The organism is Stenotrophomonas sp. PAMC25021, from assembly GCF_004795795.1.
GTDB classification, from domain to species: Bacteria; Pseudomonadota; Gammaproteobacteria; order Xanthomonadales; family Xanthomonadaceae; genus Stenotrophomonas; species Stenotrophomonas muris.
This window is the reverse complement of the sequence record NZ_CP039255.1, coordinates 1,069,304-1,126,974: the sequence shown is the minus strand read 5'-3', so window position 1 is coordinate 1,126,974 and position 57,671 is coordinate 1,069,304. Positions and strand designations below refer to the sequence as shown.

At 66.6% G+C, this 57,671-nt stretch carries 42 protein-coding genes, 12 tRNA genes and 1 other RNA gene (2 of these 55 running past the window's edge); 37 read left to right on the top strand and 18 right to left on the bottom strand.

Going from position 1 to position 57,671, the window contains the following annotated elements; genetic code table 11:
* Positions 1-683: the 3' portion of an amidophosphoribosyltransferase gene (gene purF, locus E5790_RS05445; protein ID WP_111205350.1), read on the top strand. The gene continues 784 nt to the left of window position 1, outside the view; the window shows 683 of its 1,467 coding nt (coding positions 785-1,467); its start codon lies off the left edge, out of view; its stop codon occupies positions 681-683.
* A gap of 9 nt (positions 684-692) precedes the next feature.
* Positions 693-1,517: a ferritin-like domain-containing protein gene (locus E5790_RS05440; RefSeq protein ID WP_111205351.1), complete on the top strand. Its 825-nt coding sequence runs from the start codon at positions 693-695 to the stop codon at positions 1,515-1,517.
* Positions 1,518-1,584: 67 nt separating this feature from the next.
* On the opposite strand, the gene E5790_RS05435 is transcribed toward E5790_RS05440, so the two are convergent.
* Positions 1,585-3,042 carry a DUF2235 domain-containing protein gene (locus E5790_RS05435; RefSeq protein WP_111205356.1) on the bottom strand — a complete coding sequence of 486 codons (1,458 nt, stop codon included), beginning with the start codon at positions 3,040-3,042 and terminating at the stop codon, positions 1,585-1,587.
* Positions 3,043-3,267: 225 nt separating this feature from the next.
* Between E5790_RS05435 and E5790_RS05430 the strand changes: the two genes are divergently transcribed.
* Positions 3,268-4,521: a M12 family metallo-peptidase gene (locus tag E5790_RS05430; protein ID WP_014646083.1), complete on the top strand. Its 1,254-nt coding sequence runs from the start codon at positions 3,268-3,270 to the stop codon at positions 4,519-4,521.
* Between the two features lie 91 nt (positions 4,522-4,612).
* Here the strand turns inward: E5790_RS05430 and lpxH are convergent, their stop codons facing one another.
* The 9 genes from lpxH to E5790_RS05385 form a co-directional block, all read right to left on the bottom strand.
* Complete coding sequence (gene lpxH, locus E5790_RS05425; protein ID WP_046429117.1) at positions 4,613-5,359, bottom strand: UDP-2,3-diacylglucosamine diphosphatase; 747 nt, start codon at positions 5,357-5,359, stop codon at positions 4,613-4,615.
* Between the two features lie 59 nt (positions 5,360-5,418).
* Positions 5,419-5,958, bottom strand: coding sequence for a phosphatase PAP2 family protein (locus E5790_RS05420; RefSeq protein ID WP_032955935.1), 540 nt, complete (start codon positions 5,956-5,958; stop codon positions 5,419-5,421).
* Positions 5,939-7,084 (bottom strand): glycosyltransferase family 1 protein, encoded by a 1,146-nt coding sequence (locus E5790_RS05415; RefSeq protein WP_014646086.1) that lies wholly within the window; start codon positions 7,082-7,084, stop codon positions 5,939-5,941. The genes E5790_RS05420 and E5790_RS05415 overlap by 20 nt, the downstream gene beginning before the upstream one ends.
* A 169-nt stretch (positions 7,085-7,253) precedes the next feature.
* Entirely contained in the window at positions 7,254-10,178 is a 2,925-nt protein-coding gene (locus E5790_RS05410; protein ID WP_111205352.1) for a TonB-dependent receptor, read from the bottom strand.
* A 317-nt stretch (positions 10,179-10,495) separates the two neighbouring features.
* Entirely contained in the window at positions 10,496-12,022 is a 1,527-nt protein-coding gene (gene ppx / locus E5790_RS05405) for an exopolyphosphatase (RefSeq protein ID WP_032955928.1), read from the bottom strand.
* Between the two features lie 175 nt (positions 12,023-12,197).
* On the bottom strand, positions 12,198-14,285 hold the full coding sequence (ppk1, locus tag E5790_RS05400) for a polyphosphate kinase 1 (protein WP_046429123.1): 2,088 nt from the start codon (positions 14,283-14,285) through the stop codon (positions 12,198-12,200).
* A gap of 4 nt (positions 14,286-14,289) precedes the next feature.
* Positions 14,290-15,621 carry a phosphate regulon sensor histidine kinase PhoR gene (phoR, locus tag E5790_RS05395; protein WP_075076708.1) on the bottom strand — a complete coding sequence of 444 codons (1,332 nt, stop codon included), beginning with the start codon at positions 15,619-15,621 and terminating at the stop codon, positions 14,290-14,292.
* Positions 15,622-15,727: 106 nt separating this feature from the next.
* Positions 15,728-16,417, bottom strand: coding sequence for a phosphate regulon transcriptional regulator PhoB (phoB, locus tag E5790_RS05390; RefSeq protein ID WP_005408258.1), 690 nt, complete (start codon positions 16,415-16,417; stop codon positions 15,728-15,730).
* 116 nt (positions 16,418-16,533) lie between these two features.
* Positions 16,534-18,234: a M48 family metalloprotease gene (locus E5790_RS05385; protein WP_169410554.1), complete on the bottom strand. Its 1,701-nt coding sequence runs from the start codon at positions 18,232-18,234 to the stop codon at positions 16,534-16,536.
* Positions 18,235-18,322: 88 nt separating this feature from the next.
* Here E5790_RS05385 and grxC point away from each other — a divergent pair, with 88 nt between their 5' ends.
* From grxC to E5790_RS05355, 6 genes are all read left to right on the top strand, one after another.
* A complete protein-coding gene (gene grxC, locus E5790_RS05380; protein ID WP_004154541.1) occupies positions 18,323-18,613 on the top strand; it encodes a glutaredoxin 3 in 291 nt (96 codons plus the stop codon).
* Complete coding sequence (locus tag E5790_RS05375; protein WP_004154542.1) at positions 18,610-19,002, top strand: carboxymuconolactone decarboxylase family protein; 393 nt, start codon at positions 18,610-18,612, stop codon at positions 19,000-19,002. The genes grxC and E5790_RS05375 overlap by 4 nt, the downstream gene beginning before the upstream one ends.
* Before the next feature lie 322 nt (positions 19,003-19,324).
* Positions 19,325-20,329 carry an isocitrate dehydrogenase gene (locus E5790_RS05370; RefSeq protein ID WP_014036138.1) on the top strand — a complete coding sequence of 335 codons (1,005 nt, stop codon included), beginning with the start codon at positions 19,325-19,327 and terminating at the stop codon, positions 20,327-20,329.
* A 248-nt stretch (positions 20,330-20,577) separates the two neighbouring features.
* Positions 20,578-21,321, top strand: coding sequence for a cysteine hydrolase (locus E5790_RS05365; RefSeq protein ID WP_014646091.1), 744 nt, complete (start codon positions 20,578-20,580; stop codon positions 21,319-21,321).
* A 53-nt stretch (positions 21,322-21,374) separates the two neighbouring features.
* The gene (locus E5790_RS05360; RefSeq protein ID WP_032961780.1) at positions 21,375-22,283 is read left to right on the top strand and encodes a LysR family transcriptional regulator; all 909 of its coding nucleotides are present in this window, start codon (positions 21,375-21,377) and stop codon (positions 22,281-22,283) included.
* Positions 22,284-22,308: 25 nt separating this feature from the next.
* Positions 22,309-23,061 carry a sulfite exporter TauE/SafE family protein gene (locus E5790_RS05355; protein WP_111205357.1) on the top strand — a complete coding sequence of 251 codons (753 nt, stop codon included), beginning with the start codon at positions 22,309-22,311 and terminating at the stop codon, positions 23,059-23,061.
* An 11-nt stretch (positions 23,062-23,072) separates the two neighbouring features.
* Here E5790_RS05355 and E5790_RS05350 read toward each other — a convergent pair whose 3' ends face one another.
* Together E5790_RS05350 and E5790_RS05345 are read right to left on the bottom strand one after the other, a co-directional pair.
* Complete coding sequence (locus E5790_RS05350; protein WP_014646094.1) at positions 23,073-23,693, bottom strand: flavin reductase family protein; 621 nt, start codon at positions 23,691-23,693, stop codon at positions 23,073-23,075.
* An 89-nt stretch (positions 23,694-23,782) separates the two neighbouring features.
* Positions 23,783-24,541 carry a Bax inhibitor-1/YccA family protein gene (locus E5790_RS05345; RefSeq protein ID WP_111205353.1) on the bottom strand — a complete coding sequence of 253 codons (759 nt, stop codon included), beginning with the start codon at positions 24,539-24,541 and terminating at the stop codon, positions 23,783-23,785.
* A 180-nt stretch (positions 24,542-24,721) separates the two neighbouring features.
* Between E5790_RS05345 and E5790_RS05340 the strand changes: the two genes are divergently transcribed.
* From E5790_RS05340 to E5790_RS05255, 18 genes are all read left to right on the top strand, one after another.
* A tRNA-Pro gene (locus E5790_RS05340) sits at positions 24,722-24,798 on the top strand.
* Positions 24,799-24,837: 39 nt separating this feature from the next.
* A tRNA-Arg gene (locus tag E5790_RS05335) sits at positions 24,838-24,914 on the top strand.
* A gap of 174 nt (positions 24,915-25,088) precedes the next feature.
* Positions 25,089-25,165, top strand: a tRNA-His gene (locus tag E5790_RS05330).
* Positions 25,166-25,244: 79 nt separating this feature from the next.
* Positions 25,245-25,320, top strand: a tRNA-Lys gene (locus E5790_RS05325).
* A 196-nt stretch (positions 25,321-25,516) separates the two neighbouring features.
* Positions 25,517-25,592 (top strand) — tRNA-Lys (locus tag E5790_RS05320).
* Between the two features lie 220 nt (positions 25,593-25,812).
* Complete coding sequence (locus tag E5790_RS05315) at positions 25,813-26,181, top strand: hypothetical protein (protein ID WP_111205354.1); 369 nt, start codon at positions 25,813-25,815, stop codon at positions 26,179-26,181.
* A gap of 139 nt (positions 26,182-26,320) precedes the next feature.
* Positions 26,321-26,405, top strand: a tRNA-Leu gene (locus E5790_RS05310).
* A 189-nt stretch (positions 26,406-26,594) separates the two neighbouring features.
* Positions 26,595-27,890 (top strand): trigger factor, encoded by a 1,296-nt coding sequence (gene tig, locus E5790_RS05305; protein WP_014646097.1) that lies wholly within the window; start codon positions 26,595-26,597, stop codon positions 27,888-27,890.
* 74 nt (positions 27,891-27,964) lie between these two features.
* Entirely contained in the window at positions 27,965-28,591 is a 627-nt protein-coding gene (gene clpP / locus E5790_RS05300; protein ID WP_019659528.1) for an ATP-dependent Clp endopeptidase proteolytic subunit ClpP, read from the top strand.
* A 126-nt stretch (positions 28,592-28,717) separates the two neighbouring features.
* Positions 28,718-30,007 carry an ATP-dependent Clp protease ATP-binding subunit ClpX gene (clpX, locus tag E5790_RS05295; RefSeq protein WP_014646099.1) on the top strand — a complete coding sequence of 430 codons (1,290 nt, stop codon included), beginning with the start codon at positions 28,718-28,720 and terminating at the stop codon, positions 30,005-30,007.
* A 143-nt stretch (positions 30,008-30,150) separates the two neighbouring features.
* Positions 30,151-32,598, top strand: a complete 2,448-nt coding sequence (lon, locus tag E5790_RS05290; RefSeq protein WP_111205355.1) for an endopeptidase La — start codon at positions 30,151-30,153, stop codon at positions 32,596-32,598.
* A 219-nt stretch (positions 32,599-32,817) separates the two neighbouring features.
* The gene (locus E5790_RS05285; protein ID WP_004146343.1) at positions 32,818-33,090 is read left to right on the top strand and encodes an HU family DNA-binding protein; all 273 of its coding nucleotides are present in this window, start codon (positions 32,818-32,820) and stop codon (positions 33,088-33,090) included.
* An 11-nt stretch (positions 33,091-33,101) separates the two neighbouring features.
* Positions 33,102-33,176, top strand: a tRNA-Val gene (locus tag E5790_RS05280).
* Positions 33,177-33,202: 26 nt separating this feature from the next.
* A tRNA-Asp gene (locus tag E5790_RS05275) sits at positions 33,203-33,279 on the top strand.
* An 83-nt stretch (positions 33,280-33,362) separates the two neighbouring features.
* Positions 33,363-33,439: transfer RNA gene (locus E5790_RS05270), tRNA-Asp, on the top strand.
* Positions 33,440-33,526: 87 nt separating this feature from the next.
* Positions 33,527-33,603, top strand: a tRNA-Asp gene (locus E5790_RS05265).
* Between the two features lie 106 nt (positions 33,604-33,709).
* Positions 33,710-33,786: transfer RNA gene (locus tag E5790_RS05260), tRNA-Asp, on the top strand.
* Between the two features lie 181 nt (positions 33,787-33,967).
* Positions 33,968-35,923 (top strand): peptidyl-prolyl cis-trans isomerase, encoded by a 1,956-nt coding sequence (locus tag E5790_RS05255; RefSeq protein ID WP_049440257.1) that lies wholly within the window; start codon positions 33,968-33,970, stop codon positions 35,921-35,923.
* Positions 35,924-36,098: 175 nt separating this feature from the next.
* On the opposite strand, the gene E5790_RS05250 is transcribed toward E5790_RS05255, so the two are convergent.
* On the bottom strand, positions 36,099-37,301 hold the full coding sequence (locus E5790_RS05250) for a lytic transglycosylase domain-containing protein (protein ID WP_046429131.1): 1,203 nt from the start codon (positions 37,299-37,301) through the stop codon (positions 36,099-36,101).
* Positions 37,298-38,062, bottom strand: a complete 765-nt coding sequence (gene gloB, locus E5790_RS05245) for a hydroxyacylglutathione hydrolase (RefSeq protein ID WP_049440253.1) — start codon at positions 38,060-38,062, stop codon at positions 37,298-37,300. The genes E5790_RS05250 and gloB overlap by 4 nt, the downstream gene beginning before the upstream one ends.
* An 11-nt stretch (positions 38,063-38,073) precedes the next feature.
* On the opposite strand from gloB, the gene E5790_RS05240 reads away from it, so the two are divergent.
* The 3 genes from E5790_RS05240 to dnaQ are packed head-to-tail and all read left to right on the top strand — an operon-like array spanning position 38,074 to position 39,919.
* On the top strand, positions 38,074-38,718 hold the full coding sequence (locus tag E5790_RS05240) for a methyltransferase domain-containing protein (RefSeq protein ID WP_041863105.1): 645 nt from the start codon (positions 38,074-38,076) through the stop codon (positions 38,716-38,718).
* 12 nt (positions 38,719-38,730) lie between these two features.
* Positions 38,731-39,183 (top strand): ribonuclease HI, encoded by a 453-nt coding sequence (rnhA, locus tag E5790_RS05235; RefSeq protein ID WP_014646157.1) that lies wholly within the window; start codon positions 38,731-38,733, stop codon positions 39,181-39,183.
* A 4-nt stretch (positions 39,184-39,187) separates the two neighbouring features.
* Positions 39,188-39,919 carry a DNA polymerase III subunit epsilon gene (gene dnaQ, locus E5790_RS05230; protein ID WP_014646158.1) on the top strand — a complete coding sequence of 244 codons (732 nt, stop codon included), beginning with the start codon at positions 39,188-39,190 and terminating at the stop codon, positions 39,917-39,919.
* Between the two features lie 111 nt (positions 39,920-40,030).
* Here dnaQ and E5790_RS05225 read toward each other — a convergent pair whose 3' ends face one another.
* Positions 40,031-40,735 (bottom strand): PP2C family serine/threonine-protein phosphatase, encoded by a 705-nt coding sequence (locus E5790_RS05225; protein ID WP_014036153.1) that lies wholly within the window; start codon positions 40,733-40,735, stop codon positions 40,031-40,033.
* A 165-nt stretch (positions 40,736-40,900) separates the two neighbouring features.
* Here E5790_RS05225 and E5790_RS05220 point away from each other — a divergent pair.
* A tRNA-Ser gene (locus E5790_RS05220) sits at positions 40,901-40,991 on the top strand.
* Positions 40,992-42,101: 1,110 nt separating this feature from the next.
* Complete coding sequence (locus E5790_RS05215) at positions 42,102-42,506, top strand: DUF6165 family protein (RefSeq protein ID WP_014646159.1); 405 nt, start codon at positions 42,102-42,104, stop codon at positions 42,504-42,506.
* Positions 42,507-42,524: 18 nt separating this feature from the next.
* Here the strand turns inward: E5790_RS05215 and E5790_RS05210 are convergent, their stop codons facing one another.
* Positions 42,525-43,571 (bottom strand): glycosyltransferase family 9 protein, encoded by a 1,047-nt coding sequence (locus tag E5790_RS05210; RefSeq protein WP_111205556.1) that lies wholly within the window; start codon positions 43,569-43,571, stop codon positions 42,525-42,527.
* Positions 43,572-43,591: 20 nt separating this feature from the next.
* Between E5790_RS05210 and E5790_RS05205 the strand changes: the two genes are divergently transcribed.
* The 3 genes from E5790_RS05205 to E5790_RS05195 are packed head-to-tail and all read left to right on the top strand — an operon-like array spanning position 43,592 to position 45,494.
* Positions 43,592-44,341, top strand: coding sequence for a 3-deoxy-D-manno-octulosonic acid kinase (locus E5790_RS05205; protein ID WP_032958195.1), 750 nt, complete (start codon positions 43,592-43,594; stop codon positions 44,339-44,341).
* Entirely contained in the window at positions 44,341-45,108 is a 768-nt protein-coding gene (locus tag E5790_RS05200) for an MBL fold metallo-hydrolase (protein WP_046429135.1), read from the top strand. The genes E5790_RS05205 and E5790_RS05200 overlap by 1 nt, the downstream gene beginning before the upstream one ends.
* Positions 45,105-45,494 carry a nuclear transport factor 2 family protein gene (locus E5790_RS05195; protein ID WP_111205555.1) on the top strand — a complete coding sequence of 130 codons (390 nt, stop codon included), beginning with the start codon at positions 45,105-45,107 and terminating at the stop codon, positions 45,492-45,494. The genes E5790_RS05200 and E5790_RS05195 overlap by 4 nt, the downstream gene beginning before the upstream one ends.
* A gap of 90 nt (positions 45,495-45,584) precedes the next feature.
* Here the strand turns inward: E5790_RS05195 and ffs are convergent.
* Positions 45,585-45,681: signal recognition particle sRNA small type (gene ffs, locus E5790_RS05190), an RNA gene on the bottom strand.
* 301 nt (positions 45,682-45,982) lie between these two features.
* Here ffs and sugE point away from each other — a divergent pair.
* Positions 45,983-46,300: a quaternary ammonium compound efflux SMR transporter SugE gene (gene sugE, locus E5790_RS05185; protein ID WP_005415486.1), complete on the top strand. Its 318-nt coding sequence runs from the start codon at positions 45,983-45,985 to the stop codon at positions 46,298-46,300.
* A 359-nt stretch (positions 46,301-46,659) separates the two neighbouring features.
* A complete protein-coding gene (locus E5790_RS05180) occupies positions 46,660-57,552 on the top strand; it encodes an autotransporter-associated beta strand repeat-containing protein (RefSeq protein WP_111205554.1) in 10,893 nt (3,630 codons plus the stop codon).
* A 100-nt stretch (positions 57,553-57,652) separates the two neighbouring features.
* Here the strand turns inward: E5790_RS05180 and E5790_RS05175 are convergent, their stop codons facing one another.
* Positions 57,653-57,671, bottom strand: partial view of a hypothetical protein gene (locus E5790_RS05175; RefSeq protein WP_032958203.1) — the 3' end only. It continues 608 nt past the right edge of the window; 19 of the gene's 627 nt are visible here — the last part of the coding sequence; its start codon lies beyond the right edge, outside the window; the stop codon is at positions 57,653-57,655.

Sequence of the window (57,671 nt, the reverse complement as noted above, 5' to 3'; positions counted from 1 at the left end):
TGATCGACAACGTCTCGGTGCACAAGGCGCGCATGCGCATGGGCATCAAGCTGGGCGAGAAGATCCTGCGCCTGCGCCCGGACCACGATATCGACACCATCATCCCGATCCCGGATACCTCGCGTGATGCCGCGCTGGAGATCTCCAACGTGCTCGGGGTGAAGTACCGCGAAGGCTTCATCAAGAACCGCTACATCGGCCGCACCTTCATCATGCCGGGCCAGGGCGAACGCGTGAAGTCGGTGCGCCGCAAGCTCAACCCGATCCACCTGGAGTTCCGCAACCGCGTGGTGCTGCTGGTGGACGACTCGATCGTGCGTGGCACCACCAGCCAGCAGATCGTGCAGATGGCCCGTGATGCGGGCGCGCGCAAGGTCTACCTGGCCAGCGCGGCACCGCCGGTGCGCTACCCGAACATCTACGGCATCGACATGCCGGCGGCCGAAGAGCTGGTCGCGCACAACCGCACCGTGGAAGAGATCGAGGCCCACCTGGGCTGCGACTGGCTGATCTACCAGGATCTGGAGGACATGGAAGCGGCGGTGAGCGAGGGCAACCCGGCGCTGCGCAACTTCGATTCGTCCTGCTTCAACGGCCACTACCCGACGGGTATCGAGCCGGGCTACTTCGAGCGCATCCAGCAGCTGCGTTCGGACGACGCCAAGCACAAGCGCCGCGCCTGAGGTCCAGGCGTGGTCGATGTACCCGACGTTGGTGGCGACCTGCTGCGCGCGGCGCAGCAGTGCCTGGCCGAAGCCGACCCGCTGCGCAAGGTCGCGTTGACCCAGGCGTATGCCGCCGCGTTCCGTGCCGGTCGCCTGAAGGTGGCTGCCGATGCGCCGCCGCCGGAACCGATCCGCATGCCTGGCCGGCCGGCACGGCTGGTGCTGGTGCATCCGCGCGAAGTGCCCCGGCGCGGGCTGGGCGGCGTGGAAGGACGCGCCGCCTTCATCCACGCCATCGCCCACATCGAACTCAACGCGATCGACCTGGCCTGGGATGCGGTGTACCGCTTCCGCGGCCTGCCGCCAGCGTTCCATGCCGACTGGGTCAGCTGTGCCGACGACGAATCGCGGCACTTCATGCTGCTGCGCGAGCGCCTGCAGGCGCATGGCCACGACTACGCCGATTTCCCCGCGCACAACGGCCTGTGGGAAATGTGCGAAAAGACCGCGCATGACGGCCTGGCGCGCATGGCCCTGGTACCGCGCGTGCTGGAAGCGCGCGGCCTGGACGTGACACCGGGCATGATCGAGAAGCTGCGCAATGTCGGTGATGGTGAAACCGCCGACGTACTGAAAGTGATCCTGCGCGAGGAAGTGGCGCACGTTGCCGCCGGTTCGCGCTGGTACCGCTGGTACTGCGATCGCGCCGGCGTCGAGCCGCGTGCGCGCTTCAAGGCGCTGCTGGTGGAATACGCCGGCGGCTACCTGCACGGGCCGTTCAACATCGAAGCGCGCCTGCTGGCCGGCTTCGACGCCGACGAGCTCGCCAACCTGGTCGAACAGGCCGGTTGAACAAAAGGGGACGGAGGGGATTAAGTCGTTTGTGCCACAAACGACTTAATCCCCTCCGTCCCCTTTTTCATGCGTTGGGCAGCACCACGCGCTTGCCATCCACGGTGGGCCGGTTGATGTAGAACAGGCCGGGACCGGGCCGGTAGGGCAGTTCGCTGACGCCGGCATCGGCGGCATAGGTCAGGGCGGTGTCGCCCAGCGCGTCGAAATTCCAGTGCGCCGACTGCATCAGGTAGCGTCGGCGCAGCAGCGCCTCCTGGGTCTGGGTCAACGCCTGCCCTGCCACCAGCCGCCGTGCGATCGGTTGCAGGGCCGACGGCAGTTCCCAGCCGGGAACCTCGGCAGCGCTGGCGCGCCAGGTCACGCCGGCATCGATGGCATGCTGCTGCATCACCTGCAGCGCGATCAACTGGTAGCGCCAGTCGATGCGCCGCCGCAGTACCACGGCGGCAGTCACGTACAGCACCGGGGACAGCAGCACGCTGCGGCTGCCGGCGCGGCGCTGCTGCTGCCACTGGTGCCAGACATCCACCCACACTTCCTTTTCGTCCACGCCCAGCTGCTGCCGCCAGCGTTCGGCATCGGCCTGCGTTTCAGCGTAAGCCGTGGTGGCCTGCAGCATCGCCAGCGGGGGAATCTGGTAGTCGGCAACGGCGGGGCGGCGCAGCTGCTGGCGACGTGGGCGGCTGAGCAGCTTGGGGCCTTCCTCCAGCTGGTTGTAGCCTCCGCCGATGTTGGCGTGCACGCCGGGCAAAGCGATCTCGGTGAACGGCGGTGCCACCGTGGTCAGCGGATAGTGCTGGCGATGCTCGTCGCGCGCGGTCAACTGCACCACGCGTGCAGCGATGCCACTGGACAAGGCAAGCTGCGGTTGTTCGTCGGCGCGGCCACCACTGACCGCAGCCACGGTATCGAACAGGCCCATGAATCGCAGCACCGGAAGGGCAGGGGCGAAGTCCGGCGTACAGACCAGGCCGGACGACTGCAGCAGTTGCCGCCAACGCGTGGTATCCCAGCCCTGCAGCTGGTTGGCGATATCACGTGCGGCGGCAGCGCCTCGAGAGAACCCGAACAGATCCAGCTGCACGCGACGCAGCGGTTGCCGCCAACGCGTGGACAGTTCTGCAAGCGCAGCCGGCAGCACCACCTGCAGCGCGCGCTGCACCTTTGCGCGGACGCCGCTGGCGCCGATACCGAACGCCAGTCCGATCAGGTCGTCGTCGGCGTCATCGCGGGTACCGACACCTTCCACGTAGATCGACAGCGAAGGCGTGGCCATCGCATCGCGGCGGCTGTCCGGGTACAGCTGCTGCAGGCGTGCGATGTTGGTCAGGCCGTTGTCGTAGCTGCTGGTCAGCCGGCTCTGGTAGGTCGAATCATCATCCGCACGCAGCTGCGCCGGGCGCGGTCGCGGCTGCTGTGGTCGACCACGCGCGAGGTTGTGCGCGTTGTTGCGGGTGCCATCGAAGAACAGGCCGATCCGCAGCGAGCCGACATCTTCGTCCGTGTCCTGCGATGGTGCCATGTGCATTCCCCGTCGTGGCTGCGTCACGGTAGCGCGAAAGCGGTGTATTGGCGAAGTGTAGTGACGCTTTTGACCTGACTGAACGCAGATGCGGTCGATCACAAATCCTGACTTTCATTCCACTCGCCTATTGAATTCACACGAGCCGCGCAGGCCATATGGCCAAACCCGGCACACCGGGTCGTGCTGCATCAACGCTGTTCACATCATTCAAGGAGCGACGCAATGTTGTCCAGATCGATTGGCAAAGCGGCAGGTGGCCTGGTGTTGGGTTTGTCGGTGGCGGCGGCCGCGCATGCGGCACCGTTGTTCGAGCCGGTGACGGTCATCAGCCGCGCATCGGCAAACAGTGAGCCCGCGCTGGGCAAGCTGCTGGCCACCCCGTCCACCGCGACGGTACAGGAAGTGCGCGTTGATGCAGCCGCGACTGCACAGCCGCAGCTGGAATTCGAACTGCTCGGCCAGCGCGTGCAGGCCGTGCGCAGCAAGGTGGAAGCGCTGCCCGATGGCGGCAGCATCTGGTACGGCCAGTTCCGTTCGCCCTCGGACAAGCTGACCGCGGCCACCTCCAACGGCCAGGACGACCCCGGCAATTCGCTGATCCTGGTGCGCTCGGGCGATACCATCACCGGCTCGATCCGCAAGGATGGAAAGCTGTACCGCCTGCGCCCGCTGGGCAACCGCCACGTGCTTGTGGAAGTGGACGAGTCGCGGATGCCGGCCGACCATCCGGCCGATTACAACCAGCTGCCGAAGATCCCGATGGGCAACAACGATCGCCTCGGCATCGCGCAGGCGTCGTCCGGCACGCCGGCCACCATCCGCGTGCTGGTGGTGGCGACCAATGCCGCCGTCGCCGCCTATGGCGGCAACATGCAGTCACTGGTGCAGCTGGCCGTGGCCGAATCGAACCAGGGCTATGTCAACAGCAACGTCGGCATCACCATGGAACTGGCCCGCTACGAAACCACCAGTTATACCGAATCGGGCAGCTTCGATACCGACCTGGCGCGTTTCCGTGGCACCAGCGATGGCTATATGGACAGCATCCACACCAGCCGGAATACCTACACGGCTGATGTGGGCGTGCTGCTGATCAACAACACCGCCTACTGCGGCCTGGCCTCGGGCATCGGCTCGACGGCGTCGACCGCGTTCGCGGCCGTGTACTGGGATTGCGCGACCGGCTATTACTCGTTCGCGCACGAGATCGGCCATCTGCAGAGTGCGCGGCATGACATCGCCACCGACTCGAGCACCTCGCCCTATGCCTATGGCCACGGCTACCGCTACGAGCCGGCCACCGGCACCGGCTGGCGCACGATCATGGCCTACAACTGCACCCGCAGCTGCCCGCGCCTGAACTACTGGTCCAACCCCAACATCAGCTACAACGGCATCCCGATGGGCAACGCCAGCACCGCCGACAACCAGCGCGTGCTGGTCAACACCAAGGCCACCATCGCGGCCTTCCGCTGACACTGTCCAGGCGCCGACCAAGGCCGGCGTCTACCCGGGCGCATGCACCTGCTCTGGTAGATGCCAACCTTGGTTGGCACCTTGCGATCCGTTATTCGCGCGCGAGCGTATCCAGCGTCCAGCCGCTGGCATCCACGCGCAGCACCGAACCCTGTTCGTACCAGTCACCCAGCACGATGCGGGTGCGCTCGCGACCACCGGCCTGCAGCGTGTGGATCGCCGGCCGATGGGTATGGCCATGGATCATGGTGTCCACGCCATGGCGCACGAAGGTGGCATCGACTTCGGCAGGGGCCACGTCGGTCACCGACTCGAACTGCGCACGATCGTCCTGCTTCATCTCGGACTGGCGCGCCTGGCTGGCTTCGCGCGCCTTCTGCGCGAACGCGATGCGTGCGGCCAGCGGCTGCGACAGGAACTGCGCCTGGAATACCGGGTCGCGCGTCTGTGCACGGAACTGCTGGTAGGGAATGTCATCGGTGCACAGCAGGTCGCCGTGCTGCAGCAGCACCGGGCGGCCGTACAGTTCGATCATGCACGGGTCGGGCAGGATGCGCAGGCCGGCACGGCGCGCGTAGTCCTCACCGAGCAGGAAGTCGCGGTTGCCGCGGATGAAGTACACCGGCACGCCGCTGTCGGACAGCACCTTCAACGCATCGGCCACCGCATCGGCGGCGGGCGAGGGCGTGTCGTCGCCGATCCAGGCCTCGAACAGGTCGCCGAGGATGTACAGCGCATCGGCGCCGGGCGCCTGCTCGCGCAGGAAGCGCAGGAACAGGTCGGTGATCTCCGGACGGCTGGGGTCCAGGTGCAGGTCGGAAATGAACAGCGTGGTCATGCCCGCATTCTAGGCCATCAATGATGATGGTGGCGCCGGGCCTTGCCTGGCTCCGGTCGTCACACCGGCAGCGGCAGCCAGGTCAGGCTGGCCGAAGCCAGCACGATGGCGATGGCGGTGGCTGCCAGCACATCGGAAGGATAGTGCAGGCCCAGGACCACCCGCGACAGTGCAACGCCACAGGTGAACGGCACCAGCAGCGGCGCCAGCCACGGGTAGTAGGCCAGTGCCACGATGGTGAACGACACCGCATGCAGGGTGTGTCCGGAGGGGAAACTGAACTCGTCCAGCGGCGCCACCCAGGCGCGGATGCGCAGGTCGGCCGCGTAGGGCCGCGGGCGCCGGGTCCAGCGCTTGAGGACCTTGTACAGCAGCAGCGCGGCCAGGCCCGTGGCGGCCATGTGCACCGAGGCGCGCAGGCCGTCGAAGCCGTCCAGCACCACCAGCGCGGCCATCAGCACGTACCAGAACACGCCATCGCCGAGCCGGCTGATGACCGCGAACAGGCGACGCACGCGGCGCCGCCGGCAGTAGTGGTTTGCGCGCCGGCACCAGCGTGCTTCGCGCCCGGCCAGCAGCTCAAGCGGCGTAGTGCGCATGGCCGTTCCTCCGCGACTGTGCCAGTTCGGCCAGCAGCGCATCGAACTCGGCCACCACCTGTTGTGGATGCAGGCGCTTCATCGCCCGTGCGGCATTGCCGCCCAGTTCGCGGCGCTGCGCGTCATCGGCGGCCAGTCGCACGGCGGCATCGATGAACTGATCGTCGCTGTCCACGGCTGCGCCGTTCTCGCCATTGCGCAGGTACTCGCGCGCGGCGCCGTAGTCGAAGGCCACGGTGGCCACACCGCTGGCCATGCTTTCCAGGGTCACGTTGCCGAACGTCTCGCTGCGGCTGGGGAACAGGAACAGATCGCCGCTGGCGAAGTGCCGGGCCAGCGCATCGCCGCGCTGGATGCCACAGAAGATGAAGTCGGGGTTTTCATGTGCCAGCTTCTCGCGGGCCGGGCCATCACCGACCCACACGAAGCGTGCCTTGGGCCGGATCTGCTGCAACCGGCGGAATGCCTTCACTGCCAGGCCGAGGTTCTTTTCAGCAGCGATGCGGCCGACATAGATCGCCACCAGGCCGTTGCCATCCACGCCCCATTCCTCGCGCAGCGCGGGATCGCGCCGGCCTGGATCGAACTGCTGGCTGTCCACCGCGCGGGCCAGCAGGCGCACGCGCTCGAAGCCCTGTTCGCCGAGGAACTGCTGCAGCTCGCGGGTCGGCACCAGGGTGGCATCGGCCTGGTTGTGGAAACGGCGCATCCAGCGCATGGCTGCGGCCTGCAGCCACGCCACGCCGTAGTCGGGCAGGTACTCGTCGAAGCGGGTGTGGAAGCCGCTGGCGACCGGAATGCCGAGGCGGCGCGCAGTGCGCAGTGCCGACCAGCCGAGCGGACCTTCGGTGGCGATGTAGACCGCATCCGGGCGTTGTTTCTGCCAATGGCGGCCCAGCCGGATCGGTGCCGGCAGTCCGAAACGCAGGCCGGGGTAGCGGGGCAGGGCGGCGCCGGGAACCAGCAAGGTGCCGGGTGCCGAATCCAGCGCTTCGCTGGACTGGCGGGGGCGGACCAGGTCGATCTCGTGCCCGGCTGCGCGCAGACCTTGTTCCAGCCCCTGCACGGTGAGGGCGACGCCGTTCACTTCCGGTGGATAGGTCTCGGTGACGATGGCATAGCGCATGGCGGGCCTCCGGGTTTCCGGCATGCTCGGGCCTGGCGATGTAGCCGACATGACCGCTTTGCGACCATCAGATGACGGTGGCGCCGGCCAGCGCCTGGGCGCGGCGGCCAATAAAAAACCACGGCCCCGAAGGGCCGTGGTCGTCATGCTTCCGTCACAGCGCGATGGATCAGAAGCGCTGCTGGTACTTCATGTAGATGAAGCGGCCGATATCGTAACCACCGTAGTACGAGAAGGCCGAGTTCGGCTTGCTGTACATGATCGGGCCGGTCTTCTCGAACACGTTGTTGGCACCGACCGACACGGTGGCGTCCCACGGCAGCGAGTAACGCACCTGCACGTCGTGGAAGGTGACCGCGCCGCGCTCGTTGTAGTTGCGTGCGCCCTTGTACCACGGTGCGTACACACCCGGATCCGAGCACTCGTCCGGGTACAGCGCGATGTTCGAGCAGGTTTCCTTCACGCCCGAATAGTAACGCGCGGTCCAGCTCGCGCCGAAGTTGCCCCGCTCGTAGCCCAGCACCAGGTTGGAACGGACGCGGAAAGCGCTGCCGATGCCGTTGGTGACGATCGGGACGATCGAGCTGTCGTTGGAGGTGCGGTAGGTCGCACTGGACACGTAGGTGGTGGCCGAGTTCACGTTGAACTTGCCGAACCGGGTGTCCAGACGGTAGCTCACGTCCAGATCGTAGCCTTCGGTTTCCATGAAGCCCGCGTTGCGGTTGCCGAACTTCAGGTTGGTCACGATGCCGGTCACCGGGTCACGCTGGAAGCGCGAGCAGCGCGCGTCGATACCCGATTCGTAGCAGTCCTGCAGGATCTGGGTCGGCGTGTCGGCGATGATCGTGTTGTCGATGCGGATCTTCCACCAGTCCAGCGAGGCGTTGAAGCCCTGGATGAAGCTCGGGCTCCAGACCAGGCCCAGCGTCTTGCTGGTCGAGGTTTCCGGCGTCAGCAGCGGGTTCGACCCGGAGGTGAACGGCACCGGGGTCGCGTCCGTCGACGTGTTCACCGGGGTGCCACCCTGGCGCAGCTGGCGGAAGGTATTCGCATTGGCGATGTCGCGTGCGCAACGTGCACGGACTTCCGCGCTGGAGGCCGAGGAACCGAAGCGGGTGTCGCACGGATCGCTGAACTGCGCGAAGGTCTCCGAACCACCACCGAACAGGTCGCTGATGGTCGGTGCACGGAAGCCCTCGGCCCAGGTGCCACGCACCATCAGCGAGTCGATCGGCTTCCACTTGAAGCCGAACTTGCTGTTGAGCGTGTTGCCGAAGGTGTTGTAGTCCGAGAAGCGGGTTGCGCCATTAAAGGTCAGTTCCTTCGCGCCCGGCAGGTCGGCCAGCACCGGAACGTTCACTTCCAGGTAGGCCTCGTTGACGGTGTAGTCACCGCCGGTCGGGCCCGCGGCCAGGTTGGTGGTCGCGCCCGTCTGGGCCAGGGCATCCGGGGTGTACTTGCCTTCTTCCTTGCGGCTTTCCACGCCGAACGCGAAGCCCAGGTCGCCAGCCGGCAGGGTCACGATGCTGCCAGCGATGTTGGCAAAGAAGTTCTTGGAGGTGGTACGGCCCTTGGTGATCTCTTCCGGGAACAGCCACGCCTGCAGTTCTTCGTTGCCGTACAGGCCATCGGCAGCCGTCGTGCCGTACGGCACCAGCGGGTTCCACGGCTTGCACACGTCATAGGAGATCGGTGCAGCGGCGGTGCCGCACTGCACCTTGCCGGTGGCGGCGTTGTAGAACGACGGGCCGACGCCGCCGGCGACGCGACCCTTGTGCAGGTTGCCGGTCGCCACCGATTCCAGTTCATTGCGGTTGTACTGGTAACCCACTTCCCAGTCGAAGTAGCGGCTGCCGATCTCGAACGAACCGTCGAACGACGCCACCGCGCGGTAGGTCTTCAGCTCGCTGGTGGTCACGCGCGGCACTTCCCAGGTGCGGCGGTTCCATGCCACGGCGGTCGGGGTGGCATACCCGTGCTGGCGACCGAACGGATTGAAGTAGCTGTTGATCGACATCGAGCCGACACCGGCGGTGCTCGACTGCAGCGGATAGCCCGCGATCTGGCGGGTGGACTCACGCTGGTTGTAGCCCAGCTCGGTGCGGAAGTTGACGTTGTCGGTGATCTTGAAGCGGCCGTCGAAATAGACCGAGTCGCGCTTGACCGGATACATCACGTGCATCTGGTCGTTGGCGTTGCTCACGTCACCGGTGAACGGCGTGCTATCGGTGAGGTGGTAATTGGCCGGGTTGGTGGGATCCGCGCCGCGGTTGAGGGAATAGCCGCAGCCCGCAGTGGCGGTACAGCCCGGGCCGCGCAGACCGGTGAACTGGCCGTACTGGCTGATCGTGGTCCAGTTGCTGCTGTCGTACGGATGGCGATCGGTCATGCCGTACTTGCTGAAGCCGCGATCGCGCGCCCACACGCCCTTCTCTTCGGCATGCTCGGCGGACAAGGTCAACGACACGCGATCGTTGCTCCAGCCGGCGACCACGTCGAAGCGGTCACGTGCGCCGTCGCCCTGGCTGTACTGGCCGTGATAGACGTTGGCGGTCACACCGGTGACATTGGAGCGGGTGATGATGTTCACCACGCCGGCCATGGCGTCGGAGCCATAGATCGCAGAGGCGCCGTCCTTCAGCACCTCGATGCGCTCCACGGCGGACACCGGCAGCGTGGAGATGTCCTGGTAGCCGGACGTGCTGATGCCCATGCGCTTGCCGTTGACCAGCACCAGCGTGCGCTGGGTGCCCAGGTTGCGCATGTCGATGTAGGTGCCACCCGCGTTTTCACCCGCGGTCAGCGCATTGGCGCGGCTGATGGTCGGGCTGCCCATCGCGGTGACGTTCTGCAGGATGTCGGCAACCGAGCTGAAGCCCTGCTTTTCGATGTCGTTGCGGCTGATCGCGAACACCGGCTGGGCGGTTTCCACGTCCACCTGGCGGATGCGCGAGCCGGTGATCTCGATGCGGTCGAGGTTGGTGGGCGTTGCGTTGCTGCCGTCCTGGGCAAACGCGGGCAGGGCGGCCAACGTTGCGGTGGTAGCCAGGGCATAGCGGATGGCCTGCCCCAGTGCGGTGGTGCGTGAAGTCATGGCGAGCTCTCTCTCTCAGGTCGTGCACAAGACGCCAAAGTGGGCGTCGAAGGAGCCAGCTGGGTTGATGACCGAGCCGGTGACCCGATAGTAGTCTCGTTAGTTAATGCTCTGTAAAGAGTTCGTATCGATTTATGTCACGGGACACCCCCATCCTTCACAAAACGTGAACAAAAGCAGGCGCTTACGTGAGAGGTGCGATACGCGATACGGTGCCGTCGTGATGCGAAGCAGCACAAAAAACCGCCAGACTGCGCAAAGTGGGGGTGCGAAGTGCGTCACTCCTGCTGTCCTGTGGACAACAGGCGACGGCGTATTCAGGCTACGAACGGACGGAACTGGATGCCCAGCCCGGCGATCCCGTCGGTCTCGCCGATCAGGTCGGCGCGCAGCAGCGGACGGGCATCGATGAACGCCTGCGGCACGATCAGCGACAGCCGGTTGTCGTCGGCGGTCAGTTCCAGCGCCGGCAGCGGGTCGTCCTCATGCGCGCGGTTGAGCAGCACCGCCAGCCGCAGCAGGGCCGCCAACCGGCGCGCGGTCAGCAGCAGTCGCTCGGGCAGGGCGTCGAAGGCGGTCTTGGTCACGCTGCGGCGATGGCTGCGCACCAGCGCGGCCAGCATCTGCTGTTCCTGGCGGGAGAAGCCGGCGATGTCCGAGTGCTCCAGCACGTAGCTGCCATGCACGTGGTAGCCGCTGTGGGCAATCATCAGGCCCAGTTCGTGCAGGCGTGCGGCCCAGCCGAGCATGCGCGCATCATCGGCATCGAGCTTCCAGCGTTCCTGCACCTGCTCCAGCAGTGACAGAGCAGTGTCCTGCACGCGGTCGGCCTGTACCGTATCGATACCGTAGCGCTGGCTGAGCGCGGCCACCGATTCATCACGCAGGTCGTTCTCGCCGGCACGGCCGACGATGTCGTAGAGGATGCCCTCGCGCATCGCGGCCTTGCTGACCAGCAGCTTCTGCAGGCCAAGTGCCTGGAACGCCGCTTCCAGCACCAGGATGCCGCCGGCGATGATCGGGCGGCGGTCGCTGGACAGGCCCGGCAACTGGATGTCGTCGATCTTCTTGGCCTTCAGCAGCTCATCGCGCAGTTGCGGCAGGGCCTCGGCGGTGATCGCGCCCTTGCTCAGCTTCATCGTCGCGCAGATCTCGCTGATCGCCTTGTGCGTGCCCGAAGAACCCAGCGCCTCCTGCCAGCCCAGCGCGCGGTACTTGCTGGCGAAGGGCTGGAACTCGCGGCCGATCTCGGCCAGCGCGTCCTTCCAGCGCTTCTTGCTGAGCTTGCCGCCGGGGAAGAAGCGCCGGGTGCTGGCGATGCAACCGGCCTGCAGGCTTTCGCGCTCCAGGGTCTGCATGCCCATGCCGATGATGAATTCAGTGGAGCCGCCACCGATGTCGATCACCAGCCGGCGCTGGCCGGGCTTGGGGGGTTGCGCGTGGGCCACGCCCAGGTAGATCAGGCGGGCTTCTTCGCGGCCGCTGACCACTTCGATGGCGTGTCCCAGTGCAGTTTCGGCCGGGACCAGGAACGACTGGGGAGAACGCAGCTGGCGCACCGTGTTGGTGGCCAGCGCGCGCACCCGATGCGGCGGCACATTGCGGATGCGCTGGCCGAAACGGGCCAGGCATTCCAGCGCGCGCTGCCGTGCGGCGGAAGACAGTCCGCCTTTGCCATCCAGCCCGTCGGCCATGCGCACCGTCTCGCGCAGGCGGTCGATCACCCGCAGCTGGCCGAGCGTGTAGCGCGCGATGACCATGTGGAAACTGTTGGAGCCAAGGTCGATGGCGGCCAGCAGGTCGCCATCCTGCAATGCGGGCGGAGTCGTGGAGGTATGCGGCATGGGCGAATGTTAGCCGAAGCGGCGGTGTGCTCGTCACCGCGCGGCCTTCACATTTTGGAAGGAGGCGTGCAGCAGGATTGCAAGGGGTCAGATCCCTTTCCCGCAGGAAAGGGATCTGACCCCGGGCGACCGCTGATCGAATCCCGACCTGCGGTCGGGGTCCACCGGGGCAGGACTACAGCCCCTGCATCAATGCCATCTGCGCAGAATGCGGGGCTTCGTCGTGCGCCGGCGCACGCTTGTGGTAGAGGCCGTCGGCGTCCAGTTCCCAGGCGTTGAGGTTGTCGTCCAGGTAGTTCTGCAGGACCTCGCGGTACACCCGCTTGGCCAGTTCCGGATCGAGGATCGGGAAGCAGGTCTCGACCCGGCGCAGCAGGTTGCGTTCCAGCCAGTCGGCGCTGGCGCAGTACATCTCCGGCGCGCCGTCGTTGCCGAACCAGTAGACGCGGCTGTGCTCCAGGAAGCGGCCGACGATCGAGCGCACGCGGATGTTGTCCGAGACACCCGGAACGCCCGGACGCAGGGTGCAGGCGCCACGGATGATCAGGTCGATCTGCACGCCGGCCTGCGACGCGGCGTACAGCGCGCGCACCACCTGCGGTTCGTTCAACGCGTTCATCTTGGCGATGATCCGCGCTGGGCGGCCGGCGGCGGCGATGCGCGTCTCGCGCTCGATACGGCCGAGGATGCCGGTGTGCAGGGTGAAGGGCGACTGCAGCAGGCGCTTGAGCTTCATCTTCGAGGCCAGCCCGGACAGCTGCTGGAACAACAGGTGCACGTCATTGCCGATGTCCGGATCGGCGGTGATCAGGCTGATGTCGGTGTACGCGCGGGCAGTGCCGCTGTGGTAGTTGCCGGTGCCCAGGTGCACGTAGCGGCGCAGCTTGCGGCCTTCGCGGCGCACGATCAGCAGCATCTTGGCGTGGGTCTTGTAGCCGACCACGCCGTACACCACCTGCACCCCGGCCTCCTGCAGGCGATCGGCCAGGCCCAGGTTGGCCTCTTCGTCGAAGCGCGCACGCAGTTCGACCACTACAGTCACGTCCTTGCCGTTGCGCGCGGCCTGGATCAGTGCGTCGACGATCAGCGAATCCTTGCCGGTGCGGTACAGCGTCTGCTTGATCGCCAGCACGTTGGGATCGATCGCCGCCTGCCGGATCAGGTCCAGCACCGCGGTGAAGGCATCGAACGGGTGGTGCAGCAGCAGGTCCTGGCGCGCCGTGGTCTCGAAGATGCCGTCGCTGTCGCGCAGCGTGCGCGGGGTCATCGGCGGGTACTTCAGGTCTGGCTGCGCGATCAGGTCGTACAGCTGGATGATGCGGTTGAGGTTGACCGGGCCGTCGATGCGGTACACCGCGTTCTCGGTCAGGCCGAAATTCTGCAGCAGCGTGCGCACGATCTCGCGCGGCATGTCGTGGGCGATCTCCAGGCGCACCGCCGGCCGGTAGCCGCGGTCGACCAGTTCGTCGCGCAGCGCCAGCGCCAGGTTCTCCACTTCCTCCTCGTCCACCACCAGCTCGGAGTTGCGGGTGACACGGAACTGGTAGGCACCCTGGACTTCCATGCCCGGGAACAGCTCATCGACGAAGGTCGACAGCACCGAGGACAGGAACACGAAGTTCTGCGATCCGCCGAGCTTCTCCGGCAGCTGGATGATGCGCGGCAGCGAGCGCGGCGCACGCACGATCGCCAGGTGGCCGGCGCGGCCGAACGCATCGGTGCCCTTCAGCACCACCACGATGTTCAGCGACTTGTTGAGGATCTTCGGGAACGGGTGCACCGGGTCCAGGCCCAGCGGCGACAGCACCGGCATGATCTCGTTGCGGAAGTAGGCGCGCAGCCAGCGCCTCTGGCGGTCGGTCCAGGAATGGCGACCGAGCACGCCGATGCCGGCCTCCATCAGCGCCGGGCGCAGCGTCTCGTTCCAGCAGCGGTACTGCTGGTCCACCAGCTCCGCAGCGCGGTCATGGATGGCGTTGAGGATGGCCTGCGGGCTCATGCCGTCCGGCGCCGGCGGCAGGCCGAATTCCTGCGCGTGGCGCACGGCGGCGGCACGGATCTCGAAGAACTCGTCGAGGTTGGTGCAGGAGATGCACATGAAGCGCAGGCGCTCCAGCAGCGGCACCTGCGGGTCCATGGCCTGCGCCAGCACGCGGAAGTTGAAATCCAGCTGCGACAGCTCGCGGTTGATGTACAGCGACGGGTCGCGCAACGGATCGTTGTCCGGGCTCACGGGGAGGGGGAGGGATCCGAGGCTGCTCATGGCGTCATTCTTCGATGGAGGTCAGGGGGGCGGACTCGCGCGGGCGCACGTGGTCGGCATCGAAATGGCAGGAGAACACCGAGCCCTTGCCGACTTCGCTTTCAATCTCCAGCCGTGCGTGGTGCAGGCCGAGGATGTGCTTGACGATGGACAGGCCCAGCCCGGTGCCGCCGCTCTCGCGCGAGCGGCTGCTGGACACACGGTAGAAACGTTCGGTCAGGCGCGGCAGGTGGGTGGCGGGAATGCCGTAGCCGGAATCGCGCACCGCCAGCACGGCGCCGTCGCCTTCGCGGCGGAACTCCACCGAAATGCGGCCCCCGGCCGGGGTATAGCGCACCGCGTTGGTGACCAGGTTGGAGAAGGCACTGTGCAGTTCCTTGGTCGAACCCTGCAGGTCGACACCGGCCAGATCATCGATGCTGATCTGGTGGCGGCCCTGGCTGTGCGCCTCGGCCTCGCGGCGCAGGGTCGCCAGCATCGGCTGCATGGCCACGGTCTCTTCCTCGCTGTGCTCCTGCGATTCCAGCCGCGACAGGGTCAGCAGGTCTTCCACCAACTGGGCCATGCGCTGGCTCTGCTTGCGCATTTCTTCCAGCATCGGGCCGGTGCCGGGGAAGTCCTCCGGATCCATCATGTCCAGGTAGCCGTGGACCACGGTGAGCGGCGTGCGCAGCTCGTGTGAAACATTGGCCACGAAGTCGCGGCGCACCTGTTCCAGGCGCAGCAGCTTGCTGACGTCGCGGGCGATCAGCAGCCAGTAATCCGACGAATAGGGAATCAGGCGCAGGTTCAGGCGGATCGCCGGATCGACCGGCGAGGGCACGTCCAGGATCGGTTCGGCATTGCGGCCACCGGCCAGCCAGTGGGCCAGCGGCATCGGTTGCAAGCGTTCGACCAGGGCCTCGCCAAGGTCGCCGGGATGGTGCAGGCCGAGCAGGGCGGTGGCCGCTTCGTTGAACCACTGCACGCGCTGGCTGTTGCGGTCCAGCACCACCACCGCGTCGGGCAATGCGGCGGCGGCGGCGCGGTAGCTGCGCAGCATGTCCAGCAGGCGGCGCTTGCGCACGCGCATTTCCACCTGGTTGCGATACAGCAGGCGGTCCAGTTCGTTCCAGACGCCGGTGCCTTCTTCGGCGGTATCCCAGCGCTGGCGTGCGGTCAGGCGGCGCAGCACGCTGCGCAGGCGCCAGTAATGCCAGGCCAGGGTGGCCAGTGCGCCCAGCGCGATGCACAACCACAGATGGCCCGTGAACCACCCCACCAGTCCGGCGAACAGCAGTACCGCGGCAACGGTGGCCAGGGTCTTCAACCAGGCAGAGCGGATGTGGCGGGGCATTGCGGTCTCGTCGTTGAGGTGCGGCGGTTCACTGGAGTGAACCAAGGGTTATAGCAGAGTTGCCGGCACCGGCACCCGCAGGTGCGCGGTGCCGGCACGACGAGACTCAGGTGGCAGTGGAGAACCGGTAGCCGGCGCCGCGCACGGTCTGCACCATGTTCTCGGCGTTGAACGGTTCCAGCGTCTTGCGCAGGCGGCGGATATGCACGTCGATGGTGCGCTCCTCCACGTACACGCTGCCACCCCATACATGGTCCAGCAGCTGCGCGCGGGTGTAGACGCGCTCCGGATGGGTCATGAAGAAGTGCAGCAGGCGGTATTCGGTCGGGCCGATCGGCACCGGCTGGTCGTTGGCGAACACGCGATGGGCGGCGCCGTCGATGCGGATCGGGCCGACTGCCACGCTGCCGTCCTCGTCGTCCTCGCGGGCACGGCGCATCACCGCACGGATGCGCGCCAGCAGTTCGCGCGCCGAGAACGGCTTGACCACGTAGTCGTCGACGCCGGCTTCCAGGCCACCGACGCGGTCGTTCTCTTCGCCGCGGGCGGTCAGCATGATGATCGGCACTTCGCGGGTCAGCGTTTCCTTGCGCCAGCGACGGGCCAGGTCCAGGCCGCTGGTGCCGGGCAGCATCCAGTCCAGCAGGATCAGGTCCGGAACGCGGTCGGCGATCGCGGTCTGGGCCTCCCGGGCATCGCCGGCGTGGACCGGTTCGTAATCGCCCTTGCGAAGGGCGAAGGCGACCATTTCACGGATCGCGGGCTCGTCATCGACGATCAGGATGCGTTTCTGCACGAGGACACCGTAGGGCTCGGTTACTGGAGTGGTGCCAGTAGACTACGGTTTGATGACATGTTTGTGACTGCCCGGCCGGAACCGGCCTGGATTGCCATCGGCCGGTCATGCAGCGCTCAGCGCCGGTCCAGGTCCGGGTCCTGCACGCCCTGGCGGCGCAGCTCCAGCACGGTCGGGGTGATCGCTTCGATGCGGGCATCGACCCGCGCGCGGCCAATGTAATCCAGCGCCGGGTTGCGCTTGAGCGCCTGCAGCTGCAGCAGCGCCTGTTCCGGCCGACCGCTGAGGAAGGCGGCCTCGGCATAGGCCTCGCTGGCACGCACGCTGTCGCCGGCCAGCTCGCTGGCGCGGGCAAAGCGCTGCTGGAAGACCGGATCGTTACCGCTTTGCGACAACAGGGGGCGCAGCATCGCCTGCGCGCGCTGGCCGGCCTCGCGGTTGCCCTGTTCGTTCAGGATCTCGGCATAGGTCAGTGCCACCGGGCGGCTGTTGGGGTGTTCGCGCAGCAGCTGCTCGAAGCGGCTGTTGGCCTGGGCCGCCTGGCCTGCCCGCGATTCCGCTTCGCCCAGGCCCAGCGCCAACCACAGGTTGCCGGGATGGGTCTGGAGCAGGCCGGCCAGGGTCTGCCGGGCCTGGCCGGCGCCGGCACGGCCACCGCGCATGACCGCCAGCGCCTGGCCATAGCGCTGCGCATCGTTGAGACCGTCCTTCTGCCGCTTGGCCAGGTCGGCATACTCGCGTTCCAGCTCGGGGGTGGAATCCGCGCTGAGCACGCGCAGGCGCTCACGTGCCCAGTCGAAGTCGCCGCTGGCGCCACGGTTGAGCTGGCCGATCGGGAGGCGCAGCACACTACTGGGCAGCAGCGGGTTGTTGCCGCGCAGCAGCGGCTCGCCCAGGCTGGGATCGGCCGGGTCCACCCGCTCCTTGCGCTCGCCGGTGGGGGTGCTGGTGGTCAGCAGCACCGTATCCTTCTTCATCTGCTCGGCGCGGGCCTTGGCTTCGCTGATGCGGGTGATGTTGACCGGGTGGGTGCGCAGGAACTCGGGCACGCTGTAGCCCCCTTCGTTGCCACGCATGGCCGCCGACATCCGTTCGAAGAAGCCGGCCATGGCATCCACGTCGTAGCCGCTGCGCGACAGGGTGCGGATGCCGAGGCGGTCGGCCTCGGACTCGTTGGAGCGGGTGTAGTTGATCTGCCGTTGCTGCATCAAGCCCATGCCCGAGCTGATCGCGGCCATCGTCGCGTTGCCGGACGACGTGCTGTTGCTGGCCTGGGCGGCCACCACCGCTGCCAGCATGCCCAGCAGGATCGGGATCTGGTCACGCTGGGCGCGCTCGACGCCGCGCAGCACATGCTGCTGGGTGACGTGGGCGATTTCGTGGGACAGCACCGCAGCGACCTCGTCCTCGCGCTCGGCGGTCAGCACCAGGCCGGCATTGACCCCGATGTAGCCGCCCAGCGTGGCGAACGCGTTGATCTGGCGGTCGTTCATCACGAAGAAGGTGTACGGCTGCCGTGGCTGGTCACTGTTGGAGCCGAGACGGGTGCCCATGGTCTGCAGCCAGTCGTTGACCAGCGGATCTTCCAGCAGGTAGCCGTAGTTGCGCAGCTCGCGCAGCATCATCGCGCCGTACTCGGCCTGGCGGGCCGGGGTCAGCAGCTCGCCGGCCGAGGAGCCGATGTCGGGCAGCTTCTCCTGGGCCTGGGCCAGCGGCATGGCCAGGGCCAGGGTGACGGCGGTAGTCAGCAGCAGGGCTCGCAAGCAGGAGTTCCTCGGGCGGGGCGCGCCAAGCGTGGCAGGGCGGGGGGCAACCATTCGTTAATCCACAGTGTTGCGGCCGTGGCGTGGAAATTCCAGCGCACCGGTACCATATGTAGACCGTCGATCCATCGTGGAGTTTCCCGTGACAGCCCAGACCGCCGGCGGTGCCCCCGCCATCACCATCTATTCCACCGCCGTCTGCCCGTACTGCGTGGCCGCCAAGAACTTCCTGAAGAGCAAGGGCCAGCAGTGGACCGAGGTCCGCATCGACCTGGACCCGGCCGAGCGCGAGAAGATGATGGCGCTGACCCGCCGCACCAGCGTGCCGCAGATCTTCGTCGGCGACGTCCATGTCGGCGGCTACGACGACATGATGGCCCTGCACCGTGAAGGCAAGCTCGAGCCGCTGCTGGCCGGGCAGGGCCAGGCATGAGCGCGGCCGACGACGGCAGCAAGGACCGCATCGCCGAGTTCACCGAGTTCCGCAAGCGCATGAACGAGCGGATCCTGGGTGAGCCGAACCAGGTGGTGCGCCGCTTCTTCGCGCTGGACACGCAGACCTACCAGGCCGGCGCGCTGGACGTGAAGACCAAGGAGCTGCTGGGCCTGGTGGCCTCGATGGTGCTGCGCTGCGACGACTGCATCAGCTATCACGTGGCCCAGTGCAAGGACGCCGGCGTGACCCGCGAGGAGTTCTTCGAGACCTTCTCGGTCGGCCTGGTGGTGGGCGGATCGATCGTGATCCCGCACCTGCGCCGCGCGGTCGACTTCCTCGACCAGCTTGAAGGTGGCGCCGCCGCCCCGGCAGCGCACGAGCACTGAGGGGCGTGCCGGCCGCTGGCCGGTATTCCCTGAATCCGGCATGGCCGGGGTTGCCGGCCAGCGGCCGGCACTACCGCACCCGCGAGGGGCCTTCCCACGATCCAACAGCCCAGGAGCCCCCTTGTTGTTCAAGGGGGCGCGCCGACAGGCGCGGGGATAAGGCGGAATGCGCGGGCAATTCTGCCTGGGCCGGGCACTGGGACCATGGTCTATTTGGGACCTCGGCCCCGGCTCAGGCATAATTGCCGGTGAAACTTCCTTTGCGCCGGCGTTTCCGGGCACGTCCGGACGGCGTTTTTCCCCCTGTTCGGAACATCGATCAATGACGCAGAAAATTACGGTCATCCGCGGCGACGGCATTGGCCCGGAAATCATGGACGCCACCCTGTTCGTGCTCGACCAGCTCAAGACTGGCCTGGAGTACGAAGACGCCGACGCCGGCCTGGTGGCCCTGGAAAAGCACGGCGACCTGATGCCGGCAGTGACCCTGGAATCGATCGCGCGCAACAAGGTCGCGCTGAAGAGCCCGCTGACCACCCCGGTCGGTGGTGGCTTCACCTCGATCAACGTCAGCCTGCGCCGCCACTTCGACCTGTACGCCAACGTGCGTCCGGCCCACACCTTCCCGAACACCAAGTCGCGTTTCGACAACGTCGACCTGATCACCGTCCGTGAGAACACCGAAGGTGCCTACCTGGCCGAAGGCCAGGAAGTGTCGGCCGACGGCGAAACCGCCTTCTCCGGCACCCGCATCACCCGCAAGGGCTCCGAGCGCATCGTGCGCTACGCCTTCGAGCTGGCCAAGAGCACTGGCCGCAAGAAGGTCACTGCCGTGCACAAGGCCAACATCATCAAGTCGACCTCGGGCCTGTTCCTGAACGTCGCCCGTGAAGTCGCCGCACAGTACCCGGAGATCGAGTTCCAGGAAATGATCGTCGACAACTGCTGCATGCAGCTGGTGATGCGTCCGGAACAGTTCGATGTGATCGTCACCACCAACCTGTTCGGCGACATCATCTCCGACCTGTGCGCCGGTCTCGTCGGCGGCCTGGGCCTGGCCCCGGGTGCCAACATCGGCAAGGACGCGGCGATCTTCGAAGCCGTGCACGGCACCGCGCCGGACATCGCCGGCCAGGGCAAGGCCAATCCGTGCGCGCTGCTGCTGGCAGCCGCGCAGATGCTGGACCATGTCGGCCAGCCGGAAAACGCCGAGCGCCTGCGCAAGGCCATCGTGGCGACCATGGAAGCCAAGGATTCGCTGACCGGCGACCTGGGCGGCACCGGCACCACCATGAGCTTTGCCCAGGCCATCGCCAGCCGCCTGTAAGCGGCCGGCCGACCTCGGTTGGATCCACAGCGGGGCGCCTTCGGGCGCCCCGTTGCGTTGTGGGCCGGCCCGGTAGATCCACGCCGTGCGTGGAATGACGGGGCCTTGGTCCGCAGCCACCCATGGGGTGGCTCTACATGGAAATTGTCTGTGCGTACATTGCACAGAACATGTGCCGCTACGCGGCTGGTTCGTGCGTCATGCGCTCCGCATCCTGTGCCCACTTCCCAACGCACTGGAGCTCGAACATGAACCTCACCGCCTTCGGCCTGGCCAGCCTGATCGGCATGGCCACCACCGCCCCGGTCGCCGCCGCCGAGCCGGCCCATCCCACCATCCGCCACATGGCTGGCGCGCCGGTCGCGACCTCGCTGGATGCGGCAAAGACCGCCGTGCTGGTCATCGACTTCCAGAATGAGTACTTCGATGCCACGGCCGCACCGGGCTTTGCCGGTGGCCGCATGGTCATTCCCGATGGCGTGGCCGCGCTGCGGCAGGCGAAGCGGGTGGTCGAATTCGCCGATGCTCATGGCATCCGCGTGATCCATGTGCAGCACGTGCTGCCGGCGGGTGCGCCGCTGTTCGCACAGGGCAGCGTCAATGCTGCCTTCCATCGCGACCTGCAGCCGCGCCAGGGCGAGACCGTGGTGCAGAAGGACAATGTCAGCGTGTTCGCCGGCGCGTCCTCCACCGTGCTCGACCCGCTGCTGAAGAACGCCGGCATCGACACCCTGATCGTCACCGGCCTGCAGACCCATGCCTGCGTGGCTGGTGCCGCGCGCGACGCGGCGGCCGCGCCCCGTGGTTACCGGGTGATCGTCTCGTCCGATGCCAGCGCCAGCCGTGACCTGGACCTGGCTGGCGGCCGGCGCATCGGCCATCGCACGCTGCATGAAGCCGCTCTGGCCCAGATCGAGGACGCCTTCGGCGATGTCATGACGACTGACGCGATCCTGGCACTGCCGGTGCGCAAGGCCGGCGACGGCGCTTGATAAGCTGGCGGGGCCCGCATGCCGCGGGCTCCGCCACGTGGAGCTGCCCGCCGATGGATCACTTCGCTGCCCTGCGTGCACTGCGCGCCATCGTCGATGCGGGCAGCTTCACCGCGGCAGCCGAGCGCCTCGGTACCACCCACTCGGCGATGTCGCGGCAACTGCGGCAGCTGGAAGAACACCTGCAGGTGCGCCTGCTCGATCGCAACAGCCGCCGGCTGTCGTTGACCGAGGCCGGGCGCGACTACTACCGTGAGGCGGCAACGCTGCTGGACCGCCTGCAGGAAGCCGACGACCGTGCCCGTGCCGGGCAGGCGCAGCCCAGTGGAAGCGTGAGGATCAGCGTGCCGCAGGTGGTGGCCAGCCAGGAGCTGCCGCACTGGCTGCCGTCATTCCTGCAGCGTTACCCCCAGGTCACGCTGGACCTGTCGGCCGATGACCAGCTGGTCGATGTGGTCGGTGGTGGTTTCGACCTGGCCCTGCGCATCGCGGCTTCACTGCCGGACAGCCAGCTGGTCGCGCGCGAGCTGGCCAGCTGCCCGCGCATCCTGGTCGCCGCACCGGCCTACCTGGCACACCACGGACTGCCGCGGCAGGCAGCGGACCTGGCTCATCACACGCTGCTGGGTTTCAGTCCCACGCCAGCAATGCCGCCCTGGCAGTTGCAGGGGCCGCGCGGCGCAACCGCGAGCATCGAAGCCGGGCAGCGCCTGCGCGTGGATGCCACGCCCGCACTGTACGCCGCCGCGCTGGCCGGCATGGGCATCAGCCTGTTCACCGCCTTCACCGTGCAGGAGGATCTGCGCGCCGGTCGTTTGATCCGCGTGCTGCCGGCCTGGCATGCGGGCCAGCGACGCTACTTCGCGCTGTACCCGCATGCACGTGCACTGGCGCCCAAGGTGCGTGCGCTGGTCGAGCATCTCGCGGCGCACTACGCTGCACAGGTGAGCGCGGCAGGGTAGTCGCGCGGTTGCAGCCGGGGTGATGATGGAGTCGGTGTATCTGCTGGTCGCGCTTGGCGCGATCGTCGCCGGATTCGTACAGGGCCTGACCGGTTTCGCCTTCGGGATGGTAGCGATGTCGTTCTGGGCATGGGGGCTGGAGCCGCGACTGGCCGCTGCGCTGTCGGTGTTCGGCGCGCTGGTCGGTCAGCTGGTGGCCGTGTTCACCGTGCGGCGTGGCTTCAACCTGCGCCTGCTGCTGCCGTTCGTGCTGGGCGGCCTGGCGGGCATTCCGCTCGGCGTGATGGTACTGCCACACCTGGACATGGACTGGTTCAAGGCGCTGCTGGGCGGCTTCCTTGCGCTGTGGTGCCCGGTGATGCTGATGGCGCGATCATTGCCGCCGATCCGCGTGGGTGGTCGCATCGGTGACGCGATCGCCGGCATGGCAGGTGGGGTGCTCAGCGGCATCGGCGGTTTCGCCGGACCGGTGCCGACGCTGTGGAGCACGCTGCGTGGCTTCGGCAAGGACGAGCAGCGCGCGGTCATCCAGAACTTCAACCTGGCGATGCTGGCAGTGACCATGGCCACCTATGTCGGCAGCGGCCTGGTGAGCCGGCAGATGCTGCCGTACTTCGCCATCGTGGCGCCGGCGATGATGGTGCCGACCCTGCTGGGTGCGCGCGTCTACATCGGCATCAGCGAGGCGCGCTTCCGGCAGATCGTACTGAGCCTGTTGACCGCGTCGGGCATCGCATTGCTGGCGTCGTCGATGCCGGCGCTGCTGGCGCGGTCGTAACCGGTTGAACGTCAGGTCGGGCGGAACATGCGGAAGCGCTGTCCGGCACCGATGCGGAAGTAGTCGGCAGGCCCGCCGCCGCGCAGGATCGGGGCCGCCGCAGCGGTGTCGTAGATGCCATCGACCAGCAGCCGTTCATCGATATGCACCGTCACCACTTCGCCCAGCACCAGCCAGCCGTTGGTGTCCTGGCCGGCGGCATCGCGCAGGCGGACGATCTGCGTGCAGCGGCATTCCATGCTTACCGGGCTCTGTGCCACGCGGGGCGGTGTGACCTGCGTTGAGGCCAGTGGCGTCAGACCGGCAAGGACGAACTCGTCGACATCCGGCGCGACCGCACGGCAGCTTTCGTTCATCGCCTCGGCCAGGTCGAAGGTGGCCAGGTTCCACACGAATTCACCGGTGGCTTCAATGTTGCGCAGCGAGTCTTTGCGGCCCTGGCTGGAGAAGCCGATGATCGGCGGGGTGTAGTTGAAGGCGTTGAAGAAGCTGTAGGGCGCCAGGTTCAACGTGCCCTGTGCGTCGCGGCTGGAAATCCAGCCGATCGGGCGCGGGCCGATGATGGCGTTGAACGGGTCATGCGGCAGACGGTGGCCCTCTGCCGGGCGGTAGCTGTGGAAGGTGTCGGGCATGGGGGCAGGGGACGTGTGGGCTTGCTCGACTCTACAAAAAAGCCGCGACCCTTGCGGATCGCGGCTTGTCTCTCTCGGCGTGGCTGGACTCAGCGCTGCTGGATCTTCGACAGCAGGCGCAGGAACTCCACATACAGCCAGACCAGGGTCACCATCAGGCCGAATGCGCCATACCACTCCATGTACTTCGGCGCGCGCTGGGCCACGCCGGTTTCGATGAAGTCGAAGTCCAGCACCAGGTTCAGCGCCGCCACGACCACCACGAACAGGCTGAAGGCGATGCCCAGCCAGCTGGAGTCGTGGATCACCGGCACGTTGATGTTGAAGAAGCCCAGCACGAACGAGGCCAGGTAGAGCAGGGCGATGCCGCCGGTGGCGGCGACCACGCCCAACTTGAAGTTCTCGGTGGCCTTGATCACGCCGCTGCGGTACGCGAACAGCAGCGCAAACAGGGTGCCGAAGGTCAGCAGCACGGCCTGGAACACGATGCCCGGGAACTTGGCGTTGAACAGGGCCGAGATGGCGCCGAGGAACACGCCTTCCACCAGCGCATACATCGGCGCGGTGAACGGCGACCATTCCTTCTTGAAGATGGTGATCAGCGCCAGCACCAGGCCGCCGATGGCGCCGCCCATGGCATACAACCTGGCTCCGGCCATGACCTGGCCGTAGTCGTCGATGGTCTGGTTCCAGGCGAAAGCGGCCGTCAGCACGGTCAACAGCAGCAGGAAACCGGTCTTGTTGACGGTGCCGTTGAGGGTCATTGCCTGGTCGGGGCTGGTCACCACCGAACCGCTGGCGAGGTCGAGGAAGGTCGACTCGGAAAGAGCCGGGTTGCCGCTGCGCATGCGTGTTCTCCGTGCGAATGAGGGTCAGGGCGGCCATCCGGCCGATGGGCGTGAGCATAGCCGATGACTGCTTTCGGCGTTGTGGCAGGCCGCGGAACTGCGCATCCTTCGTTGACAGTTCCCAACGCGCTTGGCGACAATGACCAACTCCCCGGGCCTGACTTGAGGGGATTGCAAGACCGGGGTATAGCGCAGTCTGGTAGCGCGCCTGCTTTGGGAGCAGGATGTCGGGGGTTCGAATCCCTCTACCCCGACCAATCCCACGTCACGTCGGATTGGACACCGTTCCGGTTCGGGCGCCCGTAGCTCAACTGGATAGAGCACCGGCCTTCTAAGCCGGCGGTTACAGGTTCGATTCCTGTCGGGCGCGCCATTGGCGGGACAGCGGGATCGCATCGGCGGATGTGAAGAAGTGCTTGCAAAAGCGTAAAGACTCCACCAGAATATCGGACTCGCTTCGGCGGACCGGAACTTCGGTGACAGTCTCCAGGCAAGGTTTCAAGGTTCCAGTGCTGGCGGTATCGGCGGTGGAGCGAAAGTTTCAGTGGTGGCTGTAGCTCAGTTGGTTAGAGTACCGGATTGTGATTCCGGTGGTCGGGGGTTCGAATCCCCTCAGCCACCCCACTGATTCAACCGCATCGGCGCAGCCGAAACGGTATTGCAATAAACAGAAAGCACGCTACAATGCGCGTCTGAGTTTCACGGGCCGTTAGCTCAGTTGGTAGAGCAGTTGACTCTTAATCAATAGGTCCAAGGTTCGAATCCTTGACGGCCCACCAAGACGGAAGCCACCTGGTACGCCAGGTGGCTTTTTTCTTATAGGTGTGACCCTTTCGTTTCAATGGGCCACACGTTGCAGGGCCCCGCCTGGCGTGGATCTGCAACGCATCGGGATCGCAGTGCTGGTTTCAACGATGTTGAAGAAAGTGCTTGCACCCACCGAGCGGATCGGGTCATAATTCGCGCCCCGATTTCGGGCTGTTAGCTCAGTTGGTAGAGCAGTTGACTCTTAATCAATAGGTCCAAGGTTCGAATCCTTGACAGCCCACCAGACGAAAGCCACTTGGTCATCCAGGTGGCTTTTTTCTTGCCCGCACGCCGGGTTGCGCTTCATCCACGCATGGCGTGGATCTACTGAAGCAGTGCTGAAATCAGGGGCATACGCGTCATCAGTGTTTTCAATGCTGTGCACTGCTTCTCACCGCATGGCGTCCTGCATCGCACCCAATAGATCTTCCGCGCCGATGGCGCATGCAGGAAGGAAGATGTTGATGGCTGAGATCACTCGATTGCACGGCACGGTGTGGATTCCCTTCGCGTTGATGGCACTGGCGGCCTGCACGCCGGGCAATGATCCCGCGCAGGCTGTCGAGCGTGATCCGGGCGCAGAGCGCATTCCGGCGCGCCAGATCGACGACGCCATGCAGTTGCGGCCGGCCCGGCCCGCGGAGGGGGAGGTCCTGCCCGGCGCGGTGGACGTACAGCGCAATGCGGACGGTTCGGTGGATGTGCGCAGGGCTGCGCCGGCGTCGGTGGCCCTGCGTCGCACCGACGATGGGGGCGTGGAGGTCCGGAAGGTGGATGCGGCCGTCGACCCGGGCTCAGGCGCGGCGCCGGCCCGCACGGTACCGCAGCAGTAGGCTGCGGCCAGCCCGGCGGGTCGCGCACCCGCCGGGCTGGCCGCGATGCAGCGATGGCGCGGAGCGTAGTGGATTCAGCTTTGTGCAGGCCTTCCGATTCCAGTCGCCGCCTGCGACAATGAACACCTGTGCCGGCCACGCGAAAGTGGCGGAATTGGTAGACGCCCTGGATTTAGGTTCCAGTGCCGCAAGGCGTGGGGGTTCGAGTCCCCCCTTTCGCACCAGTGCCGGCCTGTCCCCGCCCTGATCGGGCCATCGGCGCCCCCTTGACCGGCACGCGCTGGCAGTGCAGGCCGAATTGGGCGAAACTAAAGGGCTGCGGCAAGCAGGCGCGTCCCAGACGTCGTGTCCTAACAACCGTTTCATCCCAATCATCGAGCCGGGGGCCTGGGCCACCGGTGGCAGGAGTCAACATGCAAGCTTCGATCGAATCCACCGGCAACCTGGAACGCCGCCTGAGCTTCTCGCTGCCGGAAGAGCGTCTGCAGAGCCACATCGCCGGCCGCCTGGGCGAAATCGCCCGTACCACCCGCATCAAGGGGTTCCGTCCGGGCAAGGTGCCGGCCAAGGTGATCGAGCAGCGCTTCGGCGCGCAGGTCCGTGGCGAGGCGCTGGACGGCCTGCTGCGCGAGACCTTCGACGCGGCCGTGCGCGAGCACGACCTGCGCGTCGTCGGCAGCCCGCGCATCGACAAGGGCGACGAGGGTGAGTTCTCCTTCGTGGCCACCGTGGAAGTGGTGCCGGACTTCGGCGACATCGACGTCAGCAAGCTGACCGTCGTGCGCCACACCGCCGAGATCACCGACGCCGACATCGACCAGATGATCGAGAACCTGCAGAACCAGCGTCGCACTTGGGCCCCGGTCAGCCGTGGCGCGCAGGACGGTGACCTGGTCGCGGTCGAAACCTGGTCGCAGGCCGGCGAAGAGCGCCTGCCGGCCGAGGGCACCGAGAAGGGTTCGATCGTGCTCGGCCAGGGCATGATGTTCGACACCATCGAAAAGGGCCTGGTCGGCCTGGCCAAGGGCGAAGAGAAGACCCTGGACGTCGAGTTCCCGGCTGACTGGCGCGTGCCGGTGCTGGCCGGCAAGACCGTGCAGGTCACCGTCAAGGTTGCCGACGTGTCCGAGCCGGTCGTGCCGGCGGTCGACGAAGCCTTCATCAAGAGCTTCGGCGTGAAGGGTGGCGACGTCGAGCAGTTCCGCAGCGACATCCGCGCCAACCTGGAGCGTGAGCTGAAGGGCGCGCTGATGAACCGCCTGCGCCGCGAAGTGGGCGAGCAGCTGATCGCGGCCTACTCGTCGGTGGAAATGCCGCCGCGCCTGGTCGAGAACGAAGCCCGCGCCATGCTGGCCCAGCAGGTCGAGCAGCTGCGCCGCAACGGCCAGAACGTCGGCGAGATCCCGGCCGATGCCCACGAAGGCTTCAAGGACGCCGCCGCCAAGCGCGTGCTGGTCGGCCTGCTGGTCGGTGAAGTGGCCCGCATCAACGACCTGCGCCTGGAAGCCAAGCGCCTGAACGAAACGATGCGTCTGATCGCCTCGACCTACGAAGAGCCGGAGCAGGTCATTGAGATGTACCGTAACGACCCCCAGCTGATGTCTGGCCTGCAGAACCGTGTGATGGAAGAGCAGGTGATCGACTGGATCGCCGAGCGTGCCCAGCACACCGAAGAGAAGCTGTCGTTCCAGGACGCGATCCGCCAGTAAGCCGGCGGATCACCGGATGCCCCGCGCCTTTGCCGGCGCGGGGTTGTTGCCCCCCAAGATAGGTACCTCACGTAATGGACAACCGAACCAAAGCCCTGAACCTGGTTCCGATGGTGGTCGAGCAGACCAGCCGCGGCGAGCGTGCCTACGACATCTATTCGCGCCTGTTGAAGGAGCGCCTGATCTTCCTCGTGGGCCCGATCGACGATCACATGGCCAACGTGGTGGTGGCGCAGTTGCTGTTCCTGGAATCGGAGAACCCGGAAAAGGACATCAACATCTACATCAACTCGCCGGGTGGCGTGGTCACCGCCGGCATGGCGATCTACGACACCATGCAGTACATCAAGCCGAATGTGAGCACCACCTGCATCGGCCAGGCCGCCTCGATGGGCGCCCTGCTGCTGGCCGCGGGCGAAGCCGGCAAGCGCTATGCGCTGCCGAACTCGCGTGTGATGATCCACCAGCCGCTGGGCGGCTACCAGGGCCAGGCCACCGACATCGACATCCACGCGCGTGAGATCCTGACCCTGCGTTCGCGCCTGAACGAGATCCTGGCCAAGCACACAGGCCAGTCGCTGGAGACGATCGCCCGCGACACCGAGCGCGACAACTTCAAGAGCGCCTTCGAGGCGCAGGCCTACGGTCTGGTCGACCAGGTCCTGGAGCGTCGTCCGGATGAGTCGATCCAGGCCGGTTGACCGGCCTTCACGGGGCCAGGGAGGCCCCGTTCCTGCAGGGTCGGGCGGGACTGGTGTCCCCTCGGCCCTGTGCTATTCTCGAATCGAACCCCCGTTCAGCGGGTGGGGTAACTGGGTAAGCGAAGCATGAGCGAAGACCGCCAAGGTCGTTCCACGGACACCGGCAAGATCCTCTACTGCTCTTTCTGCGGCAAGAGCCAGCATGAAGTGCGCAAGCTGATTGCGGGTCCGAGCGTATTCATCTGCGATGAGTGCGTGGAGCTGTGCAACGACATCATCCGTGAGGAACTTGAGGAAAAGGCGCAGTCGGCGCGCAGTTCGCTGCCCAAGCCGCGCGAGATCCTCGAGGTCCTCGACCAGTACGTGATCGGCCAGAACCGCGCCAAGCGCACCCTGGCCGTGGCCGTGTACAACCACTACAAGCGCATCGAGAGCCGGCAGAAGAACGACGACGTCGAACTGGCGAAGTCGAACATCCTGCTGGTCGGCCCGACCGGTTCGGGCAAGACGCTGCTGGCCGAAACCCTGGCCCGCCTGCTCAACGTGCCGTTCACCATGGCCGACGCCACCACGCTGACCGAAGCCGGTTACGTGGGCGAGGACGTGGAGAACATCATCCAGAAGCTGCTGCAGAAGTGCGACTACGACGTCGAGAAGGCACAGCAGGGCATCGTCTACATCGATGAAATCGACAAGATCTCGCGCAAGAGCGAGAACCCGTCGATCACCCGCGATGTGTCCGGCGAAGGCGTGCAGCAGGCCCTGCTGAAGCTGATCGAAGGCACCGTGGCCAGCGTTCCGCCGCAGGGCGGGCGCAAGCATCCGCAGCAGGAATTCCTGCAGGTGGACACCAAGAACATCCTGTTCATCTGCGGCGGCGCGTTCGCCGGGCTGGACAAGGTGATCCAGGCCCGTTCCACCGACGTCGGCAGCATCGGCTTCGGCGCCAAGGTGAAGAGCAGCGAGCGCAAGCAGGAAGTGGGCAAGGTGCTGGCCGAAGTCGAGCCGGAAGACCTGATCAAGTTCGGCCTGATTCCGGAGTTCGTCGGCCGCCTGCCGGTGGTGGCGACCCTGGAGGAGCTCGACGAGCCGGCCCTGATCAAGATCCTGACCGAGCCGAAGAACGCCATCACCAAGCAGTTCAAGAAGCTGTTCGAGATGGAGAACGTCGAGCTGGAGTTCCGTCCGGACGCGTTGTCGGCCATCGCCAGGAAGGCGCTCAAGCGCAAGACCGGTGCCCGTGGCCTGCGCACCATCGTCGAATCGGTCCTGCTGGACACCATGTACGACCTGCCGTCGCAGGAAAACGTCAGCAAGGTGGTGGTGGACGAATCGGTGATCGAGCACAAGTCCGAGCCGTACCTGATCTACCAGACCCCGGCGGTCCCTGAACAGAAGGCCGCAGGCGCCGAGTGATCCTTCCAGGTTATTGATTGGAAAGGATTTTCAAGGAATGCCTTGCATCTGAAAGCCGATGGCCCCATAACGGGGCCATCGGCTTTTTTTGTCTCCGGAAGATGCCCTCCCGGAGGCGGTTTTCCCCCTTCCCTGGAGCCCCCATGGCCCGTTCCCCAAGTGAAACCCTCGACCTGCCGGTCCTGCCGCTGCGCGACGTAGTGGTGTTCCCGCACATGGTCATTCCGCTGTTCGTCGGCCGTGACAAGTCCATGCACGCGCTCGAACAGGCAATGGAGGCGGACAAGCGCATCCTGCTGCTGGCGCAGAAGTCGGCCGAAACCGACGACCCGCATGCGGCCGACCTCTACCAGGTCGGTACGCTGGCGCAGGTGCTGCAGCTGCTGAAGCTGCCCGACGGCACCATCAAGGTGCTGGTCGAAGGCCTGTCGCGCGTGCAGGTCACCCACGTTGACGAGCGCAACGGCTCGCTGCACGGCCAGGCCGTGGAGATCGACGCCAGCGACGAGCGCGAAGCGCGCGAGGTCGAGGCGATCGCCCGCTCGCTGATGTCGCTGTTCGAGCAGTACGTGAAGACCAACCGCAAGCTGCCGCCGGAACTGCTGCAGACGCTGTCGGGCATCGATGAGCCGGCGCGCCTGGCCGACACCATCGCCGCGCACATCAGCGTGCGCCTGGCCGACAAGCAGCGCCTGCTGGAAACGCTGGCCGTCGGTGACCGCCTGGAGATGCTGGTCGGCCTGGTCGACGGCGAGATCGACGTGCAGCAGATGGAGAAGCGCATCCGCGGCCGCGTGAAGTCGCAGATGGAGAAGAGCCAGCGCGAGTACTACCTCAACGAACAGATGAAGGCCATCCAGAAGGAACTGGGTGACCTGGACGATGCGCCTGGCGAGCTTGAAGAGCTGGCGCGCAAGATCGCCGAGGCCGGCATGCCGAAGGCCGTTGAGGCCAAGGCGCGCAACGAGCTGAACAAGCTCAAGCAGATGTCGCCGATGTCGGCCGAAGCGGCGGTCGTGCGCAACTACCTGGAGTGGTTGCTGGGCGTGCCGTGGAAGAAGCGCAGCAAGGTTCGCAAGGACCTGAAGGTGGCGCAGGACACCCTCGATGCCGATCACTACGGGCTGGAGAAGGTCAAGGAACGCATCCTTGAATACCTGGCGGTGCAGTCGCGCGTGAAGCAGATGAAGGGCCCGATCCTGTGCCTGGTCGGGCCGCCGGGCGTGGGCAAGACCTCGCTGGGACAGTCCATCGCCAAGGCCACCAACCGCAAGTTCGTGCGCATGTCGCTGGGCGGCGTGCGTGACGAGGCCGAGATCCGTGGCCACCGTCGCACCTACGTCGGTTCGATGCCGGGCCGCATCGTGCAGAACCTCAACAAGGTCGGCAGCAAGAACCCGCTGTTCGTGCTCGACGAGATCGACAAGATGTCGATGGACTTCCGCGGCGATCCGTCCTCGGCGTTGCTGGAAGTGCTCGACCCTGAGCAGAACAACGCGTTCAACGACCACTACCTGGAAGTGGACCTGGACCTGTCTGAAGTGATGTTCGTGGCCACCTCGAACTCGCTCAACATTCCCGGCCCGCTGCTGGACCGCATGGAAGTGATCCGCATCCCCGGCTACACCGAGGATGAGAAGCTCAACATCGCCACCCGTTACCTGGTTCCCAAGCAGGTCAAGGCCAACGGCCTGCAGCCGGAAGAGCTGGAGATCGGCAGTGACGCCATCCAGGACATCGTGCGCTACTACACGCGCGAGTCGGGCGTGCGCAACCTGGAACGCGAGATCGCCAAGATCTGCCGCAAGGTGGTGAAGGAGATCGCGCTGGCCGGCCCGCAGCCGGCGAAGGCGAAGAAGGGCGCGAAGAAGAAGGCGCTGGTGAGCGTGTCCAGCAAGAACCTGGACAAGTACCTGGGCGTGCGTCGCTTCGACTTCGGCCGTGCCGAGGAAGAGAACGAGATCGGCCTGGTCACCGGCCTGGCCTGGACCGAGGTGGGTGGCGATCTGCTGCAGATCGAATCGACGCTGGTGCCGGGCAAGGGCCAGCTGATCCTGACCGGCCAGCTCGGCAACGTGATGAAGGAATCGGCTTCAGCGGCGCTGTCGGTGGTGCGTTCGCGCGCCGTCGGCTTCGGCATCGACAGCGACTTCCTGCAGAAGCACGACGTGCACCTGCATGTGCCCGATGGCGCTACGCCGAAGGACGGCCCGAGTGCCGGCGCGGCGATGGTCACCTCGCTGGTATCGATGCTGACCAAGGTGCCGGTGCGTGCCGACGTGGCGATGACCGGCGAGATCACCCTGCGTGGTCGCGTCACGGCCATCGGTGGACTGAAGGAGAAGCTGCTGGCCGCACTGCGTGGCGGAATCCGCACGGTCATCATTCCCGAGGAGAACCGCAAGGACCTGGCCGACATCCCGGCCAACGTCACCCGCGATCTGGAGATCGTGCCGGTGAAGTACATCGAAGAAGTCCTGGACCTGGCGCTGGAGCGTCCGTTGGCACCGAAGAAGGCGCGCAAGAGTGCGCAACGTGTCACGGTGCGCAGCAAGGCCAAACCGAGTGGAAACGCGCGCGTCAAGCATTGACGCGCGCTGTCCAATGGCCCGAAACCCGCGTCGTTGCTGGCTTTCCAGCTTGCGTGGGGGTAGGGCCACTGGTATAAAAGCAGCACTCGCGAATGAGTGATCGCAGTCTGGCGATCGCTGAATTCGGCGAACCGTTTCCACATGGCGGCCGCATGCAGAGCGCGTGCGGTTGCTTCCCTGTCGAATAAGCGGAACCCACCGCCAAAGGAGTTGTAGAGAATGAACAAGACCGAATTGATCGATGCCGTTGCTGAAGCTGCAGACCTGACCAAGGCCGAGTCCAGCCGCGCTGTCGATGCCGTCGTTGCTGCCGTCACCAAGGCGCTGAAGGACGGCGATGCGGTCACCCTGGTTGGCTTCGGTACCTTCCAGGTCCGCGACCGTGCTGCCCGCACCGGCCGCAACCCGAAGACCGGCGACACCATCAAGATCGCTGCTTCGAAGAATCCGTCGTTCAAGGCTGGTAAGGCCCTGAAGGATGCTGTAAACTAAGCGGCTCGCTGGGGTGCTTAGCTCAGCGGTAGAGCGTCTCCTTTACACGGAGAGGGTCGGGGGTTCGAAACCCTCAGCACCCACCACAGCACCGCGGTAAAAGTTTGAGTGTGGAGCGGTAGTTCAGCTGGTTAGAATGCTGGCCTGTCACGCCGGAGGTCGCGGGTTCGAGTCCCGTCCGCTCCGCCATTCAACGAGGCCTCCGGCCAAAAGCTGGAGGCTTTGTTTTCTCCCCGGTCCAGGCCGGCTGAAAGCAAAAAAGGTAACAACGCGGAGCGGTAGTTCAGCTGGTTAGAATGCTGGCCTGTCACGCCGGAGGTCGCGGGTTCGAGTCCCGTCCGCTCCGCCACTACATCGAGGCCCCCGGCCTGAAGCTGGGGGCCTTGTCTTCTCACCGACAGGTTCGGAAGGAAGGCGAAAAGGTTTTTGCAAGAACGGAGCGGTAGTTCAGCTGGTTAGAATGCTGGCCTGTCACGCCGGAGGTCGCGGGTTCGAGTCCCGTCCGCTCCGCCATTGCAGAATTCTTAAGTCCCTGTGAAAAAACTTTGAAAAAAGTGTTCATCGGGCTGGGTTTCCAGGGAGTCTTCGGATATACTGGGCGCCTGCAAAGTTCAAGCGCGGAGCGGTAGTTCAGCTGGTTAGAATGCTGGCCTGTCACGCCGGAGGTCGCGGGTTCGAGTCCCGTCCGCTCCGCCAACTTCAAAAGCCCTCGGCGCAAGCCGGGGGCTTTTTCTTTGCGCCATGGTGGAAATGGCCGACACACGGATGGCGCATGCCTGCCGATGTGGGCGCAGGCCGCGCTGGCGCTGCTTTTGGTCCCTGCGGCGAAGCGGGTTACACTGCCGGGCTCGCCAATAAGGCCTTGTGATTCCTCACCATGCTGCAGAAACTCCGCGACAAGACCTCAGGCTGGATCGTCACTGTGATCCTGGGGCTGCTGATGATTCCGTTCCTGTTCGTGATCGACAACAGCTACCTCGGTGGCGTTGGCGCACAGAACGTGGCCAAGGTTTCCGCGCCGCCGACCTGGTGGCGTTCGGCGCCGTCGTGGTGGCCGGTGCGCATGCTGTGGCAGCACCACGAGATCAGCTCGCAGGATTTCCGCACGCGTTTCGAGCAGGAGCGCATGCGTGAGCGCCAGCAGCAGGGCGACAACTTCGACCCGCGCGCGTTCGAGAGCACCGAGAACAAGATGGCCGTGCTCGATCAGCTGATCGACGAGCAGGTCGTGCGCCTGGTCGGTGAGCAGGCAGGCGTGGTGATCGGCGACGGCGCGGTGCGCGAGTACATCGCGACCATGCCCGCATTCCTCGATTCGAACGGCAAGTTCAACGAGAACAACTATCGTCTGGCCCTGGCCGGCGGCAACCCGCCGCGTACGCCGACCCAGTTCCAGGAGCTGGTGCGCGAGAGCCTGCAGCAGTCGGTGATTCCGTCGGGCCTGCAGAGCTCCGGCTTCGTCACCCAGGCCGAGACCGAGCGCCTGTTGAAGCTGCTGGGCGAAACCCGCGACGTCGAGCTGGCCGCGTTGCCGCCCGTACCGGCCGATACCGCGCCGGTGACCGATGAGCAGATCAAGCAGTGGTACGACAGCCACGGCAAGGATTTCCGCCAGGCCGAGAGCGTGTCGCTGGAATACGTCGAGATCAACGGCGCGAACCTTCCGGCACCGGCGGCGGCCGATGAAGCCACCCTGCGCAAGCGCTATGAAGACGAGAAGGCGAAGTTCACCTCGCCGGAGCAGCGCCAGGCCTCGCACATCCTGATCACCGGTGACGGTGCAGAAGCCAAGGCGAGCAGGATCGCTGCCGAAGCCAAGGCCGCTGGTGCCGATTTCGGCGCGCTGGCCAAGGCCAATTCGGAAGATCCGGGCTCCAAGGACCAGGGCGGTGACCTGGGTTGGGTCGAGCGCGGTGCGATGGTGAAGCCGTTCGAGGACGCGCTGTTTGCGGCCAAGGCCGGTGATGTGATCGGCCCGGTGAAGACCGAGTTCGGTTACCACATCATCAAGGTGGCCGCTGTGCGCGGTGGCCAGGGCAAGTCGTTCGAGGAAGTGCGTGACACGCTGGCCGCCGAACAGCTAAAGGCCGACGGTGAGCGTGGCTTCAACGAGCTGGCCGGTCGCCTGGTCGATGCCATCAACAAGAGCCCGAGCGACCTGGCCGCTGCCGCCAAGGAGGTGAACCTGCCGCTGCAGACGCTGGGCCCGATCACCCGCGCGACCGCCAGTGGCATTGCCGCTGACCCGGCCGTGCTGCGTGCGGCGTTCTCCGACGTGCTGGTGCAGGACGGCACCGCCAGTGACCCGATCGCCCTGGGGGGCGCGACCAACCACAGCGTGGTCATCCGCGTGGCTGCGCACACCCCGGAACAGGCCCTGCCGCTGGACAAGGCTCGTGACCAGGTGATCGCCGCGATCCGCGCTGACCGCCAGCGCCAGGCCAGCGACAAGGCGGCCGATGCGATCCTGGCCAAGCTGAAGGCGGGTGCCACCCTGCAGTCGCTGGCCGCCAGCGAGAAGCTGCAGCTGAGCCCGATGCCGGGCCTGCCGCGCAGCCAGCCGGTGCCGACCCCGGAAATCAACCGCGCGATCTTCAGTGCGCCGGTGCCGGCCGAAGGCAAGCCGAGCTATGGCAAGGTCGACGTCAATGGCCACGCGCTGCTGTTCGCGGTGAACAAGGTCAATCCGGGCGACATCAAGGAAGTGACTGCAGAGCAGCAGAAGCAGCTGAAGGAACAGCTGAGCCAGATCGATGGCATGGCCGCGGCCAAGGCCTACATCGAGGCGATGCGCAAGAAGTTCGTGATCCAGACCACCGAGGCGAACCTGTAAGCCTTGCGGCTGCATCCATGAGAAAGGCCCGGCACTGCCGGGCCTTTTTTTGTGCCTGCCGATGTGTAGCGTCGAGCCATGCTCGACTGCGTCTGCCGGGCGCAGGCATGAAAAAGCCGAGCAAGGGCTCGGCTCTGCAGGAAACAGGGCAGGGCGCGGCGGTGCCGCGCCGGACTCAGTCTTCCACGCGCAGCACGGCGCCCGGCTTCAGCACGCTGCTGCCGCTCAGGCCGTTCAGCGACAACAGGGCCTTGACCGGCATGCCGTAGCGGCGGGCGATGGTCCAGGCCGACTCGCCATCACGCACGGTGTGGCGGCGGCTGCGCGGACGATCAGCGATCGCGGCGACGGTCTTGGCCACCTGCGGCGTCGGTGCTGCGGTGGCGACTGGCGCAGCGCTGGCGACCAGGGCGGATGCGGTGTCCGCCACCGTCGCATTGGCAGCCGAGACAGGAGCCAGCACGCGGGTGGTACCCGACGAGGCGCGGCCACCGCCCGCCAGGGCGGGGTTGAGGCGGGCGATCCTGGCCGGGTCCAGGGCGCGCTGTGCGGCCCACTGCTGGACGCTGGTGCCGGCGGGCAGGGTGTGGTCCTTCAGCACCGGCACGGTGCGGTCCAGCGAGGCCATCACGCCCGGCTGGTCTTCCACGTCTTCCAGCACGCAGGCCAGGGCGTGCAGCTTCTCGACGTAGGCATGGGTGACCGGCGACAGGCCGGGCAGCGCCGACGGCTTGGCGTTCTGCGCGTTCATGCCGGCCTTGCGCATGGACTGCAACACGCGGTACTCACCGGCGTTGTAGGCCATGGTGGCCAGGCGCCAGTCGCCGCCGAACATGCCGTGCAGGGTCTTCAGGTAGCGCACTGCGGCCTGGGTGGAATCGACCGCCGACAGGCGGCCATCGTAGCCGTTGGCCATGGGCACGCGGTGGTTGCGCGCGGTGGTGGCGATGAACTGCCACAGGCCGGTCGGGCCGCTGCCATTGCGGGCATTGGGCCGGTAGCCGCTTTCCACGAACGGGATCAGTGCGAATTCGGTAGGCAGGTTGGCCTTGCGCAGCTCTTCAACCACGTAGCCGAACAGCACCAGCGCATCGTCATCCTGGTTGGCCAGGCGCGACGGGGCGTGGGCGAACTGCTTCTGCCAGCGCGGGCTGGTGGCCTCGGCATTGCAGGTGGGCTCGGCCAGGCCGTCGCGGAAGCTGGAGAAGATCTCCTGGCCATTGCGGACCGACGCGGCCGGCAACGCGGCCGGATCCAGCGGCAGGGCCGCCGCGGCGGCCAGGTTCTGGCCGATGCCCGCGCCCAGCGACTGGGCACCGGCGGTTCCGGCCAGCCCCAGGACCAGGCCCAGGGCCAGCGGCAGACTTCGGCGCATCATGCGCGGAAGCCGTCTTTCCAGTGCCGGAGACCGGCCATGACGTCGACGTCGTCAACGACGTCGCGGCCCAGGTGCGCCGACACTGCCGCGCGGATCGGCGCCGTGTGCACACGCAGGAACGGATTGCAGTCGAATTCGTTGGCCAGGGTTACCGGCAGGGTGGAACGGTCATCGCGGCGCATGGCCAAAGCCTCCTCTTGGCGCTGCCACAGGGCAGCGTTGGCGGGGTCGACATGCCGCGCGAAGACGGCATTTGACACGGTGTACTCGTGGGCGCAACAAAGCAGCAGTTGCGCGGGCAAGGTACCCAGCTTGCGCATCGATGCCAGCAGCTGGGACGGCGTACCTTCGAACAGGCGTCCACAGCCCAGGCTGAACAACGAATCTCCGCTGAAAAGATGTTCAGCAGTGTGAAACGCGATGTGGCTGCGGGTATGCCCGGGCACGGATAGTACGTGGAACGTCCGGCCCAGTGCCTGAACGCGTTCACCTTCGCCGACCCGCTCGGTCGCTGCAGGGATGCGCTCCTCGACGGGCGCGATGACCCGTACACCGGGAAAACGTGCCCGCAACGCGGGCACGCCACCGATGTGGTCATCGTGATGATGGGTGAGCAGGATCGTGTCCACGCGCAGGCCCTGATCGGCCAGCGCAAGCACCGGCGCGGCATCGCCGGGATCGACGACCACGGCGGCGCCAGCGTCGTCGATCAACGTCCAGATGTAGTTGTCCGCAAATGCGGGCAGGGCAGTCAGTCGCATAGAATTGGACCATGCCCGCGCTGCAGAGCACCCGTCAAGCGAGCCAGGCCCCGTGGTTCGACACTGAACCGGCGGGCTCCTTGCGCGTGCTGGAGCGGCAGTTGCTGCTGCCGCAGCTGTCTGTCCTGCCGACGCAGCCCTGGCTGTGGATCGCACCGAGTGCGGCCTGGCTGGAGGATGCGCAGCTGGGCGGGCGCGGGCTGCGGCTGTTCCGGCAGGGCCAGGGCTATGCCGGCGACACCCGCTGTGCGCTGCCGCTGCCGCTGGCCAGCGAGAGCGTCAACGCGGTCGTGCTGCAGCATGTGACCGCGGGCGATGCGGAGCGACTGCTGGACGAGTGCGAGCGCGTGCTGATGCCGGGCGGCCACCTGTGGCTGAGCAGCCTCAACCCGTTCAGCCCTTACCGCACGCATTGGCGCCAGCACGGACTGGTGGTGCGCACGCCACAGCGGATCCGCCTGCTGCTCGGCCGCCACGGGCTGGAGTGCGACGATATGCGTTACCTCGGCCCGCTCTGGCGCGGTGCAGGCAGTCGCCGCACGGGCGGTTGGGCGCCGCTGCGCGCGGCCTGCCTGTTCCATGCTGAAAAGCGCACGCTGGCCCTGCCCGGGCCGAAACCGTTGCCGGTGCGTTGGCTCGGCACCGTTGCCACCTGATCTGGAGTTGTATTGAAAACCATCGAAATCCACACCGACGGTTCCTGCCTTGGCAATCCCGGCCCCGGCGGCTGGGCTGCGCTGCTGCGCTACAAGGGCCACGAGCGTGAACTGAGCGGCGGCGAAGCGCACACCACCAACAACCGGATGGAGCTGATGGCGGCCATTTCCGGGTTGGAGACGCTCACCGAGCCCTGCAACATCGTGCTCTATACCGATTCGCAGTACGTGCGGCAGGGCCTGACGCAGTGGCTGCCCGGCTGGATCCGCAAGAACTGGAAGACCGCCGGCGGCGACCCGGTGAAGAACCGCGAGCTGTGGGAGCGCCTGCATGCCGCGACGCTGCGGCATCAGATCGACTGGCGCTGGGTAAAGGGCCACTCCGGTGACCCGGACAACGAGCGGGTGGATACGCTGGCGCGCAACGCGGCCATCCAGATCCGCGACGCCAGCCCGGTAAACTGAGCCCATGCGTCAGATCATCCTCGATACCGAAACCACCGGCCTGGAATGGAAGAAGGGCAACCGCATCGTCGAAATCGGCTGCGTGGAGCTGTTCAAGCGCCGCCCGACCGGCAACAACTACCACCAGTACATCAAGCCGGACTGCGAGTTCGAACAGGGCGCGCAGGAAGTCACCGGCCTGACCCTGGAGTTCCTGGCTGACAAGCCGGACTTCGCGCAGATCGCCGATGAGTTCCTGGCCTTCATCGATGGCGCCGAGCTGATCATCCACAACGCGGCGTTCGACCTGGGCTTCCTCGACAACGAGCTGTCGCTGCTGGGCCCGCAGTACGGGAAGATCACCGATCGCTGCACAGTGATCGATACCCTGGTGATGGCGCGCGAGCGCTTCCCGGGCCAGCGCAATTCGCTGGATGCGCTGTGCAAGCGACTGGGCGTTGACAACTCGCACCGTGCGCTGCACGGCGGCCTGCTCGATGCGCAGATCCTGGGTGACGTGTACATCGCGCTGACCTCGGGGCAGGAAGAGATCGGATTCGGCCTGGGGGATGACGATGGCGGTGGCGCCGGTGCGGCGCTGCAGGCCTTCGATACCAGCAAGCTGCTGCCGCGCCCGCGCGTAATGGCCACGCCGTCGGAGCTGGAAGCGCATGCCGCGCGGCTGGAGCGGCTGCGCAAGAAGGCCGGCCACGCACTGTGGGATGGGCCGAAGGTGGAAGAGGCCGCCAGCGCGTAATGCCTGGAAGAGGTAGTGCCGGCCGCTGGCCGGCATTTGCGTGAACACGTTTCCCGGTGAACCGGCCAGCGGCCGGCACTACCGCCTCCACGCATGGCGTGGATCTACGGGTTAATGGCAGCGCACCAGGATCACGCTGATGTTGTCGCGGCCACCGCCGTCGAGCGCGGCGGCGACCAGCGTGTCCACGCATTCCTGTGCGCTTGCATCCTCGAAGGCGAGGGTGCGGGCGATGCCGCGGTCGTCCACTTCCTCGGTCAGGCCGTCACTGCACAGCAGCAGCTGCATGCCGGGGCGCAGCTCGCCGCTGGTGGTGGCCACGTTCAGATGTGCCGGATCGGTGACGCCCAGCGCCTGGGTGACCACGTTGCGATGTGGATGCGCGCGTGCCTGTTCGGCCGTCAGGTTGCCCTGCGCGACCAGTTCCTGCACCACGCTGTGATCCTGGCTGAGCTGTGCCAGCTGGCCGTCACGCCAGAGGTAGGCACGGCTGTCGCCGACCCATGCCACTTCATAGCGATTGCCCTGCACGCGTGCGGCGACCACGGTGGTACCCATCGGCAGGGTGTCGTTGCGCCGCCGCGAGGCGCGGATGATCTCTTCGTCGGCGGTGCGGATGGCCTGGGCCAGCGGCGCGCCACGGCGGATCTCGCGCACGATGGTTTCGCGCGCCAGCGCGCTGGCCACCTCGCCGCAGGCGTGGCCGCCCATGCCATCGGCCACCAGCCACAGGGCCAGCTCGCTGTCACCGTAGTAGGTGTCTTCGTTGAGCTCGCGGCGCAGGCCGGGGTGGGTGAGGTGTCCGAATTCGATCATGGTGTGCAGGGGCGGGGTATTGCTGGGGAGACAGGCATCATCGGGGGGCTGCGGGCATCCGGCAAGGCATGCATCCAGGAAATTTTCACTTCATTGACCGGAATGACTTGTCGTCGGCCTGACTTCCTCGTATGATGCGCGTCCCCGGTCCGCCGGGGACCACCCGGAGAGGTGGCAGAGTGGTTGAATGTACCTGACTCGAAATCAGGCAGGCGTTTATAGCGCCTCGGGGGTTCGAATCCCCCCCTCTCCGCCAGATAAAGAAAAAGGGCTGCCGAAAGGCAGCCCTTTTTCTTTATCTGGCGCGGGACGCGACGCGCTCTGCGCGTCGCCCCACACGTTGCTGCGCAACGCGTGGGCCCCTCCCTTTGCCGGCCTCTCCCCGCCCCTGTCGGGGCAGCCCCTCAACAGAGGGGCTTGATCCTCCAGATGCATCACTGAGATCCGCGCGGTGCGTGGATGCGCGGCGGGAATCACGCCGTAGTGACCCTGTACTGATCTGGCGCGGGACGCGACGCGCTCTGCGCGTCGCCCCACACGTTGCTGCGCAACGCGTGGGCCCTCCCTTTGCCGGCCTCTCCCCGCCCCTGTCGGGGCAGCCCCTCAACAGAGGGGCTTGGTCCTCCAGATGCATCACTGAGATCCGCGCGGTGCGTGGATGCGCGGCGGGAATCACGCCGTAGTGACCCTGTACTGATCTGGCGCGGGACGCGACGCGCTCTGCGCGTCGCCCCACACGTTGCTGCGCAACGCGTGGGCCCCTCCCTTTGCCGGCCTCTCCCCGCCCCTGTCGGGGCAGCCCCTCAACAGAGGGGCTTGGTCCTCCAGATGCATCACGGGAGATCCGCGCGGTGCGTGGATGCGCGGCGGGCATCACGCCGTAGTGACCCTGTACTGATCTGGCGCGGGACGCGACGCGCTCTGCGCGTCGCCCCACACGTTGCTGCGCAACGCGTGGGCCCCTCCCTTTGCCGGCCTCTCCCCGCCCCTGTCGGGGCAGCCCCTCAACAGAGGGGCTTGGTCCTCCAGATGCATCACGGGAGATCCGCGCGGTGCGATGCGCGGCGGGAATCACGCCGTAGTGACCCTGTACTGATCTGGCGCGGGACGCGACGCGCTCTGCGCGTCGCCCCACACGTTGCTGTGCAACGTGTGGGCCCCTCCCTTTGCCGGCCTCTCCCCGCCCCTGTCGGGGCAGCCCCTCAACAGAGGGGCTTGGTCCTCCAGATGCATCACTGAGATCCGCGCGGTGCGTGGATGCTGTTCCTGCTGGCAGGCTCATCCACGCATGACGTGGATCTACCGGGGATATCCGTGCGGACGCTGCGGGTTACCATGTACGCATCACCTGCTGGAGCTTTTCCCCATGACCGCTGAAATCCTCGTTCCCGTTTCTTTCGGCGAGCTGCTGGACAAGATTTCGATCCTGCAGATCAAGTCCGAGCGCATCAGCGACGAGGGCAAGCTGGCCAACGTGCGCAGGGAGCTGTCGGCGCTGGAGCAGACCTGGATGGCACACCCGGCGGCCGTGAAGGACATCGCCAGGCTGCGTGCCGAGCTGAAGGTGGTCAACGAGCAGCTGTGGGAGATCGAGGACGACATCCGGCTGAAGGAGAAGGCGCAGGCGTTCGACCAGGGCTTCATCGACCTGGCGCGCAGCGTGTACCTGCGCAATGACGAACGCGCGCGCATCAAGAAGGCGATCAACCTGGCGCTGGGCTCGGCGTACGTGGAGGAGAAGTCCTATCAGGATTACGCGCAGCGCGTGTAATCCCGGGCGGCCTGCCGCTCACCCCAGGTGGTCGGCGACGTAGCGTTCGAAGGCAGCGATACCGTCTTCCACGGTGATCAGTTCCATCACATCGTCGAACTCGATCTTGGTGCCCCACTTCAGATCGGTGGCCTGCTTGGCGAGGTACTTGCGTGCCGCATCGTCGTAGCGGTCCACGCAATAGCGACGATCCGAGTACGGGCCGCTGCGGTTCGGATTGCTGGCCGCATGCAGGCCCAGCACCTTGGCGCCCATCGCGTTGGCGATGTGCATCGGGCCGGAATCGGGCGTCATCACCAGGTTGGCGCGGGCCAGCAGGGCGGGCAGCTGCTTCAGCGTGTCCTTGCCTACCAGGTCCAGCGCCGGCGTGTGCAGCTGTGCCTGGATGGCGTCGGCCATGCTGCGCTCAAGTTCGCTGCGGCCGCCGCACAGCACCACCTGCCAGCCGCGCGTAACCGCGTGGTTGGCCACGGCGGCGTAGCGGTCGGCGTACCAGTTGCGGCGCACGTGGCTGGAGCACGGCGAGATCATCAGCACCGGGCGACCATCGTCGTGCCACTGCGCGGCGGCCCACTCATATGCCGACTGCGGCACGGCCAGGTCCCAGCTGACCTCGGTCTGGCGCAGGCCCAGCGGTTCGCAGAAGCTGCCGATGGCATCGAGCACATGGATGCCGGGACGGTCAGGAATGCGTTCGTTGATGAAAAGCCCATGCAGGTCCTTCGAGCGGCTGCGGTCGTAGCCGATGCGGCGCTCGGCCGGAATGAAGGCCGACAGCAGGTTGGCGCGGAACGCGACCTGCATCTGCAGCAGCGCTTCGAAGCGCCCCGGCGGCAGCTGCCTGCGCAGTTCCTTGACCCCGGCCATGCCGCTCTTCTTGTCGTAGGGATGGAAGGTGACGCCGGGCAGGCCGTCGAGCAGCTTGTGGCCGACCTTGTCGATGATCCAGTGGATCGGCGTGTCCGGGCGCGCGGCCTGCAGGGTACGCACCAGGGGCACCACGTGGGTGACATCGCCAAGTGCGGACAGGCGCAGGAGGCACAAGGAGGAGGACGCTGATGCCATGTGTTGTTAGACTCAATGAAATGGTCGCATTCGACGCCAATGAAGCGCTGACGCCATGCCGCGAGGGTCGCGGCATCGGGGCCATTCTGTTCGACCGCGAGCGGCTGCGGCAAGCCGAGATCGGCCTGTTCTCGCCCCAGCACTGGGGCAGCAGGGCCCGGCCGGTGGGCGAGGGCGGCCGCGGCAGCGCCTGGTTCGTCGATGCGCCGTTCGGTGCCAGCGTGCTGCGCCACTACCTGCGCGGCGGCATGGCGGCCCGTATCAGCCATGACCAGTACCTCTGGCGCGGCTCGGACCGGACCCGCAGCTTCGCCGAATTCCGCCTGATGCGCGCCCTGCGCGAGAAAAAGCTGCCGGTGCCACGGCCGATCGCCGCGTTCTACATGCGCGAGGGCCTGCGCTACCGGGCGGCGATCCTGATGGAGCGGATCGAGGGCGTGCGCTCGCTGGCCGACCGCGCACTGGTGGCCGGCCGGGGGGCTCCCTGGGAGGAGACCGGGCGCCTGATTGCCCGTTTCCATCGTGCCGGCCTGGACCATGCCGATCTCAACGCGCACAACATCCTGTTCGATGGCAGCGGCCATGGCTGGCTGATCGATTTCGACCGCGGCGTGATCCGCATCCCGGCGACCGCCTGGCGCGAGCGCAACCTCAAGCGCCTGCTGCGCTCGCTGATCAAGCTGCGCGGCGAGCGCAGCGTGGAAGACGTGCAGAAGGACTACGCGCGGCTGCGCCGTGCCTATGACATGGCCTGGAACCGGGGCACCTGATGGACTGGGCGTTGCGTTTCCTCGGCGTCGGCAATGCGTCGGCGGTCGAGCTGGGGTCGCCGATGTCGGTGATCGAGCGCGATGGGCGCCCATGGCTGACCATCGATTGTGGTGGCGAAGGCCTGACCGCATTCAAGGCGCACTACGGGCAGATGCCGCAGGCGCTGTTCGTCACCCATGTGCACCTGGACCACGTGGCCGGCTTCGAGCGCCTGTTCGTGGATACCTTCTTCAATGCGCACCGGCGCGGCAAGGTGCGCCTGTACGTGCCCGCCACGGTGGTGCCGCTGCTGCACAAGCGCATCGGGGATTACCCGAACGTGCTGGCCGAGGGCGGTGCGAACTTCTGGGATGCCTTCCAGCTGATCGTGGTGGGCGAGGCGTTCTGGCACGAGGGCGTGCGCCTGGAAGTGTTTCCGGTGCGCCACCACTGGCCGGAGACGGCCTATGGCCTGCGCCTGCAGGGCGCGCTGACCTGGAGCGGCGATACCCGGCCGATTCCGGAGATGCTGGCCCGCTTCGCCAGTGACAACGAACTGATCGCTCACGATTGCGGCCTGCACGGCAATCCCTCGCATACCGGCGTGGACGATCTGGAGCGTGAGTACAGCGCCGAACTGCAGGCGCGGATGATGCTGTACCACTACGCCAGCGCGGCCGATGGTCTGGCGCTGGCTGCGCGTGGGCACCGCGTGGCGCAGCCGGGGCAGTGCGTGCCGCTGGCGAGCCCGACCGCCCCGCACGTGCTGGCCCAGGACCCGCCGTGAGGGGTACCGGCCAGCCCGCAGATGCGGCGTTGGCTGCCGGGCTGGAGGCGCTGGAGCGCGCACTGCATGCGCCGCAGGTGCGTGCCGAGCGCGAGCAACTGGCCGCATTGCTGGATGAGGATTTCAGCGAGATCGGCAGCTCCGGCCAGTGCTACGACCGTGCGGCCGCGCTGGTGGAGATTCCGCTGGAGCGTGCCCAGGTGCAGATCGAATCGGAGCAGTACGCCGTCTGGCTGCTGTCGCAGGACCTGGCCCAGGTGCGCTACCGCAGCCGCCATCACCTTGATGGGCAGCTGCAGCACTGGGTGCTGCGCAGTTCGCTGTGGCGCCGGCACGGGGACAGATGGCGCATGGTGTTCCACCAGGGCACGCCCGAGGCAGGGTAGCGCGGTGCCATGCCGGGCCAAGAATGCGGAGCCGGGGTCAGATCCCTTTGCCATGCAAAGGGATCTGAGCCCAGTGCGGAAAAGGCGGTGGCCCCGCCGGCTGACCTCGGCGCCCGCGTCGATCGATACCGTTGCTGCCTTCCGGCCCTGGCGGGGTTTTCGACCTAGCGTCGCGAGGGGCCGACGGGGCCACCATAGAGACGTTGGCCGCCCGGTGGGCGGCCAGTTCACGGATCAGGGGAAACAGCGCGCGGCGCGCCGGAGACCACAGCCGGACTGCACATCGGGCTGGCCGATGGCAGACGCGCATTCTAGCGCAGACGGGCCCATCGACGCCAGCTTCATGCACTGAATCGGCTGTAACCCGCTTCCGGCGGCAGCGGCCGGTACCCACCCCCGTTGCTAGAATGCCGGCCAGGAGGAACGACCTCCCCCACATCGGGAACCAATGACCAGGACGGCCTGGCCCTACCAAGAGGAGGGCCGTCATGGCCTGGATCTATCTGTTGTTTGCCGGCCTGCTGGAAATCGTCTGGGCCGTGTCCATGAAGCAGTCCGAAGGCTTCACCCGGCTCACCCCCACCGTGGTCACCATCATCGGCATGATCGCCAGCTTCTGGTTGCTGGCGGTGGCCATGCGCAGCCTGCCGCTGGGAACCGCCTATACGATCTGGACCGGCATCGGCGCGGTCGGGGCGTTCGTGGTTGGCATTGTGTTCCTGGGCGAGCAGGTCAGCCCGATGCGGATCGGTGCGGCGGTGTTGATCGTTTCCGGCCTGGTGCTGATGAAACTCTCCAGCAGCTGAATTTATTTACTCATGGCGGGGAATGGATTCTCCGCCACATGCAGCAATATGCATTTTCGGCAAAACCATTTTGTCCGCCCCTGTTATTTGACGCACGTCATAAAAATAGCGCGCGTGATTCACATGCCGCTGGCACCGTCGGTCGCACAGTGCCGCCATTCGTCGGGCGAAATCGGGGAGTTTTCGGCTTGACGGACGCGCTGGCGCACCTGTCCCCGGGTGCGATCGCGTGAAGATGTGAAGATTTTCAGGAGTTAATGCCTTCAGGCCTTGTTCCCGTTCGGGGAGCCGGGGTGGGCCGCATTGTCTCCAAAAAACCTGCCAGCTGTGCCATCCGGTCTTTTCATGGAGATTTACCGATGAACCGCATTTACCGTCTGGTTTTCAATCGTGCCCTTGGGGTAATGCAGGTTGCTTCGGAGGTCGCCCAGAACCCCGGCGGAAGCGCGGTCAGCGCAGGGCGGGTGCCGCGATTGCGGGCGCACCAGCTGGCGGCGGCTTTGGCCGCCACACTGGCCAGCGGATCGGCATTCGCAGCGTGCACGGGCACCACAACCGTAAACTGCGACAGCACCACCAGCATCAACAACTACTCCAACGCGACCAACGGCCTCACGCTGAACATCGACGCGGGTGCATTGCTGCGTACGCCGCCGATCGTAGGCGGCGGCAACGCAGCAACGCTGACCGGCGACAACGTGACGGTCAACAACAATGGCACGATCGATCCGAGCTCGATCATCCTCGCCTCGCCCGGCCTGGTCATCGGCAATGGTTCTGCCAACAACAGCGCGATCGTCGTCAACAACAACGCCAGCGGACAGATCAAGGGTGTCGTCAACATCGCAACGCTGTTGGGCTTCGGTGGACAGGCGCTGGTGGCACAGAATGTCAACGGCACCACCACCATCAACAACGCCGGCCTGATCAGCACGTCGCTGATCGGTGCAGGCAGCGTTTCCGACGCGACCACGGTGGTGACCTATGGTGGTGCAGCCGCCAATGTGACCAACACAGGCACCATCGACGGACGCGTCGGCCTGGGTGCTTCTGGCGGTAACACGTTCCTCAATGCGGGGGCGGTCAGTGGCAGCGTTCACCTGGGTGATTCAACCGGCGGCAACACCTTCACCGCAGTGTCGGGTTCCAGCGTTGTGAGCGGCGGCGGCAGCGCTCTTGCCGGCGTGATTACCGGTGTCACCGGGGTAAAGGTTGCGGCTGCGGGATCGGTCGACGCCGGTACCGGCAGTGGTGCGGCCAACAACACGCTGGTGTTGCAGAACGTCGTCAGCGGTCCGGGGTCCGGCACCGGCGGAGCGGTGACCACGCTGGGCTGGAACCAGTACCTCAACTTCCAGAAGCTCACCGTCAACAGCGGCACCTGGAACCTGCAGGGTGCGTGGGCGGGTGCAGGTACGACCACGCTCAATGATGGCCTGGTCAATTTCAACAATGCCGGTTCCTTCGGCACAGGGCTGTTCACCGCCAACGGCGGTGCCATCGCCTCTGCCACGGCCGGTCTGAACCTGGCCAACGCTTTCAGCCTTGGTGGCAATCTGTCCCTGGCAGGGACCAATGCGTTCAGCCTGGGGGGCTTGCTGTCCGGTACTGGCGGGCTGACGGTCAACAACACCGGCATCGTTACTCTCGGCGGCGCAAACCTGTTCTCCGGCGGCGTCAACCTCAATGCCGGCGGCCTGGTACTGGGCAATGCCGGTGCACTGGGCAGCGGCAACCTGACCGTGGGTGGCAGCGCTTCACTGGATACGACGGCGGGCTTCACCCTGGGCAACAATCTGGTGATCAATGGCGGGGGCTCGCTGAACCTGCTCGGCAGCAATGCGTTGTCATTGAACGGTTCGATCTCCGGTGCCGGCAACCTGACCAAGAGCGGCGCCGGCACCCTCACCTTGAACGGCGCCAATGCGCTGACCGGCAGTTTCAACCTGGCCGGAGGCGCGTTGGCGCTGGGCGCGGGCGGCAGCCTGTCACCCACCGGTGCGATCACGGTCGGCGTCGGTACCACCCTGGACCTGTCGGCGGCCGCCAACCAGACCATCGGTTCGCTGGCGGGCCTCGGCGGTTCGGTCAACCTGGGCAGCCACACGCTCACCCTCGCCGGGCTGGGCGATACCAGCTACAGCGGCACGTTCGCCGCAGGCACGGGTGGCCTGGTCAAGCTGGGCACCGGCGTGCAGACCTTGTCGGGCGTAAACAACCTCAGCGGCGGCGTGGCACTCAACGGCGGCGGCCTGCTGCTGGGCAATGCTGCTGCGCTGGGCAGCGGTGCGCTCAGTGTCGGCGGCAACGTGACGCTCGATGGAACCACGGGGGCGCTTGCACTGGCCAACGCGGTCAACCTCGGTTCGGGTGCCAGCCTCAATCTGCTCGGCAACCAGGCGTTGACGTTCAACGGCGTGATCGGTGGCACCGGTGGCCTGGTCAAGAGCGGTGCGTCGTCGCTGACGCTCAATGGCGCCAACACCTTCGGCGGCGGCGTGGCGTTCAATGCCGGCAGCCTGGTGCTGGGCAACGGTGGAGCACTGGGAACCGGTGGGCTGAATGTTGATGGCGTGGTGTCGCTCGACACCAGCGCGGCGCTTGCGGTCGGCAATGGCATCACGCTGGGCGCGGGTGGCTCGCTCAATGTGCTGGGCTCGAACGCATTGACGCTGGGCGGCGCCATCGGTGGCACCGGCAGCCTGGTCAAGAACGGTGCCGCCACGCTTACGCTGGGTGGCGCGAATACCTTCACCGGCGGCCTGGCGATCAATGCCGGCAAGGTTGCGGTGGGCAGCGGCGGAAGCCTGGCCGCCGGCGGTGCGGTCAGCCTGGCCGGCGTTGGCGCGGACCTGGACATCTCGCTCGGCGGCAACCAGACCATCGGCGCGCTGTCCGGTATTGCCGGCAGCACGGTGACGCTGGGCAGCAGCACGCTCACCTTCGGTGATGCCACCAACCAGACGTTCGCGGGCGTGATCGGTGGTACCGGCGGCCTGGTCAAGCAGGGCACGGGCATCCAGACGCTGAGCGGCGCCAACACCTTCAGTGGCGGCGTGAATCTGACGGCGGGCGGCCTGCTGCTGGGCGACAGCAGTGCGATCGGCAGCGGGGCGTTGACGGTCAGCGGCAACGGTTCGCTGGATACCACGGCAGCGTTGAACCTGGGCAATGCGATCAACCTCGGCGCGGCCCTGACCCTGCCGGGCAGCCAGAACCTGGCCCTGGCCGGCAACATCACGGGCACCGGCAGCCTGGTCAAGAACGGCGCGGCGACACTGTCCTTGAACGGTACCAACACCTTCAGTGGTGGACTGAACGCAAACGCTGGCGCCCTGCTGCTGGGCAACAGCGGCGCACTCGGCACGGGGACGCTGGGCATCGGTGGCAACGTCTCGCTCGACGGCAGTGCGCCGCTGAACCTGGGCAACAACGTGGCACTGGGTGCAGGCGCCGCGTTGTCGCTGCCGGGTTCGCAGTCGATCACGCTGGGTGGGGTGGTGTCCGGTGCGGGCAGGCTGGTGAAGAACGGTGCCACCACCTTGACCCTCAATGGCGCCAACAGCTTCGGTGGCGGGCTGACCGTCAACGGCGGCGGCCTGCTGCTGGGCAATGCCGGCGCGCTGGGCACCGGTGCATTGTCGGTGGGGGCCAATACCACGCTGGACAGTTCGGTGGCGCTGGACCTGGCCAACAGCGTCAACCTCGGCGCCGGTGCGGTGCTGGATCTGCTGGGCAGCCAGAACGTGTCGCTGGGGGGCGTCATCAGCGGCACCGGCGGGCTGGTCAAGAACGGTGCGGCGACACTGGCGTTGAACGGCGCCAATACGTTCAGCGGGGGCGTCGGGCTCAACGCGGGCGTACTGCAGCTTGGCAACGCACAGGCGCTGGGTACCGGCCAGCTGGACGTGGGCGGCAACGCTTCGCTGGATGCCACTGCGGCGCTTTCGGTGGGCAACACCCTCGGCCTCGCCGCCGGCGCCAACCTCACCGTGCTGGGCAGCAATGACCTGACGCTGACCGGTCCGGTGTTCGGCGCCGGCGGGCTGATCAAGGATGGCGCGGCGCGCCTCACGCTGTCTGGCGCCAACACGTTCGGGGGTGGCACCACCGTCAACGCCGGCACGCTGGCGCTGGGGGCCGGTGGCAGCCTTGCCGCGGCCGGTGCGGTGGATCTTGCCGGCGCCGGTGCGACGCTGGACATCTCCGCAGCCGGTGCCGCGCAGACCATTGGCGCACTCAACGGCGTCGCAGGCAGCCAGCTGGCGCTGGGCGCGCAGTCGCTGACCTTTGGCGGCGCCGGCAACGGCAGCTTTGCCGGCGTGATCGGTGGCACTGGCGGCCTGGTCAAGACGGGTACCGGCGTGCAGACGCTGTCCGGTGCCAACACCTTCAGTGGCGGTGTTGCACTCAACGCGGGTGGCCTGATCCTCGGCAATGCCAGCGCGCTCGGCACCGGTGCGCTGGGCATCGGTGGCACCACCACGCTGGACAGCACGGTGGCGTTGAACCTGGCCAATGCAGTGAACTTCGGTGCGGGCACGCAGCTGACGCTGGGCGGCAGCAACGATGTCACGCTCGGTGGCGTGGTGGCCGGCAATGGCAGCCTGGTCAAGAACGGTACGGGCCTGCTGACCCTCAACAACACCAACACCTTCGCTGGCGGCCTGACCCTGAACGGTGGTGGCCTGGTCGTCGGTGCGGATGGTGCGCTTGGTACCGGCGCGCTGGCGGTGAATACCAGCACCACGCTGGATGCGGGCGCGGCAGTGACGCTCGGCAATGCGGTCACGCTGGGCTCGGGCGTTGCACTGACGGTGCCGGGCAGCAATGCGCTGACGCTGTCGGGCGTGGTCGGCGGCAATGGCAGCCTGATCAAGAACGGCGCTACCACGCTGACGCTGTCCGGTGCCAACACCTACACCGGCGGTACCACCATCAATGCCGGCACGCTGGCGCTGGGCACGGGCGGCAGCCTGGCCGCGGCGGGTGACGTCACGTTGGGGGCGGGCGCCGGCTTCGATATCTCCGGTGCCGGCAGCAGCCAGACCATCGGCGCACTCAATGGTCTGGGCGGCAGCACGCTGGCGCTGGGCGGAAACTCATTGACGTTCGGTACGGCCGGCAACGCCGCGTTCGACGGCGTGATCAGTGGCGGCGGGGGGCTGGTCAAGGTGGGCGCGGGCGTACAGACGCTGTCCGGTGCCAACACCTTTGGCGGCGGCGTGACCCTCAATGCAGGCGGGCTGGTACTCGGCAATGACGCGGCGCTGGGCACCGGTGCATTGACGGTCGGCGGTGCTGCCACGCTGGATACCACCGGCCTGGCAACGCTGGCCAACAACATCGCGCTCAACGCCGGGCTGACCGTGCTCGGGACCAACGCACTGACGCTCAACGGCGTCCTTTCCGGTGCCGGCAGCCTGACCAAGAACGGCAGCGCGACGCTGACCTTGAATGGCATCAACAGCTATACCGGTGGCACCAACATCAACGCCGGCACGCTGGCGCTGGGGGCCGGTGCCAGCCTGGCGGCGAGCGGTACCGTGAACCTCGCCACAGGTGCCACGCTGGATCTGTCTGCCGGCAGCGGCACGCAGGTGTTCGGAACCCTGGTCGGCAACGGTACGGTGAACCTCGGCGCCAACTCGATCGAAGTCGGCGGCGCCACCAATGGCACCTTCAGTGGCTCGATCGCAGGCACGGGTGGCCTGACCAAGGTCGGTACGGGCATCGAGACGCTGACCGGTGCCAACACCTACACCGGCGGCACCTTCATCACTGCCGGTACGCTGGCGATTGGTCCGGGCGGCAGCCTTGCAGCCACCGGCGCGGTGACGCTGAGCGCTGCAGGCACCGGCTTCGATATCTCCACCGCAGGTGCCAACCAGACCATCGGCTCGTTGAACGGCGTGGCGGGCTCGACGGTGAGCCTGGGTGCACAGACGCTGACACTCGGTGGTGTGGGCAACAGCCTCTTCGATGGCGCGATTTCCGGCACCGGTGGCCTGGTCAAGAATGGCGCCGGCGTCCTCACACTGGGAGGCGCCAATCTGTTCAGTGGTGGCGTCGCACTCAACGGCGGTGGCCTGGTGGTCGGCAACAACGCTGCGCTCGGCAGCGGTGCGCTGGCAGTGGGCGGCAACGCGACGCTGGACGCATCGACAGGCGTCAACCTGGCCAACAACATCGGGCTCGCAGCGGGCGCGAACCTCGACCTGCTTGGCAGCCAGGCGCTGACACTGGGCGGTGTGATTTCCGGTACCGGCGGCCTGGTCAAGGACGGTGCGGCCACCGTGACCCTGAGCGGTGCCAACACCTACACCGGTGGTACCACCATCAACAACGGCACGCTGGCGATCGGCGCGGGTGGCAGCCTCGCCGCGACCGGCGCGGTGAACCTGGCCGGTGCCGGCACGTTCGACATTTCGGCGGGCAACCAGGCCATCGGCTCGCTGGCCGGCGTCGCCGGCAGCACGGTGGCGCTGGGTGGCAGCACGCTGACCCTGGGCGGCACCGTGGACAGCACCTTCAGCGGTGCGATCAGTGGCAACGGCGGCCTGGTCAAGAACGGTGCAGGCGTGCAGACGCTCAACGGCGGCAGCACCTTCAGCGGCGGCGTAACGCTCAACGCCGGCGGCCTGGTGGTCGGCAACAATGCTGCGCTGGGCACCGGTGCGGTGACGGTCGCAGGCGCTGCGACGCTCGATTCGAACACAGCGGTCACCCTCGCCAACAACTTCACCCTCAACAACGCGTTGACCGTCCTCGGCAGCAACAACCTCACCCTCAACGGCAACCTGAGCGGCACCGGCAGCCTGACCAAGGAGGGAGCCGCAACGCTGACCCTGAACGGCACCAACACCTACACCGGTGGCACCAACATCAACGCCGGTACATTGGCACTGGGCGCTGGCGCGAACCTGCACGCCAGTGGCATCGTCAACCTGGCCTCGGGTGCGATCTTCGATCTGTCGGCGGGCAGCGGCACGCAGCAGTTCGGCACACTGGTCGGCAACGGTACGGTGAACCTGGGGGCCAACACGCTGACGATCGGTGATGCCAGCAATGGCACGTTCAGTGGTTCGTTGGCCGGCTCGGGTGGCCTGATCAAGGAAGGCTCGGGGACCCAGACGCTGACCGGCACCAACACCTTCACCGGGGGTACCACCATCAACGCCGGCACGCTGGCGATCGGCGCCGGTGGCAGCCTGGCGGCGACCGGTGCGGTGAACCTGGCCAATGCCGGTACCACCTTCGACATCAGCGCGGGTGGTGCGCAGGCGATCGGTTCGCTGGCAGGCGTGGCGGGTTCGACCGTTGCGCTGGGCGGCAGCACGCTGACCCTCAATGGCGTGGGCAATACCACGTTCGCCGGCACCATCGGAGGGGCCGGTGGCCTGGTAAAGAACGGCGCAGGCATCCAGGGCTTGACTGGCGTCAACGTCTTCACGGGCGGCGTGACCCTCAATGCCGGTGGCCTGCTGCTGGGCAACGACGGTTCGCTGGGCACCGGCGCGCTGACCGTGGGCGGCAACGCCAGCCTGGACGGCACCAGCGCGCTGACCCTGGCCAACACCGTGCAGCTGGCCAATGGCACGCTGACCCTGGCGGGCAGCAACGCGCTGACCTTGAATGGCCCGATCAGCGGCGCTGGCGGCCTGCTGAAAGATGGCGCGGCAACCGTCACCCTGGGCGGCGCCAGCACCTACACCGGTACCACCACCATCAACAGCGGCACGCTGGCGGTGGCGGCCGGTGGCAGCCTGTCCGGTGCCAGCACGGTGAACCTGTCCGGTGCCGGCACGTTGGACATCAGTGCCGGTGGCAGCCAGAGCATCGGTGGCCTGGCCGGCGTGACCGGATCCAGCGTGGTGCTGGGCGGTGCGACCCTGACCACCGGCGGCAACAACGGCAGCACCACCTTCGGCGGTGTGCTCAGCGGCACTGGTGGCCTGGTGCAGAGCGGCACCGGCACGCTGACCTTGAGCGGCGACAACGTCTATACCGGCGGCACCACCATCAATGGTGGCAGCACGCTGCAGATCGGCAATGGCGGCAGCACCGGCTCGGTGCTGGGCGACATCACCAACAATGGCAGCCTGGTCTACAACCTGGGCACGACGGCAACCGTGGGTGCGGTGGTCAGTGGCAGCGGCGGCCTGACCCAGGCCGGTAGTGGCACGCTGGTGCTGACCGGCAACAACACCTACACCGGCGGTACCACCATTAATGCCGGCGGCACGCTGCAGGTGGGCAATGGCGGTGCGACCGGCGCGATCGTCGGTGACATCACCAACAACGGTGCGCTGGTGTCCAACGTGGCCGGCAACACCTTGCTGGGCGGCACCATCAGCGGCACCGGTGGCCTGACCCAGGCCGGTGCCGGTACGCTGACCCTGACCGGCAACAACACCTATACCGGCGGTACCACCATCAATGCCGGTGGCACGCTGCAGGTGGGCAATGGCGGTGCCACCGGTGCGATCACCGGCAATGTCGCCAACAACGGCAGCCTGGTCTTCGACGTCGCGGGCAACACCACCGTCGGCGGCGCGATCAGTGGCAGTGGTGGCCTGACCCAGGCCGGCAGCGGGGTGCTGACCCTGGTCGGCAACAACACCTACAGCGGCGGTACCACCATCAATGCCGGCGGCACGCTGCAGGTGGGCAATGGCGGTACAACCGGCGCCATCGCCGGCGACATCACCAACAATGGTGCGTTGATTTCCAACGTGGCCGGCAACACCGCGCTGGGCGGCACCATCAGTGGCAGTGGCGGCCTGACCCAGGCCGGCAGCGGTACGTTGCTGCTGACCGGCACCAACACCTACACCGGCGGTACCACCATCAATGCCGGTGGCACGCTGCAGCTGGGCAATGGCGGTGCGACCGGTTCGATCGTCGGTGATGTCACCAACAATGGCACGCTGCTGTCCAACGTGGCCGGCAACACCACGCTGGGCGGCACCATCAGCGGCAGTGGCGGCCTGACCCAGGCCGGCAGCGGCACGCTGACCCTGACCGGCAACAACACCTATACCGGCCCGACCACCATCAACGCCGGTGGCACGCTGCAGGTTGGCAATGGCGGCGCGACCGGTGCGATCGGCGGCAGTGTCGTCAACAACGGCAGCCTGGTGTTCAACGTGGGTGGCAACAGCACCGTCGGCGGCGCCATCAGCGGCAGCGGCGGCCTGACCCAGGCCGGCACCGGCACCGTGGTCCTGGCCGGCAACAACACCTATACCGGCGGCACCACCATCAACACCGGCGGCACGCTGCAGGTCGGCAACGGTGGCGCGAGCGGTGCGATCACCGGCAACGTCAGCAACAACGGCAGCCTGGTGTTCAATGTGGGTGGCAACAGCACCGTCGGCGGCACCATCAGCGGCAGCGGCGGCCTGACCCAGGCCGGCACCGGCACCGTGATCCTGACCGGCAACAACACCTATACCGGTGGCACCACCATCAACGCCGGTGGCACGGTGCAGGTCGGCAACGGTGGGGCCAGCGGCGCGATCACCGGCAACATCACCAACAACGGTGGCCTGGTGATCAACACCGGTGGCACCACCACGCTGGGCGGCAGCATCAGCGGCGGCGGCAGCATCGTGCAGGCCGGCCCCGGTGGCCTGAACCTCGGCGGCAACAGTGGTGGCTTCAACGGTACCGGCCAGGTCACCGGCGGCGGCCTGAATGTCACCGGCACCATCGGCGGCCAGTGGACCATCGGCAGCGGTACCACGCTGTCCGGCACCGGCACCATTGGTGGCACCGGCGGTGGCGTGACGGTGTCCAGTGGTGGCGTGCTGTCGCCGGGTAATGGCCCGGGCAACGGCAGCGGCACAGGCAATGGCACCGGCACGATCACCGTGGGTGGCAACCTGACCCTGTCGCCGGGCAGCACGCTGGGCATCGATCTGGGTGCCAGCGGCAGCGATACGGTACAGGTGGGCGGCAGCGCCAACGTGGGTGGCAGCACCGTAAAGGTGAACACCATCTCGCCGAGCACCAGCTACCAGCAGGGCCAGCAGTACACGGTGATCAACGCGGGCGGTGGGGTGAGCGGGCAGTTCGCCTCGGCGAACTCGCCGTCGGCCTTCCTGACCATCACCCCGGTCTACACCGCCAACACCGCCAACCTGCAGATCGACGTGGCGCAGACAGCGGCGTTCACCACCGTGGCCAACACGCGCAACCAGTACAACACCGCTGCGGCGCTGGACAGCCTGCCGCAGAGTGGCGCGGCGCTGGGCCTGTACAACACGGTGCTGCTGTATGACGCCAGCACTGCGCGCAGCGCATTCGACCAGTTCTCCGGCGAAGTGCACGCGGCCAGCCGCGCGGTGCTGCTGTACGACAACTACCTGGAAGAGGGCATCCGCCAGCGCCTGGGCAGTGAGCTGCCGACCGTGCGTGGTGAGCGTGCCTCGGCCTGGCTGGCTGGTAGCGGCAAGGTGTTCAAGCAGGATGGCGATGGCAATGGCGATGAGATCCGTTCCAACCGCAATGCGGTGATGGCGGGTGTGGACTGGCAGCTGGGTGAACACGTGGTGCTGGGTGCGGCGGCCGGCAACGAACGGCTGTATACGCGCCTGTACGATCGCAGTTCGCGCGCCCGCCTGCGCGGCAACACGTTCGGCCTGTATGCACAGGGACAGTGGAACAACGGCTTTGCGGTCGGTGGCAGCGTGTCGCGCGGTGACTACCGCACGCGCACCACGCGTGAAGTGCCTCTGCTGGGCCAGACCCTGTACAGCCGCCAGGATTCGGACGTGACCATCGCCCAGGTCGAAGGCAGCTGGACCTGGACCCATGGCAGGACCCAACTGCAGCCGTACGTGCAGTTCACCCGGCACTGGGTCGACAGTGATCGTGCGCTGGAGCAGGGTGGCAGTGCCGCACTGGTGCTGGAAGGTGGCAAGGACACGCTCAACGTCAGCACAGTGGGCGTGCGGGGCCGCTGGGACGTGGGTAGCGGCGCGCGCTTCCCGGCGCAGCTGACCGTCGGCCTGGGCTGGCAGCATGCATCGGGTGACACCGATGTGGCCAGCCGCAACCGCTTCGCGGTCGGTGGCGATGCCTTCGATGTCTACAGCGCGGTGATGGCACGCAATGCGCTGGTCAGCCAGCTCGGCGTGGCGGTCGGCCTGGGTCGCAACAGCCAGCTGTCGATGTTCGTGCAGGGCCAGCACGGTGATGGCCGCCGCGATGTCGGCGGGCAGATCAACCTGCGGGTAGGCTTCTAAGGGGGGCGGGCCAGCGGTAGATCCACGCGCTGCGTGGATCTACCGGCGCGGAGGGAGTGAGACCTCCCGCGCCACGGTGTCGGCACTGCAACCACCTCGCTCAGTTCGCCGCATCCTGC

Bases quoted from the DNA above. Each gene is read 5' to 3' on its own strand.
- E5790_RS05385 (WP_169410554.1), bottom strand. From the start codon at position 18,234: ATGGTTGCCCCCCGCCCTGCCACGCTTGGCGCGCCCCGCCCGAGGAAC.
- clpX (WP_014646099.1), top strand. From the start codon at position 28,718: ATGAGCGAAGACCGCCAAGGTCGTTCCACGGACACCGGCAAGATCCTC.
- E5790_RS05345 (WP_111205353.1), bottom strand. From the start codon at position 24,541: ATGCGCAGCGGCAACCCGGCTCTTTCCGAGTCGACCTTCCTCGACCTC.
- E5790_RS05210 (WP_111205556.1), bottom strand. From the start codon at position 43,571: ATGGCATCAGCGTCCTCCTCCTTGTGCCTCCTGCGCCTGTCCGCACTT.
- phoR (WP_075076708.1), bottom strand. From the start codon at position 15,621: ATGCCCCGCCACATCCGCTCTGCCTGGTTGAAGACCCTGGCCACCGTT.
- E5790_RS05285 (WP_004146343.1), top strand. From the start codon at position 32,818: ATGAACAAGACCGAATTGATCGATGCCGTTGCTGAAGCTGCAGACCTG.
- E5790_RS05315 (WP_111205354.1), top strand. From the start codon at position 25,813: ATGGCTGAGATCACTCGATTGCACGGCACGGTGTGGATTCCCTTCGCG.
- E5790_RS05415 (WP_014646086.1), bottom strand. From the start codon at position 7,084: ATGCGCTATGCCATCGTCACCGAGACCTATCCACCGGAAGTGAACGGC.
- E5790_RS05430 (WP_014646083.1), top strand. From the start codon at position 3,268: ATGTTGTCCAGATCGATTGGCAAAGCGGCAGGTGGCCTGGTGTTGGGT.
- gloB (WP_049440253.1), bottom strand. From the start codon at position 38,062: ATGCGACTGACTGCCCTGCCCGCATTTGCGGACAACTACATCTGGACG.
- E5790_RS05225 (WP_014036153.1), bottom strand. From the start codon at position 40,735: ATGATCGAATTCGGACACCTCACCCACCCCGGCCTGCGCCGCGAGCTC.
- E5790_RS05250 (WP_046429131.1), bottom strand. From the start codon at position 37,301: ATGATGCGCCGAAGTCTGCCGCTGGCCCTGGGCCTGGTCCTGGGGCTG.
- E5790_RS05255 (WP_049440257.1), top strand. From the start codon at position 33,968: ATGCTGCAGAAACTCCGCGACAAGACCTCAGGCTGGATCGTCACTGTG.
- E5790_RS05205 (WP_032958195.1), top strand. From the start codon at position 43,592: ATGGTCGCATTCGACGCCAATGAAGCGCTGACGCCATGCCGCGAGGGT.
- sugE (WP_005415486.1), top strand. From the start codon at position 45,983: ATGGCCTGGATCTATCTGTTGTTTGCCGGCCTGCTGGAAATCGTCTGG.
- E5790_RS05355 (WP_111205357.1), top strand. From the start codon at position 22,309: ATGGAGTCGGTGTATCTGCTGGTCGCGCTTGGCGCGATCGTCGCCGGA.
- E5790_RS05180 (WP_111205554.1), top strand. From the start codon at position 46,660: ATGAACCGCATTTACCGTCTGGTTTTCAATCGTGCCCTTGGGGTAATG.
- E5790_RS05370 (WP_014036138.1), top strand. From the start codon at position 19,325: ATGACGCAGAAAATTACGGTCATCCGCGGCGACGGCATTGGCCCGGAA.
- E5790_RS05365 (WP_014646091.1), top strand. From the start codon at position 20,578: ATGAACCTCACCGCCTTCGGCCTGGCCAGCCTGATCGGCATGGCCACC.
- E5790_RS05215 (WP_014646159.1), top strand. From the start codon at position 42,102: ATGACCGCTGAAATCCTCGTTCCCGTTTCTTTCGGCGAGCTGCTGGAC.
- ppk1 (WP_046429123.1), bottom strand. From the start codon at position 14,285: ATGAGCAGCCTCGGATCCCTCCCCCTCCCCGTGAGCCCGGACAACGAT.
- lon (WP_111205355.1), top strand. From the start codon at position 30,151: ATGGCCCGTTCCCCAAGTGAAACCCTCGACCTGCCGGTCCTGCCGCTG.
- E5790_RS05350 (WP_014646094.1), bottom strand. From the start codon at position 23,693: ATGCCCGACACCTTCCACAGCTACCGCCCGGCAGAGGGCCACCGTCTG.
- E5790_RS05435 (WP_111205356.1), bottom strand. From the start codon at position 3,042: ATGGCACCATCGCAGGACACGGACGAAGATGTCGGCTCGCTGCGGATC.
- tig (WP_014646097.1), top strand. From the start codon at position 26,595: ATGCAAGCTTCGATCGAATCCACCGGCAACCTGGAACGCCGCCTGAGC.
- E5790_RS05200 (WP_046429135.1), top strand. From the start codon at position 44,341: ATGGACTGGGCGTTGCGTTTCCTCGGCGTCGGCAATGCGTCGGCGGTC.
- ppx (WP_032955928.1), bottom strand. From the start codon at position 12,022: ATGCCGCATACCTCCACGACTCCGCCCGCATTGCAGGATGGCGACCTG.
- lpxH (WP_046429117.1), bottom strand. From the start codon at position 5,359: ATGACCACGCTGTTCATTTCCGACCTGCACCTGGACCCCAGCCGTCCG.
- E5790_RS05410 (WP_111205352.1), bottom strand. From the start codon at position 10,178: ATGACTTCACGCACCACCGCACTGGGGCAGGCCATCCGCTATGCCCTG.
- dnaQ (WP_014646158.1), top strand. From the start codon at position 39,188: ATGCGTCAGATCATCCTCGATACCGAAACCACCGGCCTGGAATGGAAG.
- E5790_RS05375 (WP_004154542.1), top strand. From the start codon at position 18,610: ATGAGCGCGGCCGACGACGGCAGCAAGGACCGCATCGCCGAGTTCACC.
- E5790_RS05240 (WP_041863105.1), top strand. From the start codon at position 38,074: ATGCCCGCGCTGCAGAGCACCCGTCAAGCGAGCCAGGCCCCGTGGTTC.
- clpP (WP_019659528.1), top strand. From the start codon at position 27,965: ATGGACAACCGAACCAAAGCCCTGAACCTGGTTCCGATGGTGGTCGAG.
- E5790_RS05420 (WP_032955935.1), bottom strand. From the start codon at position 5,958: ATGCGCACTACGCCGCTTGAGCTGCTGGCCGGGCGCGAAGCACGCTGG.
- E5790_RS05360 (WP_032961780.1), top strand. From the start codon at position 21,375: ATGGATCACTTCGCTGCCCTGCGTGCACTGCGCGCCATCGTCGATGCG.